General features: G+C 67.5%; 55 protein-coding genes (2 of these 55 running past the window's edge). 30 read left to right on the top strand and 25 right to left on the bottom strand.

The features are described 5' to 3' along the window. Positions 1-779, bottom strand: partial view of an N-acyl-D-amino-acid deacylase family protein gene (locus OHB12_RS35730; RefSeq protein ID WP_327114851.1) — the 5' end (the start) only. 835 nt of this gene lie to the left of the window's left edge; the window shows 779 of its 1614 coding nt (coding positions 1-779); the start codon lies at positions 777-779; its stop codon lies beyond the left edge, outside the window. Positions 780-792: 13 nt separating this feature from the next. Then, on the bottom strand, positions 793-2091 hold the full coding sequence (locus OHB12_RS35725) for an amino acid deaminase (RefSeq protein WP_442800169.1): 1299 nt from the start codon (positions 2089-2091) through the stop codon (positions 793-795). A gap of 142 nt (positions 2092-2233) precedes the next feature. Here OHB12_RS35725 and OHB12_RS35720 point away from each other — a divergent pair, with 142 nt between their 5' ends. Genes OHB12_RS35720 through OHB12_RS35710 form a run of 3 tightly spaced genes read left to right on the top strand, consistent with a single transcriptional unit; the run spans position 2234 to position 4481 of the window. After that, positions 2234-3304, top strand: coding sequence for a sugar kinase (locus OHB12_RS35720; protein ID WP_327114847.1), 1071 nt, complete (start codon positions 2234-2236; stop codon positions 3302-3304). Continuing rightward, the gene (locus tag OHB12_RS35715; RefSeq protein ID WP_327114845.1) at positions 3301-4077 is read left to right on the top strand and encodes an IclR family transcriptional regulator; all 777 of its coding nucleotides are present in this window, start codon (positions 3301-3303) and stop codon (positions 4075-4077) included. The genes OHB12_RS35720 and OHB12_RS35715 overlap by 4 nt, the downstream gene beginning before the upstream one ends. After that, complete coding sequence (locus OHB12_RS35710; RefSeq protein WP_327114843.1) at positions 4074-4481, top strand: RidA family protein; 408 nt, start codon at positions 4074-4076, stop codon at positions 4479-4481. Before OHB12_RS35715 ends, OHB12_RS35710 begins: the two co-directional genes overlap by 4 nt. A 23-nt stretch (positions 4482-4504) precedes the next feature. Here OHB12_RS35710 and ppc read toward each other — a convergent pair whose 3' ends face one another. Then, the gene (gene ppc, locus OHB12_RS35705; protein ID WP_327114841.1) at positions 4505-7276 is read right to left on the bottom strand and encodes a phosphoenolpyruvate carboxylase; all 2772 of its coding nucleotides are present in this window, start codon (positions 7274-7276) and stop codon (positions 4505-4507) included. 273 nt (positions 7277-7549) lie between these two features. Between ppc and OHB12_RS36580 the strand changes: the two genes are divergently transcribed. Beyond that, complete coding sequence (locus OHB12_RS36580) at positions 7550-7822, top strand: hypothetical protein (protein WP_442799917.1); 273 nt, start codon at positions 7550-7552, stop codon at positions 7820-7822. 32 nt (positions 7823-7854) lie between these two features. Here OHB12_RS36580 and OHB12_RS35695 read toward each other — a convergent pair whose 3' ends face one another. Next, positions 7855-8505, bottom strand: coding sequence for a lipocalin family protein (locus tag OHB12_RS35695; protein WP_327114839.1), 651 nt, complete (start codon positions 8503-8505; stop codon positions 7855-7857). Positions 8506-8716: 211 nt separating this feature from the next. On the opposite strand from OHB12_RS35695, the gene OHB12_RS35690 reads away from it, so the two are divergent. The 12 genes from OHB12_RS35690 to OHB12_RS35635 all read left to right on the top strand — a co-directional run bounded on the left by OHB12_RS35690 (position 8717) and on the right by OHB12_RS35635 (position 21800). After that, positions 8717-10231 (top strand): SDR family oxidoreductase, encoded by a 1515-nt coding sequence (locus OHB12_RS35690; protein WP_327114838.1) that lies wholly within the window; start codon positions 8717-8719, stop codon positions 10229-10231. A gap of 264 nt (positions 10232-10495) precedes the next feature. After that, positions 10496-11815 carry a glycosyltransferase gene (locus OHB12_RS35685; protein ID WP_327114837.1) on the top strand — a complete coding sequence of 440 codons (1320 nt, stop codon included), beginning with the start codon at positions 10496-10498 and terminating at the stop codon, positions 11813-11815. Between the two features lie 34 nt (positions 11816-11849). After that, positions 11850-12005: a hypothetical protein gene (locus OHB12_RS35680; RefSeq protein ID WP_327114835.1), complete on the top strand. Its 156-nt coding sequence runs from the start codon at positions 11850-11852 to the stop codon at positions 12003-12005. A 13-nt stretch (positions 12006-12018) separates the two neighbouring features. Continuing rightward, entirely contained in the window at positions 12019-13557 is a 1539-nt protein-coding gene (crtI, locus tag OHB12_RS35675) for a phytoene desaturase family protein (RefSeq protein ID WP_327114833.1), read from the top strand. Beyond that, positions 13554-14528 carry a phytoene/squalene synthase family protein gene (locus tag OHB12_RS35670; RefSeq protein WP_327114831.1) on the top strand — a complete coding sequence of 325 codons (975 nt, stop codon included), beginning with the start codon at positions 13554-13556 and terminating at the stop codon, positions 14526-14528. Before crtI ends, OHB12_RS35670 begins: the two co-directional genes overlap by 4 nt. A gap of 8 nt (positions 14529-14536) precedes the next feature. Next, positions 14537-14884: a lycopene cyclase domain-containing protein gene (locus OHB12_RS35665; protein ID WP_327114829.1), complete on the top strand. Its 348-nt coding sequence runs from the start codon at positions 14537-14539 to the stop codon at positions 14882-14884. Between the two features lie 2 nt (positions 14885-14886). Further along, a complete protein-coding gene (locus OHB12_RS35660) occupies positions 14887-15213 on the top strand; it encodes a lycopene cyclase domain-containing protein (RefSeq protein WP_327121789.1) in 327 nt (108 codons plus the stop codon). Next, entirely contained in the window at positions 15210-16808 is a 1599-nt protein-coding gene (locus OHB12_RS35655; RefSeq protein WP_327114827.1) for an FAD-dependent oxidoreductase, read from the top strand. Before OHB12_RS35660 ends, OHB12_RS35655 begins: the two co-directional genes overlap by 4 nt. Beyond that, positions 16805-17815 (top strand): DUF5914 domain-containing protein, encoded by a 1011-nt coding sequence (locus OHB12_RS35650; RefSeq protein WP_442799916.1) that lies wholly within the window; start codon positions 16805-16807, stop codon positions 17813-17815. The genes OHB12_RS35655 and OHB12_RS35650 overlap by 4 nt, the downstream gene beginning before the upstream one ends. 294 nt (positions 17816-18109) lie before the next feature. Beyond that, the gene (locus OHB12_RS35645; RefSeq protein ID WP_327114825.1) at positions 18110-18991 is read left to right on the top strand and encodes a MerR family transcriptional regulator; all 882 of its coding nucleotides are present in this window, start codon (positions 18110-18112) and stop codon (positions 18989-18991) included. Positions 18992-19229: 238 nt separating this feature from the next. Beyond that, positions 19230-19763, top strand: coding sequence for a DUF3558 domain-containing protein (locus tag OHB12_RS35640; RefSeq protein WP_327114823.1), 534 nt, complete (start codon positions 19230-19232; stop codon positions 19761-19763). A gap of 15 nt (positions 19764-19778) precedes the next feature. Beyond that, positions 19779-21800 (top strand): hypothetical protein, encoded by a 2022-nt coding sequence (locus OHB12_RS35635; RefSeq protein WP_327114821.1) that lies wholly within the window; start codon positions 19779-19781, stop codon positions 21798-21800. 119 nt (positions 21801-21919) lie between these two features. Here the strand turns inward: OHB12_RS35635 and OHB12_RS35630 are convergent, their stop codons facing one another. The 6 genes from OHB12_RS35630 to OHB12_RS35605 all read right to left on the bottom strand — a co-directional run bounded on the left by OHB12_RS35630 (position 21920) and on the right by OHB12_RS35605 (position 30042). Further along, positions 21920-22942 carry a hypothetical protein gene (locus OHB12_RS35630; RefSeq protein WP_327114819.1) on the bottom strand — a complete coding sequence of 341 codons (1023 nt, stop codon included), beginning with the start codon at positions 22940-22942 and terminating at the stop codon, positions 21920-21922. Between the two features lie 45 nt (positions 22943-22987). Beyond that, the gene (locus tag OHB12_RS35625; protein ID WP_327114817.1) at positions 22988-23506 is read right to left on the bottom strand and encodes a hypothetical protein; all 519 of its coding nucleotides are present in this window, start codon (positions 23504-23506) and stop codon (positions 22988-22990) included. 37 nt (positions 23507-23543) lie between these two features. Continuing rightward, positions 23544-24311: an alpha/beta hydrolase gene (locus OHB12_RS35620; protein ID WP_327121785.1), complete on the bottom strand. Its 768-nt coding sequence runs from the start codon at positions 24309-24311 to the stop codon at positions 23544-23546. 315 nt (positions 24312-24626) lie between these two features. Continuing rightward, a complete protein-coding gene (pheT, locus tag OHB12_RS35615; protein WP_327114815.1) occupies positions 24627-27155 on the bottom strand; it encodes a phenylalanine--tRNA ligase subunit beta in 2529 nt (842 codons plus the stop codon). A gap of 33 nt (positions 27156-27188) precedes the next feature. After that, the gene (gene pheS / locus OHB12_RS35610) at positions 27189-28250 is read right to left on the bottom strand and encodes a phenylalanine--tRNA ligase subunit alpha (protein WP_327114813.1); all 1062 of its coding nucleotides are present in this window, start codon (positions 28248-28250) and stop codon (positions 27189-27191) included. Between the two features lie 364 nt (positions 28251-28614). Continuing rightward, on the bottom strand, positions 28615-30042 hold the full coding sequence (locus tag OHB12_RS35605; RefSeq protein ID WP_327114811.1) for a DHA2 family efflux MFS transporter permease subunit: 1428 nt from the start codon (positions 30040-30042) through the stop codon (positions 28615-28617). 104 nt (positions 30043-30146) lie between these two features. Here OHB12_RS35605 and OHB12_RS35600 point away from each other — a divergent pair, with 104 nt between their 5' ends. Further along, positions 30147-30725 (top strand): TetR/AcrR family transcriptional regulator, encoded by a 579-nt coding sequence (locus OHB12_RS35600; RefSeq protein WP_327114809.1) that lies wholly within the window; start codon positions 30147-30149, stop codon positions 30723-30725. A 151-nt stretch (positions 30726-30876) separates the two neighbouring features. On the opposite strand, the gene OHB12_RS35595 is transcribed toward OHB12_RS35600, so the two are convergent. The 4 genes from OHB12_RS35595 to infC form a co-directional block, all read right to left on the bottom strand. Next, complete coding sequence (locus OHB12_RS35595) at positions 30877-31680, bottom strand: TrmH family RNA methyltransferase (RefSeq protein ID WP_327114807.1); 804 nt, start codon at positions 31678-31680, stop codon at positions 30877-30879. Between the two features lie 44 nt (positions 31681-31724). Further along, a complete protein-coding gene (gene rplT / locus OHB12_RS35590; RefSeq protein ID WP_327114805.1) occupies positions 31725-32105 on the bottom strand; it encodes a 50S ribosomal protein L20 in 381 nt (126 codons plus the stop codon). Positions 32106-32216: 111 nt separating this feature from the next. Next, entirely contained in the window at positions 32217-32411 is a 195-nt protein-coding gene (gene rpmI, locus OHB12_RS35585) for a 50S ribosomal protein L35 (protein WP_327114804.1), read from the bottom strand. 58 nt (positions 32412-32469) lie between these two features. Further along, a complete protein-coding gene (gene infC, locus OHB12_RS35580; protein WP_327121783.1) occupies positions 32470-33093 on the bottom strand; it encodes a translation initiation factor IF-3 in 624 nt (207 codons plus the stop codon). 383 nt (positions 33094-33476) lie between these two features. Here infC and OHB12_RS35575 point away from each other — a divergent pair, with 383 nt between their 5' ends. Together OHB12_RS35575 and OHB12_RS35570 are read left to right on the top strand one after the other, a co-directional pair. After that, positions 33477-34013, top strand: a complete 537-nt coding sequence (locus OHB12_RS35575; RefSeq protein WP_327114802.1) for a DinB family protein — start codon at positions 33477-33479, stop codon at positions 34011-34013. Between the two features lie 5 nt (positions 34014-34018). Then, complete coding sequence (locus OHB12_RS35570; protein ID WP_327114800.1) at positions 34019-34360, top strand: DUF1844 domain-containing protein; 342 nt, start codon at positions 34019-34021, stop codon at positions 34358-34360. 160 nt (positions 34361-34520) lie between these two features. Here the strand turns inward: OHB12_RS35570 and OHB12_RS35565 are convergent, their stop codons facing one another. Both OHB12_RS35565 and OHB12_RS35560 read right to left on the bottom strand, forming a co-directional pair. Beyond that, positions 34521-34679 (bottom strand): hypothetical protein, encoded by a 159-nt coding sequence (locus OHB12_RS35565; RefSeq protein ID WP_327114798.1) that lies wholly within the window; start codon positions 34677-34679, stop codon positions 34521-34523. A gap of 123 nt (positions 34680-34802) precedes the next feature. Then, on the bottom strand, positions 34803-35366 hold the full coding sequence (locus OHB12_RS35560) for a TetR/AcrR family transcriptional regulator (RefSeq protein WP_327114796.1): 564 nt from the start codon (positions 35364-35366) through the stop codon (positions 34803-34805). 338 nt (positions 35367-35704) lie between these two features. Here OHB12_RS35560 and OHB12_RS35555 point away from each other — a divergent pair, with 338 nt between their 5' ends. Next, positions 35705-36676 carry an NAD(P)-dependent alcohol dehydrogenase gene (locus tag OHB12_RS35555; RefSeq protein WP_327114794.1) on the top strand — a complete coding sequence of 324 codons (972 nt, stop codon included), beginning with the start codon at positions 35705-35707 and terminating at the stop codon, positions 36674-36676. A gap of 308 nt (positions 36677-36984) precedes the next feature. On the opposite strand, the gene uvrA is transcribed toward OHB12_RS35555, so the two are convergent. Continuing rightward, entirely contained in the window at positions 36985-39966 is a 2982-nt protein-coding gene (gene uvrA, locus OHB12_RS35550; protein ID WP_327114792.1) for an excinuclease ABC subunit UvrA, read from the bottom strand. Between the two features lie 323 nt (positions 39967-40289). Continuing rightward, positions 40290-41432: a beta-ketoacyl synthase N-terminal-like domain-containing protein gene (locus OHB12_RS35545; RefSeq protein WP_327114790.1), complete on the bottom strand. Its 1143-nt coding sequence runs from the start codon at positions 41430-41432 to the stop codon at positions 40290-40292. A 278-nt stretch (positions 41433-41710) separates the two neighbouring features. On the opposite strand from OHB12_RS35545, the gene OHB12_RS35540 reads away from it, so the two are divergent. Both OHB12_RS35540 and OHB12_RS35535 read left to right on the top strand, forming a co-directional pair. Further along, complete coding sequence (locus OHB12_RS35540; protein ID WP_327114788.1) at positions 41711-43039, top strand: diguanylate cyclase domain-containing protein; 1329 nt, start codon at positions 41711-41713, stop codon at positions 43037-43039. Between the two features lie 260 nt (positions 43040-43299). Beyond that, positions 43300-45579 carry a HelD family protein gene (locus tag OHB12_RS35535; protein ID WP_327121781.1) on the top strand — a complete coding sequence of 760 codons (2280 nt, stop codon included), beginning with the start codon at positions 43300-43302 and terminating at the stop codon, positions 45577-45579. An 80-nt stretch (positions 45580-45659) separates the two neighbouring features. Here OHB12_RS35535 and OHB12_RS35530 read toward each other — a convergent pair whose 3' ends face one another. The 3 genes from OHB12_RS35530 to OHB12_RS35520 all read right to left on the bottom strand — a co-directional run bounded on the left by OHB12_RS35530 (position 45660) and on the right by OHB12_RS35520 (position 48018). Further along, on the bottom strand, positions 45660-46112 hold the full coding sequence (locus OHB12_RS35530; RefSeq protein WP_327114787.1) for a universal stress protein: 453 nt from the start codon (positions 46110-46112) through the stop codon (positions 45660-45662). Positions 46113-46594: 482 nt separating this feature from the next. Next, on the bottom strand, positions 46595-47008 hold the full coding sequence (locus tag OHB12_RS35525) for a DoxX family protein (RefSeq protein WP_327114785.1): 414 nt from the start codon (positions 47006-47008) through the stop codon (positions 46595-46597). A 107-nt stretch (positions 47009-47115) separates the two neighbouring features. Further along, positions 47116-48018 carry a helix-turn-helix domain-containing protein gene (locus OHB12_RS35520; RefSeq protein ID WP_327114783.1) on the bottom strand — a complete coding sequence of 301 codons (903 nt, stop codon included), beginning with the start codon at positions 48016-48018 and terminating at the stop codon, positions 47116-47118. Between the two features lie 52 nt (positions 48019-48070). Between OHB12_RS35520 and OHB12_RS35515 the strand changes: the two genes are divergently transcribed. Continuing rightward, positions 48071-48541, top strand: a complete 471-nt coding sequence (locus OHB12_RS35515) for a VOC family protein (RefSeq protein ID WP_327114781.1) — start codon at positions 48071-48073, stop codon at positions 48539-48541. Between the two features lie 65 nt (positions 48542-48606). On the opposite strand, the gene uvrB is transcribed toward OHB12_RS35515, so the two are convergent. Next, entirely contained in the window at positions 48607-50799 is a 2193-nt protein-coding gene (gene uvrB, locus OHB12_RS35510) for an excinuclease ABC subunit UvrB (RefSeq protein ID WP_327114779.1), read from the bottom strand. A gap of 357 nt (positions 50800-51156) precedes the next feature. On the opposite strand from uvrB, the gene OHB12_RS35505 reads away from it, so the two are divergent. From OHB12_RS35505 to OHB12_RS35495, 3 genes are read left to right on the top strand one after another with little or no spacing between them, the layout of a single operon-like run. After that, entirely contained in the window at positions 51157-51786 is a 630-nt protein-coding gene (locus tag OHB12_RS35505) for a DUF402 domain-containing protein (protein ID WP_327114778.1), read from the top strand. Between the two features lie 59 nt (positions 51787-51845). Continuing rightward, the gene (locus tag OHB12_RS35500; RefSeq protein WP_327114777.1) at positions 51846-52370 is read left to right on the top strand and encodes a DUF402 domain-containing protein; all 525 of its coding nucleotides are present in this window, start codon (positions 51846-51848) and stop codon (positions 52368-52370) included. A gap of 19 nt (positions 52371-52389) precedes the next feature. Next, positions 52390-52581 (top strand): hypothetical protein, encoded by a 192-nt coding sequence (locus OHB12_RS35495; RefSeq protein ID WP_327114776.1) that lies wholly within the window; start codon positions 52390-52392, stop codon positions 52579-52581. On the opposite strand, the gene coaE is transcribed toward OHB12_RS35495, so the two are convergent. After that, positions 52578-53774, bottom strand: a complete 1197-nt coding sequence (gene coaE / locus OHB12_RS35490) for a dephospho-CoA kinase (RefSeq protein ID WP_327114774.1) — start codon at positions 53772-53774, stop codon at positions 52578-52580. The genes OHB12_RS35495 and coaE overlap by 4 nt on opposite strands. Before the next feature lie 367 nt (positions 53775-54141). Here coaE and OHB12_RS35485 point away from each other — a divergent pair, with 367 nt between their 5' ends. Next, entirely contained in the window at positions 54142-54354 is a 213-nt protein-coding gene (locus OHB12_RS35485; RefSeq protein WP_327114772.1) for a hypothetical protein, read from the top strand. A gap of 159 nt (positions 54355-54513) precedes the next feature. Here OHB12_RS35485 and OHB12_RS35480 read toward each other — a convergent pair whose 3' ends face one another. Then, entirely contained in the window at positions 54514-55215 is a 702-nt protein-coding gene (locus OHB12_RS35480) for a TetR/AcrR family transcriptional regulator (protein WP_327114771.1), read from the bottom strand. 86 nt (positions 55216-55301) lie between these two features. On the opposite strand from OHB12_RS35480, the gene OHB12_RS35475 reads away from it, so the two are divergent. The 3 genes from OHB12_RS35475 (at position 55302) to OHB12_RS35465 (ending at position 57197) form a co-directional block, all read left to right on the top strand. Next, on the top strand, positions 55302-55979 hold the full coding sequence (locus OHB12_RS35475; protein WP_327114770.1) for an NAD(P)-dependent oxidoreductase: 678 nt from the start codon (positions 55302-55304) through the stop codon (positions 55977-55979). A gap of 141 nt (positions 55980-56120) precedes the next feature. Continuing rightward, positions 56121-56468, top strand: a complete 348-nt coding sequence (locus OHB12_RS35470) for a hypothetical protein (protein ID WP_327114768.1) — start codon at positions 56121-56123, stop codon at positions 56466-56468. 150 nt (positions 56469-56618) lie between these two features. Next, entirely contained in the window at positions 56619-57197 is a 579-nt protein-coding gene (locus OHB12_RS35465) for a hypothetical protein (RefSeq protein ID WP_327114766.1), read from the top strand. A gap of 151 nt (positions 57198-57348) precedes the next feature. Here the strand turns inward: OHB12_RS35465 and rpsA are convergent, their stop codons facing one another. Further along, positions 57349-57671, bottom strand: the 3' end of a protein-coding gene (gene rpsA / locus OHB12_RS35460) for a 30S ribosomal protein S1 (protein WP_327114764.1). It continues 1144 nt past the right edge of the window; the window shows 323 of its 1467 coding nt (coding positions 1145-1467); its start codon lies beyond the right edge, outside the window; it ends in the stop codon at positions 57349-57351.

Below are 57671 nucleotides of genomic sequence, written 5' to 3'. Positions count from 1 at the left end.
CTGTTCACGCCGAAGTTCATCGTGGCGTGTGTGAGATGCAGAGCGCACCCGGTGGTCCGGGCCAGTCCGATCATCTCGGCGTAGGCCGCCAGCGCGCCCGCGCCGTAGGAGCGGGTGTGCGGCGCGTAGAACCCGCCGGAGTCGGCGACCACCTCGCACAGCGCGGCCAATTCGCTGGTGTCGGCATACATTCCTGGCGTGTAGGTGAGTCCGCTCGACATGCCGACCGCGCCTTCGCTCAACCCCTGGGCGAGCAGCTCCCGCATGCGCTGGATCTCGGCCGGGGTGGCCGCGCGCTGTTCGGCGCCGACGACCAGCAACCGCAGCGTGCCCTGCGGTACCAGGTAGGCGGCGTTCGGCGTGATGCCATGGTCGAGCCGGTCCAGGTATTCCGCGACGGTGCGCCAGGAGAAGTCCAGGTCGGCGGGATTGCCGTTCCAGCCCGCGATCTGGCGACGCACCACCGCGAGGGCGGTGTCGTCGACCGGGGCGTAGGACAACCCGTCCTGCCCGAGCACCTCGGTGGTGACGCCCTGGCTGATCTTCGGGAAGTGCCCCGGTTCGGTGAGCAAGTGCAGATCCGAATGGGCATGCATGTCGATGAAGCCTGGGCACAGCACCGCGCCGGGTCCGGCATCCACGACCTGATCGGCGTCGGAAACAGCGCCGGGATCGGTGATCCGCGCGATGCGCCCTCGCTCGACGAGGACGTCGCCGCGGAACCGTGGCGCGCCGGTGCCGTCGATGATGTCGACGGCGCGGAACAGTAAGTCGGTCATGGGTTTCGGCTCATCAGAAGAAGGTGTGCAGGAAGTCGACGACGCGCGGCGTCGCAGCGTCGGCGTCGTCGATCACGGGAATGAGCCGCCATTTGTCGAAGGCGGTGCACGGATGGGACAGGCCGAGGCGCACCACCGTGCCGATCGGCAGTTCCGTCGCGTCGCCATCCGGTAGCCGCAGGAAGGTGTGCTGGTCGTTGAGCGCCGACACCGTGGCGGCCGGGTCCAGTGGAGTGCCTTCCGGTCCCGCAACCCGTTGCGGGACCGGAAGCCCCTCATCGAAGGGAAGATCGCGCTTCCCCGCGTCCAGCAGAGCGAGCCCGGGCTCCGGGCGCGAGAGTGTGCGCGCCCAGCCGTGCATCGCCGAGCGCAGCGGCTTCTCGCCTCGCGGCGCCGCCAAGGGTGAAATACCCGCGTAAAAGCCGTCGTCGTGGATGAGATAGGCCCCGGACCGCAGGACGACCGTGGTCGAGACACCCGAGGCGCCCTGCTCGTCGGCGAGCAGGGCGAGGCGTTCGACGACCAGGTCGGGGTAGGCGCTGCCGCCCGCGGTGACGATCGCCGGGCTTCGGTACAGTCCGGCGGCGTCGATCTCGCGGTGCAGGCGCGCGAGTTCGTCCAGGTAGTCGCGCACCGCGCGGATGCCGTCCGGGGTGCGGTCGTGCGCGAGCGCGCCCTCATAACCGCCCACCCCGGCCAGCGCCAGTCGCGACGCCGCATCGATCGCCTCCGCCACGGCAAGCGCCTGGTCGACGGTGCGCGCGCCGGTACGGCCATGCGGCCCACCGAGTTCCACCAGCACACGGACCCGCTCCGCACCTGGGGCCGTGCTCAGATGCTCCTGCATCAGCGCGACCGTTTCGACGCTGTCGGCCCAGCAGACGAACTCGAACGACGGATCGTTCGCCGATTCCGCCGCCACCCAATGCAGTCCGACCGGATCGACCAACGCGTTGGCCAGCAGCACCCGCGCGACGCCGAAGGATCGCGCGACCTGCGTCTGCCAGATGGTCGCCAGGGTGATCCCCCACGACCCGGAGGCCAGCTGTTCGGCCCACAGCTGCGGGGCCATCGTGGTCTTGCCGTGTGGCGCCAACCGCACGCCTGCCGCGCTCACCCAGTCGGCCATTATCGCGACGTTCGCCGAGACGGCCGACCGGTCGACGGTCAGGATCGGTGTCTCCAGCTGGTCGAGAGTCGGGGCGGTCGCCAGGAATTCGCGCACGGTGTGCCCCCAGGACGCCGGCGGCAGGCCTTTGTGCTCGGGCCCGATGGTGCGGTCCCCGAGTGCTGCTACGACTGCTTGGTCGATCGACACGGCATTCCTTCCAGGCCAGGCCCGTACACATATCCGATAGCTATTGCAATATGTGCAACACTTGTTGCACATCGTGTTTGGTCTGGTTATTCTGCACGGGATGGCCGGTGGCCGCAAGAGCAGAGAGGAGATCGGTGTGACGTGGCTCGAGCCGCCCGGGCCGACGGGCGTTCGACCGTCGCCGCGCCCGCGGGCGGTGACCGTCGGCGAAGGACTCGCGGTGCTGGTGGCCCGGCCGGGCCCGCTGGAGGAGTCCGAGACCTTCAAGCGAACCGCGGGCGGCGCCGAGGCGAACGCGGCCACCGTGCTGACCCAGCTGGGTGTGGCCACCGCCTGGCTGTCCCGAGTCGGCGACGATGGGTTCGGGCGGTATCTCGTGCACCACCTCGCCGAGCGCGGCGTCGACGTGTCGGCGGTTGGCACCGATCCGCGGCGGCCGACGGCGGTGTACGTCAAGGAACGCGGCGGCGGCTCCGGCCGGGCCACCGATCTTGCCGAGCGGGCGAGCCGAATGCTGTACTACCGCACCGGCTCCGCGGCCAGCGCGCTGTCGGCGGCCGATCTCGCCGTACCGCCCGCCGCCCAGCTGCTCGAAGGCTGCGAACTGATCCACTTCACCGGCATCACCACGGCGCTGTCGGAATCGGCGACCGAACTCACCGAGGCGCTGATCGCCCTCGCCCGCGACGACAGGCTCGTGAGCTTCGACCTGAACTACCGCCCCGCGTTGTGGACCGGCCGCAGCACGGCGGCCGAGATACTCGCGCACCACGTGCGCGGCAGTGATGTGGTGTTTCTCGGCGCCGACGAGGCACTCGCGGTGTTCGGCACCGGTCACGCCGACGAGTTGCGCGCGTTGTTCCCCGAGCCGCGACAGCTGATCGTGAAGAACGACAGGCACACGGTCACCGGCTTCGACGGAACGCGGCGCGTCGAGGTGCCCGCACTGACTCTCGACGTCACCGAGCGCATCGGGGCCGGAGACGCGTTCGCGGGCGGCTACCTGGCCGCGCTCCTGCACGGCAGGCCGCTGGAGCAGCGCCTGCGCCTCGGGCACCTGTGCGCCGCGGCCGCCCTCACCGGATCCGGTGACGTGGCCGAGCTCCCGCCGCGCCCAGTACTGGAGCGGCTTGCCGACATCGACGAATCCACCTGGGCCGAGCTGTATTACAGCGACGCCGTGGTCACCGAGAGTAGAGCGTCATGAGCCAGAGTTTGTCGCGTGCGTTGACCATCCTCGTGTCGCTGGGTGAGGACTCCCGGTCGCTGGAGCAGTTGGCGGCACAGCTGGGCGTGCACAAGTCGACCGTGCTTCGCCTGTTGCAGACCATGGAGGCGCAGCGGTTCGTCACCCACGACAGCCAGCACCGGTACATGCTCGGTTCGCGGCTGTTCGAACTGGCCAACCGCACGCTCGAGCAGCGCGACGTGCGAACCCTGGCGCGCCCGCACCTCGCCGCGCTCAACGCCGCGACGAAACAGACGATCCATCTCGCCACCTACGAGTCCGGCGAGGCGGTCTACATCGACAAACTCGATGCCACCCAGAGCGTGCGCATGTACTCGCGCATCGGACGCCCGGCCCCGCTGCACTGCACCGCCGTCGGCAAGGTGCTGGTGTCGTCGCAGCCGCGCGCGGAGTGGCAGGCGATCGCCGAGAAGATCGACTATCACCCCTTCACCGAGCGCACCATCCGCACACCCGAGCACTATGTGCGGGAACTGGAAAAGGTTGCGGCACAGGGCCATGCGGAAGACCACGAAGAGCACGAGAGCTTCGTGAACTGCATCGGCGTTCCGGTCCGCGACGGTACCGGCGCCGTGGTCGCGGCGGTGTCCATGTCGGTGCCGGACATGGTGCTCGACTACGACCAGGTGCTGGCCGAACTGCCGCGGGTCCACGCGGCGGCCGAGGCCATCTCCGCCGAACTCGGCTGGATTCCCAGCCGGGTCACCACCGCGACGAAAGGCCGACCATGAGCGAGAAGATCGCCATCCGCACCACCGACGCGCCGGCACCCGCGCACACCTTCTCCCAGGGCGTGCGCAAGGGCCCGTTCGTGCAGGTCTCCGGCCAGGGTCCGGTGGACCCGGCCAGCGGCGAGTATTTGCACCCGGGGGACGTCGCCGCGCAGACGACCCGGACGCTGCGGAACGTCAAGGCGATCGTCGAGGCGAGCGGCGCCGGGTTCGACGACGTCGTCATGCTGCGCGTCTACCTCACGACCCGCGACGATTTCGCCGCGATGAACAACGCCTACGGCGAATTCGTCACCGCGCACACCACCGACGGCGTGCTGCCCAGCCGCACCACCGTCTTCACCGGACTCCCCCGCCCCGAGATGCTCGTCGAGATCGACGCCGTCGCCATCGTCACCCCTTGATATCTCTTCGCGGCGCCGAGCGGTCAGCCGGAGTTGCGGAGCGCGGTGGCCAGGCCGTTCATGGTCAGCAGGATTCCTCGCCTCACGAGTTCCGAGTCATCACCGGCCCGGAGGCGGCGCAGCAGTTCCACCTGCATCTGGTTGAGCGGTTCCAGATAGGGGAAGCGGTTGTGGATGGACTCGGCGAGCGAGGGATTGTCGGCGAGCAGGTGGTCGTTGCCGGTGATGGCGGCGTGCATGCGGATGGTGCGGGCGTGCTCGTCGCGGATCATGCCGAAGATCTGCTCCCGCAACGCCACATCGTCGACCAGTTCGGCGTAGCGGGCGGCGATGTCGAGGTCGCTCTTGGCCATCACCTGGGCCAGGTTCGACAGCACCGTACGGAAGAACGGCCAGCGACGGTAGAGATCGGCCAGGGTCGCCAGGCGCTCCGGATCGCCGCCGATCCACTCCTCCAGCGCCGTCCCGGTGCCGTACCAGCCGGGCAGCATCACCCGCGCCTGACTCCAGGACATCACCCACGGTATGGCACGCAGGTCGGCGACCGAGTTCGTCGGCTTGCGCGAGGCGGGCCTGCTGCCGATGTTCAGGTCGCCGACCTCGGCGACCGGCGTGGACTGGCGGAAGTACTCGACGAATCCCGGGGTGTCGTGCACGAGGCGGGCGTACGCCGCGCGGGCGCGCTCCGCCAGGTCGTCCATGATTCCGTAGGACGGCTCCGCGTCCGGGCCGAGGCCCTCCACGTCGAGCAGCGTCGACTCCAAGGTGCCCGCGATCAGCGACTCGAGATTGCGATGCGCCGCACCGGGTTCCGCGTACTTGGCCGCGATCACCTCGCCCTGTTCGGTGAGCCGCAGCGAGCCGCGCACCGCGCCTGCGGGCTGGGCGAGAATGGCGTCGTAGCTGCGGCCGCCGCCCCGGCCGACGGTGCCGCCGCGACCGTGGAAGAGCCGCAACCGGATTCCGGTCTCGCGGGCGACCTCGATCAGATCCAGCTCGGCCCGATACAGCGCCCAGTTGGCGGCCAGATACCCGCCGTCCTTGTTGGAGTCGGAGTAGCCGAGCATCACCTCCTGGCGCATCCCCTGTGCCGCCACCAGCTCGTGATAGACCGGAACCTCCAGTGCCGCGGCCAGGGTCGCGGCACCGGCGCCCAGGTCCTCGATGGTCTCGAACAGCGGCACGATGCCCACCGAGCAGCTCGGCGGCCCGTCCGGCTCGCCGGGATCGAGCAGCCCGCCCTCCTTCAGCAACAGTGCGGCCTCGAGCAGGTCGCTGACCGACGTGCACATGCTGATCACGTAGTTGGGCACCGCCTCGGCACCGAGGACCGCCACGGCATCCCGTGCGGCGCGGACAATGTCGAGTTCCTTCGCGGCGAGCTCGCTCAGCCGCGCATGCGGGCCGAGCAGCGGGCGGCGGGTGCGCAGCTCGGCCGCGAGCAGCTCCACCCGCTGCGCCTCGGACAAACTCGCGTAGTCCGGGTGCACGCCTGCCCAAGCCAGCAGCTCGGTGACCACCTGCTCGTGCACCTCGGAATTCTGTCGCATGTCCAGACCCTGTAGGTGGAAGCCGAACGTCTCCACCGCGTGGCGCAGCCGCGCGAGACGGTCGTCGGCGAGCAAGTCGTCACCGCTGCCGCGCAGCGACGCGTCCACCGCGTCGAGATCGTCGAGAACTGCCTGCGGCATCGGATAGGGCTGCGCCCCGACGTCGAGGCCACCGGGCGGAACCTCCCCGATCGCGGCCTTGACAGTGGCGGTCACACGCCCTCGAATATGGTGCAGTGCACGGCGATACGGCTCGTCGGCGTGCATGGTCGGATCGCGGTAACCGGCCGCGGCGAGAGCGGCCACCTCGGGCGTCACCGCGACGAGACGGGCCGAGAGCGACAGCGATTTCTCCAGCTCGACCAGCTCGTGCAGATAGCGCTCGAAGGCGACGGCCGCGGCCCGGTATGCCGCCTGCCGCACGACATCAGCGTTCACAAAAGGATTTCCGTCGCGGTCGCCGCCGATCCACGAGCCGGGACGCAGGATCGGGCACCTCAGCAGCTCGACTCCCGGCCAGCGCGAGCGCAGGGCGGCGCGCACTTCGGCGTTGATCGCCGGGATCACGTCGAACAGGGTGATGTCGTAGTAGCGCAGACCCACCGAGATCTCGTCCTGGATCCGCAAGCGCGCCAACCGGATCAGCGCGGTGTGCCACAGGCTCAACACCTGTCGGCGGATCTGCTGCTCGAAATCGGCGCGCTCACGCTCGGTCTCGGTGTAGCGCTGGCGCAGGCGCATCAGCTCGGTGATCCGGGTCTGCACGTCGAAGACCGTGCGACGGCGGGTCTCGGTCGGGTGCGCGGTGATCACCGGCGACACCAGCGCGTCGGCCAGCAGATCGGCAACCCGGTCACCGTCCAGCGCGGCCGCGTCCAGCTTGCGGTAGGTCGCCGCCAGCGACGAATCCTGCGGCGGCTCCCCGGCCGCCTCGTGCGCGGCGCGGCGACGATCACGCTGGATATCCTCGGCCAGATTCGCCAGCAGCACGAAATAACTGAACGCGCGGATGAGCGGAAGAGCCACCGCGATGTCGACACCGTCGAGCATCTCCGCGACGGCGCTGCGTCCGACCTCCTCGCGGCGCACCCGAAACGCCTCGATACGCACCCGCTCGATCAGGTCGAAGACCTCAGGTCCCTCGTGATCGCGGATGATGTCACCGAGCACGCCACCGAGAAACCGGATGTCGTCGCGCAGCGGCCTGGTGGCGTCCTGTTGCGTCTCGATCGTCGATTCGCCCATGCTCAGACAGTATTGCCCTCCGGTCGGAGACGGTATGCGACGCGGCACACACCGTGCCGGCGCAGGGCATACCGCGCCGATCAACGTTGCTCACTGGACAATCTTCAGCTCCCACGTCACCCTCCTCGGCCTAACCGAGCGCATGCCGCAGTCAGGCCCTGCCGAGGCTGCGGCGGTCAGCGCGGTGCGGGTCATTGGCCGGGGCCCACCAACGTCCGGTCGAAATGGCGGTCCATTGGCGGCTGCGAGCGAAGGCGAGTAGCGATTCGATGTATGCCGGACGGTCGGGCGATCGTCATCGACACGGCCGAACTGATACCAGGGAAGAGCGCGCTGATGGTGATCGCGGCCGCGATCACCGCAAGCATCCTGCGAATCGGTTTCCCGCACCGCCTGCCGGTCCCGTCTACAGCTCCGGCCCCAGGAGGTTTGCTTGCGCTGGGGGTGGACTACACGATCTTCCTCGTTACCCGGACGCGGGAAGGGACTCCAGTGCACGGCACCGAGCAGGGCTCCGGATCTGGTGGCCGAGTCGACTGGCGGTGAGCCCGCCGGAGTAGGACACGGGCTCGGTCCGCCTACACGGTGCAGAGGGGGCGGATGTCGGCTGCGCCGCCCAGGGTCGGTGAGGTCAGCAGTAGGCACGGGTTGTAACCGCGGGCGGCCACAACTGTCTGGATCTCATGCCATCGTGCCGCATCGACGGCCGGTGATCGTGACAGCACGAATCCGGACAAACGCAGCGGATCCCCGACGAGTGCCCAGGAGTAGTCGTCGCCTACGTAGGTGACGATGTAGTTGGTGGGACCGTCGGGGGAGTTTTGAAAGGGCACCTGGGGGAAACTGACGTGCAGCTGGGCCTGACTGGCCGGGTCGGTGATCCGGGCGTTTCCGATGATGCGGTTCGTGGCGCCGGTCCAGGTGGTGCAGCTGTTTTCGACTCGAATGTTGCTCGGGTCGATCAGTTGGTAATTCGCGACGGTGTCGCGGGCGCAGTCGAGATTGTACGGTTGCGGAACGGCGGCGACCTGGTACCAATCTCCAAGGTAGCGCTGCACGTCCAGGGACGCGATCGGGGACAACGGCTGCCAGCCCGTGTCACCGGGCGCGGCAGATGCGGTCGCCGTGGTGGACGCCAGAGCTCCGGCGAGCACCGCGACCGCGGCAATGGCGCGGACGGTTTTGCGGAACCTTTGTACGGAACCGGTTCTGGAGGAATCTGCTCTCATCTGATAGCTCCTCAGAGTTGTTTCGGCTCATGGTCGGAGGGATCGAGTTCCGCACGATCGAGGTAAAAACGATGCATGCCGGCTCGGGAGGTGGATCCTTCAGGTATCGAATGAGACCGCACGGGTATCCGTGCGACGAGCCGCCAAGGCGGCAGCCGTCCATACCGGGCCTCGGCCTGTAGGTCGCGAACAGGGAGAACGGTGATCGGACATGCGGTGTGTAGTTTTTGGAGCCACCGGATACATAGGTGGCCGACTGGTGCCCGAATTGGCGCAAGCCGGTCACCAGGTCCGGGTAGTAGCCCGAACACCGGTCAAGCTGGCGGAGGTCCCGTGGCGGGACCGGGTCGAGGTGGTGCGCGGAGATGTCACCAATGACGATGATGTGCGAGCTGCGGTGGTCGGTCAAGAGGTCGTCTACTATCTGGTGCACTCGCTGACCCGACGCGACTTCGCTGATATCGACCAGCGCGCCGCGCGGACCGTCGGGGCGGCGGCTCGGGCGGCCGGCGTGCGGCGCATCGTCTACCTCGGGGGCATCATCCCGGAACAAACCCCCCTGTCACGCCACCTTGCTTCCCGCGCGGAGGTCGGGGCGATCCTCAGGGAATCCGGCGTACCAACCGTGGAATTGCGCGCGGCGGTGATCATCGGGTCCGGATCGGCTAGTTTCGAGATGCTGCGCTACCTGTCCGAACGGCTGCCCGCGATGGTCGCCCCACGATGGGTGCACAACCGGATCCAGCCAATCGCCGTGCGTGATGTTCTCTACTACCTGGTGCGATCCGCCGAGCTGCCCTCCGACGTCAACCGTTCGTTCGACATCGGTGGTCCGGATGTCCTGACCTATTTGACGATGATTGAAAAGTATGCGGCGGTGGCTGGTCTGCCGCATCGGATGGTGCTGCCCGTTCCGGTGCTCACGCCGTGGTTGTCGGCCCAATGGGTCAATGTGGTCACTCCGGTGCCGCGCGCGCTGGCGGTGCCGCTGATCGAATCACTCGTGCACGAGGTGGTGTGCCACGACCACGACGTCGGCGCCTACATCCCCGAACCCGACGGCGGTCCGACCAGCTATGAGAGGGCCGTCGAACTCGCTTTGGCCCGAATCCGCAATGCGGAGGTCCCGACTCGGTGGTCGGATGCGAGCACTGCGGGCGCGCCGTCGGACCCGCTGCCGAGTGACCCGGAGTGGTCCGGGGGATCGCTCTACGAAGATGTCCGCGAACGGCGAACCCTCGCCGGCCCCGACACACTGTGGGCGGTCATCGAATCGATCGGCGGCGAGAACGGGTGGTATTCATTTCCGCTGGCATGGTCGCTGCGCGGCTGGATCGATCGCGTCAGTGGCGGGGTCGGGCTGCGCCGCGGCCGCAAGGATCCGCACCGCCTGCATCCAGGCGAGGCCCTCGACTGGTGGCGCGTCGAATTCATCGACCGTCCGCGCTTACTGCGGCTCCGTGCCGAAATGCGGGTGCCGGGACTGGCCTGGCTCGAACTCGGGGTCGAACCCGAACCTGGTGGCGGAGCCCGCTACCGGCAACGAGCCGTCTTCCAGCCACACGGACTGGCCGGGCATCTCTACTGGAAGGCACTTACGCCGTTTCACGATGCTGTGTTCGGCGGCATGGTCCGCAACATCATCGGAACCGCCGAACGCGCGCAGGCCACCGGCACGCCCGCGGTCGGAGCCGATCCTTCCGGACATCGAGGTGGTGCGCAGTGATCACTGGGGCCCGGGTCGTGGAACTGGTAGCGGCGGTCGGTCCGGTGGAACTGCTCGACGACGAATGAATCGCTATCGCATCGTATGAATGGGTAGGATGTGACCATCGCGACATCGACGTGACGGCTGATACCGCGTCGGTCGTGGACATCGCGCAAGTCCGCGGCCGGGCAGTCGCAATTCGCGGCGCGGAGCAGTCGGCATCGACACCACACGCAGGATGTGACTAGGCAATCCGGCAACAGATCAGCGAGGAACCTCTGGATGGGTCGATATTTGCTGGCCGCGAGCCCCATACCCGGTCACGTGCTGCCGCTGATGACAGTCGCGTGCGAGCTCCGCCGGCGTGGGCACCGAGTCCGATTGCTCACCGGAGCCGGGTTCCGCGATATCGCGACCGAACACGACGTGCCGCTATCGGAACTGCCGGGTGAAACCCATGTCCTTCCCGTGACGCGGCAACCGGGACGCGGACTGGCCCACCGCTGGTGTATCGGCCGAGCGGAACTGCGATCGATTCTGCTTGCGCCGATGGTGGCGCAATACGCGGCACTGTCGGCTGAGCTGGCCCGCCGAGATTTCGACGCAGTGCTGGTGGACTCGATGTTCAGTGGTGCGATACCGCTGCTCCTGTCCGGCGGTCCCCGGCCGCCGGTGCTGGTCTGCGGAGTCGGACCGCTCACGCTGTCCAGTGCCGACTGCCCGCCGTTCGGAGTGGGCTGGCAGCCGCGACCCGGGCGCGACTACACGGCGATGAACCATTTTGTGCAGCGGGTGCTCTTCCGAACATCACAGGCCAGGTTGAATTCCATTCTGGGAGACCTCGGTATCCGGCCCGCCCCGGTTTTTCTGCTCGATTGGCCGATCCTCGCGGACCGGATACTGCAGTTCACCGTTCCAGGTTTCGAATATCGCCGGCGCGACCTCCCGTCCTCGGTGGTCTTCACCGGACCGGTTCCGGTGTCGGTGTCGACCCGGTTCGAGGCGCCGCCCTGGTTGGATGCCGTCCTGCGCAGCGGGCGTCGGATCGTGCACGTAACCCAGGGCACCTGGGACAACGGCAATGCCGACCAGTTGTTCCGACCCGCGTTGAGGGCGTTGTCGCAGCGCCCCGAGGTGGTCGTGGCGGTCAGCACCGGCGGTGCGAGCGTGCGTCTGGGGCCGCTACCCCCACATATCCACATATGCGATTTCGTCCCCTATTCACACTTGCTTCCACATGTCGACCTGATGATCACCAACGGCGGTTACGGCGGCGTACAGCAGGCGTTGAGTCACGGCGTCCCGGTGATCGCGGCAGGAGATACCGCGGACAAGCCGGAGGTCGCCGCCCGCGTGGCCTATACCGGCGTGGGTATCGATCTCGGCGGTGCCGCACCCGAACCGGCCGATATAGCGGCCGCGGTCGACCGTGTATTCGGTGACGCCGCTTTTCGGGTTGCCGCGGGCCGGCTGGGTATGGAGATGGCGCGGTACACACCCTTCGAGATCATCGCGTCCGTACTCGCGGAGGTGGGAGACCCGGTACCCACGATGCCGGCGAACGAATCCTTGGTGACCACGCGGCAGGAGGAAGAGATATGAGCATGCGCCGGCCCGCTCTCGACGCTGCCGCTGTTTGATAGCCGAGTCGGGCGCACCGCAACACGTCGAGGCGATGATCGACGACCGGGTCGACGCGGCGACCCGTGTCCTGGCGACCGCGCCGCTGGCACGGGACCGGATCGCAGCGCTGGGACAGATGGCACTGCTGTGCACCGCACGAAAGTCCTGACGAGGAGAAACCGATGCGTACCGTGACCGGATCGACGGACCACGTGGTGGTCGTAGGCGCTGGGCTCGCGGGCTTGTCGGCGGCCATCCATCTGGCAGGCCGGGGACGCGAAGTGACCGTCATCGAGCGTGAATCCGGTCCGGGCGGCCGGATGGGGCGGTTGGATGTGAACGGCTACCGCATCGACACCGGCCCCACCGTTCTGACCATGCCGGAAGTGCTCGACGATGTGTTCGCCGCCGTCGGGGAACGCACCGAAGATCGACTGGAACTACGCGCAGTCACACCCGCCTATCACGCGATCTACGCCGATGGCCGCACCCTGGCCGTGCACAGCGACGAGGAGCTGATGGCGCAGGCGGTCAGTGAATTCGCCGGAGGCGGGCAAGTTGCCGGCTATCGACGCCTGCGGGACTGGCTGACCCAGTTGTACCGGACCGAGTTCGATCGGTTCATCGCGGCCAACTTCGACTCCCCGCTGTCGATGCTCACTCCGGCACTGGCCCGCTTGACCGCCCTGGGTGGGTTTCGCCGATGGGACGGCAAGGTCGCCGAATTCATCTCCGATCCGGATCTGCGGCGCGTGTTCACCTTTCAATCTCTCTACGCCGGCGTCTCACCTGTTCGGGCTCTCGCGGCCTACGCGGTGATCGCTTACATGGACACCATGTCGGGTGTCTATTTCCCTCTCGGGGGAATGCACTCGGTTGCTGATGCCCTCGCGGATGCGGCCACCGCGGCCGGGGTGCGTATCCGCTATCAGAGCACGGTCACCGAGCTGACGCGTTCCGGCGGCCGGGTTACGGCGGTGCACACCGATCGTGGGGAGCGAATCGACTGTGACACAGTGGTTTTGACCACCGAACGACATCGCACCTACGAACTGCTCGGCCACCGCTCGCGTCGGCTGCTCACGGTGCGGGCCGCACCATCCGCGCTCGTGCTGCACCTCGGCTGTCGTTCCGGTGAAGCGCCGACCACGCATCACCGGCTGTTGTTCGGCAGAGCGTGGCACGACGCGTTCCGAGAGATCATCACCGAAGGCCGGGTCATGTCCGATCCCTCGCTGTTGCTGACCTGTCCCACCGCAGCAGATCCGAGCCTGGCCCCGCCGGGCCGCGATTTGTTCTACCTGCTGGTGCCGGTACCGAACCTCGAAGCGGGGCACATCGATTGGCCCCACTTCCAGGAGGAATACACCGCGCGGATACTGGATGTCGCCCAGCACCGCCTGGGACGTGATTGGCGCGATCTCGAGGTGCTGCGGGTCGTGACGCCTGCGGACTGGGCCCGCCAGGACATGCTGGCAGGCAGTCCCTTCGCGCTGGCGCACACCTTCGCCCAGACCGGTCCGTTTCGGCCCGCCAACATGATTCGCGGGATCGACAACGTGGTCCTTGCGGGCGGTTCGACGGTGCCCGGGGTCGGTATACCGCCCGTGCTGATCTCCGGGCGGCTCGCCGCCGACCGCGTCACCGGGCACCCACGGGTCCGGAGCGCAACCGGTGCGCCAGCATCGGTGCGCGCCTCGTCCGAAGCAGGTCCGAAATGACCGCCACGGAACTCGACGCCGCCGACATCACCGATCCGGGACTGCGCGAATCGTATCGGTGCTGCCGCACCCTCAACGCTCGCCACGGCAAGACGTTCTTCCTCGCCACCAGATTGCTAGCGCCTGATCAGCGTCCCGCGGTGCACGCACTGTACGGATTCGCCCGCCGCGCCGACGACATCCTCGACGAATTCGATCCCGCCCTGACCGCCGCCGACCGCGCGGCCCGCCTGGCAGTGCTGGCACGCCAATTCAGATCCGGCGACAGCGATGGTGATCCGGTGCTGGCCGCCGTGCTGCACACGGCCGTCCGTTACAACATTCCCGGGGAACTGTTCGATGCATTCCTGGCGTCGATGCGCATGGACCTGACCGTCACCGACTACCCGGACCGCAACGCGCTCGACCGCTACATCTACGGCTCGGCGGAAGTAATCGGGCTGCAACTGCTGCCGATACTGGGCACTGTCGATAACGAAGGGCAGGCTGCCCCCTACGCCGCAGCACTGGGGAAGGCGTTTCAGCTCACCAACTTCCTGCGTGACATCGATGAGGATTTGGCGCGCGGTCGGGTCTACCTGCCCGTTGACGAGCTGGCCGCGCACGGTGTCGACCGGGATCTGCTGATGTGGTGTCGGCGAGAGCAACGCATCGACTCGCGGGTGCGCGACGCGCTCGCCGCTCAACATGCCCTCACCAGGGAAATCTACGATTACGCTCGCGACGGGATCGAACTTTTGGCACCCCGCTCACGCCCGTGCGTGGCGACCGCGCTCAGGCTGTATTCGGAGATTTTGGATCGTATAGAGGACAGCGCTTTCGAGGTGTTCGGGCAGCGCGCCAGGGTCGGCAGGCTCCGACGGGCATACGTCGGTGCCACGGGTCTGGCGCACGCGCAGTGGGCCCGCCGCCGGTGGCCGCGCCGTCCGACGGATGAGGGCCATGCACGCGGTATCAGCGAACCACTCTAGGAGTCGACATGACACAGTGGCATTACCTGTTCGTCCTTCTCGCCTGTCTGGTGATCACCGCGCCACTGGAGTTTTTCGGCCGCGGTGTCTATCGCCGGCCGCGGTTGCTGGTGGCCGCCGTCGTGCCGCCCGCACTGGTATTCGTGACGTGGGATCTGCTCGCTATCGCCGGCGGCGTATGGAGTTTCAACAGCCGGTATCTGGTCGGCGTAATCCTGCCGGGAGCACTACCGCTCGAAGAGGTGCTGTTCTTCCTGGTTGTCCCGATCTGCGGACTGCTCACCTTCGTCGCGGTCGATGCCCTGCTCGGCAGCGACCGCCGACGCCGGTTCCCTGTTGCGGAAAGCCGACGATGAACATCGGTCACCTAGCGTATATCCTTCCCGCCATCACGGCGGTGGCCGTGGTCTGCGTCGCCGAATACGCGGTGTTGCGCACCGGATTGCTGCGGCGACCCAGCTATTGGGTGTCGATGGTCATCGTGCTCGTATTCCAGATACCGGTCGACGGGTGGTTGACCAGGTCGGACGCACCGATCGTCCGTTACAACCCGGATCACATTCTCGGAGCACGGTTTCCGTGGGATATCCCGGTCGAGGACTTCCTTTTCGGATTCGCGCTGGTGACGGCGGTATTGCTGTGTTGGGAGCGGGCACGGCAGCGGCAGGAGGAAGCGCGATCATGACGACCCGGGCGGTGAGCGGCGATGTGGGGAGAGATCGCCGGCGAGTGCGATATCCGGCTGCGCCGGGACGAAGGGATGTCGGCCAGGACGGGCAGCGGCGGCCGCGTGCGGTGGTGGTCGGCGCGGGCATCGCCGGCCTGGCCGCGGCTACCGGCCTGGCCGAACGCGGGTTTCGGGTCGAGGTGATCGAGCGCGAACGCTATCTCGGCGGACGAGTCGGCGGATGGACCGAGACGCTGTCCGACGGCACCACGGTCGGCATGAACCGAGGCTTCCACGCCTTCTTCGCGCAGTACTACAATTTGCGAAAACTATTGTCGCGCAGTGATCCCGGGCTGACCCGACTGCAGCGAATCGGTGACTATCCGCTGATCGACGCCGACGGCCACCGAGACAGTTTCCGTCACCTGCCGCGCACACCGCCGTGGAACGCGGTCGCCTTCGCGCTGCGTAGCCAGACCTTTCGGTTGCGCGACCTGATCCGGATGGATGCCCGGGCCGCGGCACCCTTGGCCGCGGTGTCGGTGCCGCAGACCTACCGGCAGCTCGATCACCTCGACGCCGAAACCTTCTTGCGGCGCATCAACTTTCCTGCTGCCGCGCGTCATTTGGCCTTCGATGTGTTCTCCCGCAGCTTCTTCGTCGCTCCCGGACAGTTGTCGGCAGCGGAACTGGCGGCGATGTTCCACATCTACTTCCTGGGCTCCAGCGAAGGTTTGGTCTTCGACGTGGCTCGGGACAATTTCGATGTCGCCCTGTGGAATCCGTTGGCCGAGTATCTCACCGCGCCGGCCGTTCCCGGTCGTCCCGGCAGTGTCGTTTTCCACACCGGCGTGAGTGTCACCGGGATCGAAAGCGACGGCGCGGGTTTCCGGCTCCATGTCGATACCGGGTCCTGTCTGACCGCCGATGCCGTCGTTCTCGCCGTCGATGTGGCCGGATTGCGTGAGATCGTCGCCGCATCGCAGGGGGTGGGAACAGCCGAATGGCGCTCACAGGTAGCGGAGTTGGCGACTGCCCCGGCCTTCGTCGTCCAGCGCCTCTGGTTGGACAGGCCGTTGCGTCGCGACCGGCCCAGCTTCCTCGCGACCGGCAACCTGGATCCGGTCGACAACATCAGCGTCCTCGATCGCTACGAACGCACCGCCGCCGAGTGGGCACGGCAACGGGGTGGCAGCGTCGTCGAACTGCACGCGTACGCGGCGGCAGAGCAACTACCCGGTGCGCCGGTACGCCAGGAATTGCGTGACCACCTGTGCGCGCGGCTGCACGAGATCTACCCCGAATCCGCGCAAGCCCGCATCGTGGGGGAGCGCACACTGTGGCGTCAGGACTGCCCCCGCTTCGCACCTGGTGATTTCGCACGGCGGCCCGAGGTCGCCACCCCGCACCCTCGGCTGATGCTGGCCGGTGACGGCATCCGGGTCGATCTGCCGGTGGCCCTCATGGAGCGCGCGGCGACTACCGGCTGGATCGCGGCCACCGAACTGGCACGGCAATGGCGGGCAGCCGGTCATTCGCTGCAGACGGTGCCCAACCGCGGCCGCTCGGCCCTGCTGCGAACCCTCGCGATCCGCGAAAGGAGCTCGTCGTGAGCCGTCGGTTGGAGTCCGCCGGATGGCCGAAGAATTCCCCGCTGCGGCGCTTCCCTGCCGAGAAATGGTCGCGACAACGGCCGACCTACCCCGACGCCGATCCTGCGCTGATCGAAGCCGCGCTGCGCTGGTCTCAGCAATTGCCCGGTGGGAACTGGTACGCCTTCGCGGCCAGCCGAGCCATCCGCACCGGCCTGCCGTTCGGGACGACCGTGAACGGTGTCGAGATCGTCGCGTGGCGAGACAGCGCCGGCATGCTGCGAGTCGGTCCCGGTGCCTGTCCACACCTCGGCGCGCCGCTGGGCACCGCACACGTGGAGAACGGCACCCTGATCTGTCGCTGGCACGGCCTGCGGATCAGCGCCGACGGCGCCGCGCGCTGGTGTCCGTTCCCCAGCCATGACGACGGAGTGCTGGCCTGGGTACGTCTGGACGCGGCGGGCGGACAGACACCGACCGAGTCGCCGATCATCGGCACCCGGCCCGACGACACAACGGTACACGCGGTGACCCGATTGACAGGTGTCTGCGAACCCCGAGACATCCTCGCCAACCGGCTCGATCCATGGCACGGCGCATGGTTCCACCCGTATTCCTTTGCCCGACTCGATGTTACGCGAACCCCACCGCGCAAGGGCATTACCGAAGACAACCACCGCTTCCTGCTCACCGTCACTTTCCGAGTGACCCGCGGCCTCGGCGTTCCGGTCGAAGCGGAGTTCACCTGCCCCGACCCGCGAACGATCGTCATGCGCATCGTCGCGGGAGAGGGCATGGGCAGCGTCGTGGAAACACATGCCACGCCGTTGGGACCGGGACCGGACGGCCAGGCCCGTACCGCGGTGGTCGAAGCGGTTATCGCGAATTCAGACCGCCCCATCTTCCGTTTCGCACATCGCGCGGTTCCGCTGCTACGCCCACTGATGAACCATGCCACGGCCCGGCTCTGGCGCGACGATCTGGCCTATGCCGAGCGCCGCTATCAGCTGCGCACCCGCCGGCAATAGGTCTGCGGTCGCGAAGATCGACCGCCCGGCGTCTTGTTCGGCGCAGGGCGACGGTACGCGCCACCGGTAGGTGTCCCCGCGGCGCGTAATCGCCACTGCCATGAGCCGCCAATCCTTCCGTCGTTGCCTAACCACCTTTTCGTCGGCGTCGTTAATCGATGCGCAATCAATGGGTGAAGCGTTCGCGCATCGCTAAGCTGCCAGACGAGCCAACGTACCGGGTCGCAAATTCGGTTCCTGCCGTCACACCGATGCACATCCGATGCAGGGAAGGGCGATGATGGAGATATCGAGATGACAGGCGCACCCCGCAACGGCGCGGCACCCGGATACACTGTCGGTGCCGTCGCCGAACGGCTCGGCGTGCCAACGTCAACACTGCGCAGCTGGACCCAGCGTTACGGCATCGGTCCGCGTGCGCACCGACCCGGACAGCACCGGCTCTACACCGAGACCGACATCGCCGCGCTCGAAAGCATGGTCGCCTTGATACGCCGCGGCGCCGGCCCGGCCAGCGCCGCAGACGCCGTGCGCCAGGCGTTGCCCGGAGATCTGCCCGCCTCCGGCATGATCGACGCCGATGTCCTCGACGCAGTCGTGGATGCCGCCGAACGGCCCGACACCGCTACCCTCGTGACGCTCATCGACCGAACCCTGCAGGGCCACGGCGTCGTAGCGACCTGGAACCATTTGTGCCGACCGGCTTTTCAGGTCGTCGAGAAGCGTCAACACATCGACGGCGGATGCGTCGACATCGAACATGCCTTGTCCTGGGCAGTGTCGACCAGCCTGGCCAGGGTCGACCAGACACAGACCGGCATCACGTCGGCGCATGTCCTGCTCGCCTGCACTCCGGGCGAGTTCCATTCGCTGCCGCTGGAGACACTTCGCGCCGCGCTGAGCGCGCGGGGCGTCGCGGTGCACATGATCGGACCCGACGTACCCACCGATGCCGTGCGCGACGCGCTGTGCCGAACCAAGGCGGCAACTGCCGTCATGTGGTCCCATACGAGATCGACCGCCGACCCCGTTGCGCTCGACCTCGCAGGCAGGGGCGAACGGATCTATGCCGCGGGCCCGGGATGGGACGCTGCCCATTTGCCGTCCGGCGTCAGCGCGATCGATGGTCTCGACGACGCGCTCATCCGACTTTTGAGTAGGCCGACGAGATTCTGAAGTCGGCGTCTTCTGAGTCGAGGAGTCTGCCGACGTCGAGCCCCGGCAACACTCGTTTCGAGTACCGGCTGTCGGGCGACCGCGCGACCGACACCTGCTGACCGCGGAAGCCGGCTCTGCTTCCGGACCGTGGCTGTCACCGACTGCCATTGCGCACCTCTCGGTCTTCGCCCGCTATCAGGCCCGGTACGGGTCTGATACAGTCCGGCCCGGATACATCGGAGGGTGAGAGGGCGGGATGGCGCACCGAATCACGTTGGTCCCCTTGGCGGCAGCACTTGTGCTCGGACTCGCCGCCTGCGGCGAGTCGACCGAGGCGACACCGGCCACGACCACGACGCAGGCCGCGGGCACGAGTGACGTGCCTACCCAGCTGTTCGATCCGTGCACCGGGATACCCGACGACGCACTGACCGCCGCCGGCCTCGACCCGGCGACCAAGCAGGTCGGCGTCGGCGGCGTCCGACAGCCCGGCTGGGAGATCTGCGGGTGGAAGGGCGCCGACTACACCCTCGGCGTATTTTCCACCGGCGGGACCCTTGCCGAGTTCGAGCGCAGACCGGGCAACGTCGACTTCCAGGACGTCACGATCGCCGGACGCACCGGACGCCAGTTCCGGGTGGACGGTGCGGTCAGGGATCAGATGTGTGACGTACTGTTCCCCGCCGGGCAGGGGCTACTGCAGCTGACGCTGGTCAACAAGACCACCGCCGACCCGTGCGATCGCTTGCGGAGCGTCGGCGAGGCTGTCGTCCCGGCACTGCCGAAGTAGAAGACAGTCCTGCCGATGGCATGGACGGACGAACCGACCGTGGTGTACGACGGCAATGCCGCGGTGGCGATCGTGTCGGCGGGGATCGGGTGCGCGGTGCGATACGACCGGCAATGGTCCTGGTTGTGCTGGCCAAGTGCGGACGGGGTCGTTGTCGCACGCGCCTCGGGCGGCCCGGCTCGGCCACGAGAATTGGTCGAGTGCGTCGGGCTTCCCTTCGAACTCGCGAGAAGCCGTGCGGCGGAGGACAAGATCGCCGCGTTGACCACGCCGAGCTGGTGGCAGTTTCTACCGTCCGTTGAGCTACCGGTGCGGGTCGAGCATCCGGACACCGAACGCCCCATCCTGGTAAAGGCAGGCGCGTTGACGTTGATCGCCGCACATCTCGGTGCGGATCCCACTTCCGAAAAGACACTGGGCGATCAGGCTTTCGAGAACAGCACGGCTGCGATCCGGTCAGGCGAGCGCCCGGTGGTATTGGCGTTGGATGCCTCCCGGCCGGGGCAAAGCAACGAACTGGCGTTCGTCCTGGACGGCCACTACACCCTCGCCGCCTACCGGACGCTGGGTCTGGATCCGACGGTGCGGCTGCTCGACTGCATTCCCAGGAGTGAGCGCTTGTGTTGGCATCCGAATGGCCGACCACAGCGGCGGTATACCGCGGATTCGGACGAGTATCGAACGTCCATCGCCACCGCTTCGCGGTTGATCGAGGGGACCGAGGAGCTACGGCATCACTCGCCCGATGAGCTGGTGCCCCACCCGGACGGGCGCGAACTGCCATGCGATTGCGCCGTCGGCCACTGGTCCGAATGCCACACCGGCGATCCACTGGAGTTCGGCCCGGCGGATCTCGATGCCGCGCTGCGGGATCAACCACGCACGGCTCGGCGGGCGCGCCCGCTGTACGCCTCGATCGGCGAGCCCGAGCGGACCTGGCCTGGTGAACTCGTCGACATCTCCGGGGGTGCGGGGGTGATCCGCGTTCTCGGCTCACGGGGGAATCCAGAGGCGAGCGCGCTGTGGTTTCGCGGAAAACCCGCGTTCGCCGAGGCACTGGTCGCGCGCGGGACCTACCTGCGACTGGTGGCTCGGCTGGCGCCCGAACACCGTCCGTCCGGGTTCGATGACCTGACGGACTGGCTTGCCGATCCGGTGATCGAACGGGATTACTCCGGCAAGCCGTTCGTGTCTCGCGAGCTCCTCGACCGACTCGGGCCGTTGTTCACGCTGTTCGAGCCTGGGCAGTACGAAGTCAGGATCGAACAGCACTGGTCACGCCTGGGATTGGGGATCTTCACCAACGAACATCTGCATTCCTGGCCGTGGCCGCCAGGAACCGGCGATCTCCAATATGGCGCCAGTGGCGATTTCCTTCCCACCGACACCTGGCCGCCGCCGGATCTCGACCGAATCGAGTGGTACCGAACCAGGATCCAGTCCGGCGCGGAACCGGTAGCGGTGCTCGTCGCGCCGGGCCCGGCCGGTCCCGAGTATCCCAACACCCGGATGAGTTACCTGTTGGACGGGCACCACAAGGTCGCGGCCGGTGCGCGACTGTTCATCGAGATCGCTCCCTGTCACGATGACGATGTCACCGACGAAGGATTCGCAGCGCTGCTCGAACCGCACCTCGACACTCCGCTGTTTTGGGATAGCGCCACCTGGCCCGGTGTGCCCAGCCTGATCGGACTGTCCCACGGCTACGACCGGCACGGATCCGCACTGAGCGCCGCGGAGTACTACGCACGGTTCGATGTGCGGTACGGAAACCCGGCCGCGCCACAATCCCACGAAACCGCCGCCGACAGTCTCCTCGGCGAGGTGGCCGACCGTCTCTGCGACGTGGCGCTGGCCGAACTTCGCGAAATAATCGACGCGCCCGCCTCGTTCGTATCGCTGCTATTGGACAGTCTGCGAGGAGCGTCGTTGACGACGGCAGAATTTGCCGCGATCGCGGACCTCGTCGATGACATCGATGACCCGCGGCTGATCGCGTTGGACCCGCACCCGGTAGCTGGTGTCAAACGTCGGTGAACTGTGAATCGAGTCCGACCCCACCCTGACCCGCACAGAAATTCGCCGACGAAGCGACGAATCCCCCTACCTCGGCGACTGCTCCGACAGCGACCATTCCGCTCGAGACCGTCCCGCCGCTACCTGCCGGCGAGGATGCCGAGCACCGCGTCGGAGGTGTAAAACGGCGCGAGACGCTCGCGGATCAGCCCGGCCAGGACGCCGTTCTTCTTCGCTCCCTCGATCACCGCGGGCCCGTAGCGCAGAATCTCCTCGGCGACGTCGCCGCCGGTGAGCCCGAATTCGGGCAGCATGGCGGCCACGGTGTAGTCGCCGAACTTGGTGAAGAACACCTCGACGCACTCGTCGACGAGCAAGCCGAAGTACTCCTTCTCGCGGGTGGTGACGGCGATCTCGTAGCAGAGCAGAACGAGCTCGTTGAGGTCCTTCTGACTCAGGTATTCGCGCAGACCGCTGACCGGTTCGTCGGCGTGCAGGTCCCAGAACTCCATCGCGGCGTCGTGCACCGGGGCATCGCGCAGCATCTCACGGATGGCGTTGTTGGTGCGTTTGAGCGCGAATAGCGCGCCCTTGCCCGCCAAGTCGCCCACGAACGTACTGTCGGCCACCTTCTTCGCGCGGTTGGCGGCGGACTGGCCCAACGACATGAGCGAGGAGACGCCCGGGATCTTCTCCGCACGCTCCCGGTTGACCTGCATGAAATCGTTGATCAGCTTGTCGACGAACTTCGAGGCGACGGTGGCCACGAGCGGGCTCTCGGTGAGCCGGTCCAGGATGCGTTCCTGGGCCTGGTGCATGCCGAAGATCTTCTCCAGCAGCGCCTCTACCGGCTCACGCTCGACCACCTGGCCGAGCGTGTAGTCGTGGTTGTCGGCGATGTGGTCGTAGACGGAGTCGGCGAATACGCCGACCATGTCGGCGAACACCGGGCTGCCACCGATCAGATCGATGACGGTGCGAACGGTCTGCTTGGCCTGGTCGACCCCGACGATGTCACGGAAGACCAGGGTGTCGGCGACCTCGAGGACGGATTCGGTGTCGCGCGCGAGCACCTCGGCGAAGCGGTCGCCGGTCACCTCGGCGAGCAGAAATTCCACCTGGGCGTCCAGCAGCCGTTCGGCGATCTCACGCGGCTCGCTCATCGAGTTCCACCCATCACAGTCGTAGTCCGGTGCACCCGGCCCGGATTACGGCTCGTGCGTTTCGATGTCGTTGCCGTGCAACGATTTCCGTATCCGATCCAGGCGTGCACGCGCGGCCTTCTCGCGTGCCTCCCATTGTTCGTCGACACCGCGGCCGGCCGGGGTCTCCCGGTCGAGTTCGCCCATCCCCTGGGCGGTGCCGAAGCGCTGCTCGACCTTATCGCGAACTGACTCGAAAGTAGGAACGCCGGACGACGAATATGCGCCACCCGAGACGGATGCCGGAATACCGGACGGCGGTACTGGTACTGCGGGTACCACAGAAACGTCTCCGACCTGCCCGGACACGTCCGGGGCCGCCGCAGGGCCGGATCCGGCCGCGCCCGAAGTGTCAGGACTCACATCGGCCACGGCTCCCGCATCACCTGTCTCGACGAGGCCGAGCAGCGCCGCGTGCGCCGCCGCGAACCTGGGCCGTCCCGCCGTCGCGACCAGCAGAAGCCCCGCCAATTCCGCGTCGGACAGCGCCGCCAGCCGAACCGCGATCTCGCTGTTGTCACTCATACCGCCAGGCTACGCAGCCGTGACCACCGCGAACGGTTCACAGCCGGACGAGGGCGCCCGCCCAGTCGCGTACGAGGTCGTACCAGGCCGAGCCACCGACGACGATCAGGTCGTTGTGGCCCGCGCCGGGAAACACGACGAGCCGTTTCGGCTCCCGCGCCGCGGCGTAGAGCCGTTCAGCGTGCCGCAGCGGCAGCAGTTCGTCCTGGTCTCCGTGCATGATCAGCACCGGGGCGCGCAGCACGCGGATGCGGCGCTCGCTCGGATAGGCGTTCGGCACAAGCGGTGCGGGCAGGAACGGATACACCGAGCGGGCCGCGTCGCGGATGCCGGTGAACGTGGACATCAGCATCAATCCGGCCGGTGGATGCTCCTGCGCCAGTTCGAGCATGACGCCGCCGCCGAGTGACTTCCCCAGGTACAGCACTCGATCCGGGTCGACACCCGGCTGTGCCAGCAGGGCCTTGCGCGCGGCGCGGGCATCGAGGTAAGTGCCGTGCTCGGTCGGCCTGCCGGTGCTGCGTCCGTAGCCGCGGTAATCGAAGGCCAGCACGTCGAATCCGGCCTCGGTGAGCAGCGCGAAGATCGGCACCCTGTCGCCGATGTTGCCTGCGTTGCCGTGCGCGAACAGGATGTGCCCGATCGAATGTCGCGCGGGCATCCACCAGGCATGCAGGATCTCCCCGTCCGCCGTGCGCGGGGACAGCTCGGTGTAGTCCATCCCGACCACCGCCGGAGTCTGCAGCACCGTCCGCTCCGGCATGTAGGTCAGCGCATTGAGGATCGGACTGGCCGGATGTCGCATGCTCACGTTCTTACTCCCTGTCGGCGCCGCAGTGGCAGGCAGGTCGCGCCGCGCGCCGGGAACGGTGCCAGGACGGATCGGCCCCGCCCACCGGTCCGCCCCACGAGGTCGGAAACCCGAGACGGACGGGAAGTCCGCAGCAGTGCGGGGATAGTCCGCGTCGGGCGCGGTGGTGCGCCTGGAGGACCGCAACAGACATGTCCAGGCGGATGGCCAGGTCCGCGTTCAGGTGGCTGCCGAGCGGGCGCGGTTCCACGGCGGAGACGACGAGACCGTGCGGCCGCGTGGGCAGCACGGTCTCGAAGGCGGTGCGGATCAGCCGCGCAGGACTGCGCCGACGGCGTCGGAAGCCGCGGTGACGGCCGCGTCACGCGCCGCGCTGGCCTCGTCCTCGGTGAGTGTCCGGTCGGTGGCACGGAAGCGCAGCGCGTAGGTGAGCGACTTGCGTCCCTCACCCGCCTGGGCGCCCTCGTACACGTCGAACAGCGCGATGTCTTCCAACAGTTCGCCGCCGCCGGTGCGCAACGCGGACTCCACCGACGCGGCGGGGATCGTCTTCTCGACGCTCACCGAAACGTCCTGCAGCACCGCGGGGAACGGGGACACCGTCGGGACCGGCCGGGATTCCCGCAACGGAAGCGCGTCCAGAGCGAGTTCGACGGCGCAGGTGCGCGGCGGCAGACCGGAACGCTCCAGCACGGCAGGGTGCAGTTCGCCCGCGTAACCGACGACGGTTCCCTCGACAACCAGCTCGGCGCAACGGCCAGGGTGCCACGGCAGATAGGCCGCGGCGCGGCGTTCGATGGTCACGCCCGCCGCGTCGGCGACCGCGTCGGCGAGGGCGAATGCGTCGGCGGCTTCGGCCGGGCGGCCCTCGCCCCACGGCCCGCGCGGTTCGCGGCGGCCGGTCAGGACAGCCGCCACGTGCACCGGCTGGGCGGGCAGCGAATCGAGCAGTTCGGCGATCTCGTCGTCGGTCGGACGCCGATCCACCGGCAGCGCCTCGACCGGCCTTGTGTTCGGTCCGGGCAGCACGACCTGCGCGATGCCGTAGACGGCGAGGTCACGCGCACCGCGCGAAATATTGCGTGCGGCCACCTCGAGCAGACCGGGCAGCAAGGTGGTGGCCAGCTCGGCACGCTCGACGTCGAGCGGGTTCACCACTCGGGTGGTGGCGCGGCGCGGGTCGTCGACGTCCAGACCCCAGGTGTCGAACACCCCGGCGGGCAGGAACACCGGCGGCGGTACCTCCACGCAGCCCGCGAATGCCAGCGCACGGCTGACCGCGCGGCGGCGGCGTTGCGCCGGGGTGAGACCACGTCCGGCCGGCGCGGTCGGCAGCACGGACGGGATCTGTTCGAGCCCCTCCAGCCGCAACACCTCTTCCACCAGGTCGGCGGGCTGGGCCAGGTCGGGGCGCCAGCTCGGGGGTGTGACCACCAGCTGGCCGTGCCCGGCGTCGCTGACGCCGACCTCGACGAGGCAGCCGATCTGGGCAAGGCGCCGCGCCGAGGTCCCGGTCGGGTAGATGACGCCCGCGACGCGGTCGGCCAGGTCGATGTCGATGCGGATCGGCTCGGCAGCCCGAACCGGGGGGCGGATATCGGTGAGTACGGATTCGACTGTGCCACCGGCGATTTCGGCGAGGAGTGTGGCGGCTCGGTCGAGTGCGGCGACGTTGATCTCGGGATCGACCACCCGCTCGTAGCGCTTGCCCGCCTCGGACACCAGCTTGTGCCTGCGCGCGGTCCGGTAGACCAGCAGCGGATTCCAGGTGGCCGCTTCCAACAGGATGTCGGTGCTCTCGGCGCCGACCTCGGTGCTCGCGCCACCCATCACGCCGGCTAAGGAGACGACGCCGGAATCGTCGGCGATCACCACGTCTTCGGCGTCGAGCACCCGCTCCACATCGTCCAGGGTGCGCAGCGTCTCGCCATGCTTCGCGGTGCGGACCACCAGCCCGCCCGACACCTTCTCCGCATCGAAGGCGTGCAGTGGCTGACCGAGCTCGAGCATCACGTAGTTGGTGACATCGACCGCGGGCGAGATCGGGCGCACGCCCGACAGCAGCAGCCTGCGCTGCAACCACCAGGGACTGACCGCTTTCGGGTCGATGCCGGTGACCCGGCGCGCCGCGAAACGGGTGCACTGGGAGCTCGGCTCGACCTGGATCGGCCAGGCCTCCTGCTCGTCGGCGGGCAGCGTCCGCACGGCCGGGTCGGCGTAGTCGAGATCGAAACCGCAGGCCAGTTCGCGGGCCAGGCCGCGCACCGAGAAGCAGTAGCCGCGGTCTGGGGTGATGTTCAGCTCGATGACCGTGTCGTCGAGGCCGAGCAGTTCGTTGGCGTCGATGCCCGGCTCCGCGGTGCCCGGCTCCAGTACCAGAATGCCGGAATGGTCCTTGCCGATGCCGAGTTCGGCGACCGAGCAGATCATGCCGTTCGAGACGTGGCCGTAGGTCTTGCGCGAGGTGATGCGGAACCCGCCGGGCAGCACACCGCCCGGCAGGACGACGACCACCAGGTCGCCGACCTCGAAGTTCCGTGCGCCGCAGACGATCTCCTGCAGCGCGGGAAGGCCGACGTCGACCGTGCAGAATCGGATCGGCTTCTTGAACTCCGTGAGCTCGGTGATCTCCGCGACCCGGCCGACCACCAACAGCCGCGCGGTGTCCGGTCCCTCCCCGTTCCCCACCGGGTCACCGGTGACCCGCTCGAGTTTGTCGACCTCTTCGACTTCCAAACCCACCCGGACGAACCCCGCGTCGAGCTCTTCCGGCGACACCGACCAGTCGGGGTTGGTGCGCTGGATGATGTCGGTCAGCCAGGACTGCGCTACTCGCACTTGACGTTTCGCTCTCTCGATCGAAGGGTGAGGTCAGGACCGGATACCGAAGGGCAGCGTGAAACGCACGTCGCCTTCGACGATGTCCCGCATGTCCGGGATGCCGTTGCGGAACTGCAGGGTCCGCTCCATGCCCATACCGAAAGCGAACCCGCTGTACACCTCGGGATCGATCCCACTGGCGATCAGCACCTTCGGGTTCACCATGCCGCAGCCGCCCCATTCGACCCAGCCCGCGCCGCCCTTCTTGTCCGGGAACCACACGTCGACCTCGGCAGAGGGCTCGGTGAACGGAAAGTAGTTGGGGCGCATGCGCGTACGGGTGTCTGGACCGAACAGCGCCCTGGCGAAGGCGTCCAGGGTCCCGCGCAGGTGCGCCATGGTCAGGCCCTTGTCCACCGCCAGACCCTCGACCTGGGAGAACACCGGCGTGTGCGTGGCGTCCAGCTCGTCGGTTCGGAAGGTGCGCCCGGGGCAGACCACGTAAATCGGCAGCTTGCGTTCCAGCATGGAGCGCACTTGCACCGGGGAGGTGTGTGTGCGCAGTACCTGGCGCGAACCCTCCGGCGCGATGTGGAAAGTGTCCTGCATGGTTCGGGCGGGGTGGTCGGGCAGGAAGTTCAGCGCGTCGAAGTTGAAGTGCTCGGTCTCCACCTCAGGGCCCTCGGCGACCTCCCAGCCCATCGCGACGAACACGTCGGCGATCTGCTCGGAGATGACGGTGATCGGGTGCCTGGCGCCGACCGGCGTACGGCGAGCGGGGAGCGTCACGTCGATGGCCTCGGCGACCAGCACTGCGGCGTCGCGCTCGGCGAGCAGCGTGGCACGGCGCGCCTCGAAAGCCTCGGACACCCGGCCGCGCGCGATGTTCACTCGCTTTCCGGCGTCGGCCTTCGCCGATTTCGGCAGACTACCCAGCGCGCGCTGCGCCAGGGCCAGCGGCGCCCTGCCGCCGAGATGCTCGGTTTTCGCGACCGCGAGCGCATCCAGATCGCCGGCAGCGGCAAACGCCTTCTCGGCGGCCGCCGCTGCCGCGGCCAGTGCCTCCTCGGTCAGCGCCGCGTTCTGCTCGCCTGCGTCGATGTCGTCGGCCACGATGCTCCGTCTCTCCCCTGGGGGTCGGTTCGCGGGCACAGCTGATTGCCTACCCACATTGCTGCTGGTCGAATCGTATTCGATGCCTCGTAGACAATTCACACGGATTCCCCCGCTATCACGGACCAAATGGTCTCTCAGCTGCCGCGGATCCGGGATTCGCCCGCGAAACGCGCTGATGACGCGCCTCGCCGCCACGGAAGACTGGTCTCGTCACGACGAGAGTGTCCGGACAGCAATACGGTTCCGGACCCTCGGCAACTGCGCTCGTGTGCCTATCTCCGGACACCCCGTACCCCTCGGTGTCACCGACGCTTCTGTGCGCCCTCCCGCCGAGCAGCGGAAAGGACGCACAGATCGGCACTCAGTCCGCCGAGACCACCCGACGCGGCAGCAGCAGCGACGCCAGCGCACCCACTGCCACGATCGCCGCGCCGACCCATACCGCAGGCACCAGCCCGTCGACGTAACTCTGCGGGCCGAGGTAGGAACCATAGGAGGCGAATACCGAAGCCAGCACTGCAACACCCATCGCCACGCCCACCTCGCGGATGGTGTTGTTGGTACCCGAGGCCATGGCCCGGTCCTCCGATGAGGCACTGGCCATCACGATGGTGGACGCGGGGGCGAAGGTCAGGCCCATACCCACACCCGCGAGCAGGAACGGCGCGACGAATGCTCCATAGTCGATGTCCACCGATGTGATCGCCGCTATCCAGGCCAGCGCCGCGGCGAGCAATCCCTGACCGGTGCTGATCAACGTGCGCGCACCGACCCGGTCGACCAGCAGGCCCGCGATCGGCGCCACGATCATGGGGGCCATCGTCCACGGCATCGTGCGCACTCCTGATTCCAGCGGGCTGTAGCCCTGCACCACCTGGAAGTACTGCGCGAGCAGGAAGATCGAACCGAACACCCCGACCGAGAAGGCGAATCCGACGACGTTGCTCACGCTGAACGCCCGGGAACGGAACAGCCGCAGCGGCAGCATCGGCTCCGGCGCGCGCAGTTCCCAACCGATCAGGCAGGCCAGCAGTGCGGCGCCGCCGATCAGCGCGGACAAGACGCCCGCCGAGGTCCAGCCGTCGTCGGCGCCGTGGATCACGCCCCACACCACTGCGAGCACGCCGCCCGCCGACAGCAGCAGACCGACCGGGTCGAGGCGCCGGTTGCCGCCGTGCGACTCGGCGAGCACCCGCGCGGCGAAGGGCAGCACCGCGAGACCGACAGGCACGTTCAGCCAGAAGATCCAGTGCCAGCTCAGCCCGTCCACCACGGCCCCGCCGATGAGCGGACCGAGCGCGATACCGAGACCGGCGAGACCGCCCCAGATGCCGATGGCCGCGTTGCGCATCCACTCCGGAACGGCCGCCGAGAGCAGCGTCAGGGACAGCGGCATCACGGCCGCCGCGCCGAAGCCCTGAATCGCTCGTGCGGCGATCAGCATGCCCGGTCCGGTGGCCAGTGCACAGGCCGCGGACGCCAGCGTGAACAGCGCGATGCCCGCCAGAAAGACCCGGCGCCTGCCGAGCCGGTCACCGACGGCCGACGCCGTGAGCAGTAGCGAGGCGAAGGACAACGTGTAGGCGTTCACGAACCACTGCAGGTCGGCCAGCGAGGCGCCCAGCTCGGTGCGGATCACCGGCAGCGCGTTCGTCACGACCAGGTTGTCCAGCGTGACCATGAACATCGGGATACCGACGGCGACCAGCACGGCGGCGAGCGCCCGCCCGCCGATCGCGACCGTGGGTGCGGCGACAGGTGCCGCGGCAGATCGGAGAGTCTCGGTCATGTCCCGTCCTTGTTGTAATTGACTGATAACTAACCGTTCGAAGAGTATGCATTGACTGATAACATGTCAAGATCCGCACGAAGCAGAGGAGAAGAGAACTCCCGATGGCGCATTCGACCAGAACCAGGATGACCGCCGCCGAACGCGGCGAGCAGGTGCTGCGTGCGGCCGTAGATGCCTTCGCCGAGTCCGGTTACGCGGCCACAAAGACCGACGAGATCGCCAGGCGCGCAGGCGTTTCGCAGCCATACGTGATACGACTCTTCGGCAGCAAACAGCAGCTGTTCCGCGCGGCCCTGCACCGCGTGTGTGACCGGATCGAGGAAATCTTCCGTTCGTCACGCGCAGAGGCAGGCCCTGGCGCGAGCCCCGATGAAGCGCTGCGCGCGCTCGGCAACGGCTACTCGGTGTTTCTGGCCGAGCGAGAACTGCTCCAATTGCTGCTGCACGGGTTCTCGGCCAGCGCGGACCCGGCGATAGGCGACGATGTCCGTGCGCGTTTCGGCCGGATCTACGCCCTGGTGCGCGAACTGACCGGCGCACAGGAATCCGAGGCGCGGCGGTTCCTGGCCACCGGGATGCTGCTCACGGTGATGAGCGCGATGCGTGTCGCAGGGCCGGATGCGGTGCCTGCGGTGTGGGCGGCGGAGATTTTGGCGGATCTGAGCGCGAACGGCGATTGAGGAGGCGCGGGCCGTCTCACGCGCTAGCCGCGGTTAATGACGATCGAGTCTGCCCGCTGAAGGCCATTGACCAGGCGTGCGTCCGTTCTCGCTATCAAGCCGGATGCGCGCACGCGTTGGTCCCACGCGATCCCAGGGAAGACGCGCGACGTCAGGAACCGGCGCGGTAGCGAACACGGGAGTTCGCGTAGAGGCAGATCGCCGCGGCAGTGGCCAAATTCAGGCTCTCGGCACGGCCGCGAATCGGGATGCGGATGCGATGATCGGCGCGAGACGCGACGACGGGGTCCAGGCCGTGCGCCTCATTGCCGAACAGCCAGGCGACGGGTTCGGTGAACAGCTCGTCGGCGTCGTCCAGGTCGACTTCGCCGTTGGCGGCGGTCGCGAGGATCGTGATGCCCGCGGCCACAAGCGAATCCACCGTCTCGCCGACATCCCGGTGCCGCGCGATCGGCACGTGGAAAATGCTGCCCGCGCTCGCACGCACGCATTTTCCGTTGTGCGGGTCGACGGCGTCTCCTGCCAGCACCACCCCGTCGGCGCCGACCGAATCGGCGACCCGGACGAGTGTTCCGGCATTGCCCGGCTCGGCCATCTCGACGGGAACGGCCAGCATCCGCGGGCCCTGCTCGAGTATCCGCGCTAGGGGCACGTCTATGAGGTCGCACACCGCGACCAGTCCCGGAGCAGTGACGGTTTCGCCGAGATGCTGCGCTGCGCGATCGCTCACCAGCGTGCTGCGCACCCCCGCGGCGGCCGCACCGGCGATCAGCGCGTGCTCACGCTCGGCGGCAGCCATCGAGTAGAACAGCTCATGCACTCGCCCGGTGCTCAGCGCCGCGGCAACGGCGTTGGCTCCCTCGGCAAGGAATCGGCCCGCCTTCCTGCGCTGCGCGCCGCGCTGCAGCTTGACAGCGGAAACGACCCGCGGATTGCGCTCGCTGAGCGCCTCCACGGGTCGTTCCGAAAGTCGTCCGTGTGTCAACCGATTTCCGCGACTCAGGCAGCCGGGGCGTTGACGTCCTGCGGGAGAGCGGCCTTGGCGATCGCCACGAGACCGGCGAACGCCTCGGCGTCCGACACCGCGAGCTCGGCGAGGATCTTGCGGTCCACCTCGACACCGGCGGCCTTCAGGCCCTGGATGAAGCGGTTGTAGGTGATGTCGTTGATCCGCGCCGCGGCGTTGATGCGGGCGATCCACAGCTTACGGAAGTCACCCTTGCGCGCCCGGCGGTCACGGTAGGCGTAGGCGAGCGAGTGCAGCTGCTGTTCCTTGGCCTTGCGGTACAGCCGCGAGCGCTGGCCGCGGTAACCCTTGGAGGCCTCGAGGATGGAACGGCGCTTCTTCTGAGCGTTGACGGCCCTTTTGACGCGTGCCACTGGTCAGTCCTGTTCGATCTGGGGGCGCGGGCGGCGCCCGAAATTGGTCGGGGTGGCGCCGGAGAATCTCCGGTCGCGGTGTGCTGGTAGCTAGCCTGCGCGATGGCGCAATCAGATAGCGAGCAGCTTCTTCACGCGACGGACGTCGGCAGCCGCGACGACCTCCGTGCCGTCCAGACGACGAGTCCGGCGGGTGGGCTTGTGCTCGAACAGGTGGCGACGGTTCGCCTGCTGGCGAAGCAGCTTGCCTTTACCGGACACCTTGAATCGCTTCGAGGCGCCGCTGTGGCTCTTCATCTTCGGCATGGATTCCTCTATCTGTCGTTCCGGCGGCCCTCACGGACCGCCGGTGCTCTGATCGGTGTTACTGCGGAGGCGCTGCCGTCTCGGCCCGCTCCGCGGCCGGTTCACCGGCCGGTGCGGCGCTGGGCGCCGGGCGCGGGGCCGACTCCTGCTGCGCCTTCACCCGCGTCTTCGCACCCTTGTGGGGGGCGAGGACCATGGTCATGTTGCGACCGTCCTGTTTGGCCGAGGTCTCTACGAAACCCAGCTCGGCAACGTCGGAGGCCAGCCGCTGCAGCAACCGGAACCCGAGTTCGGGCCGGGACTGCTCGCGACCCCGGAACATGATCGTCACCTTGACCTTCGACCCCGCCTCGAGGAAGCGGACCACATTCCGCTTCTTCGTCTCGTAGTCGTGGTCGTCGATCTTCGGGCGGAGCTTCTGCTCCTTGATCACGGTCTGCTGCTGGTTCTTCCGGGACTCACGCGCCTTCTGCGCCGTCTCGTACTTGAACTTGCCGTAGTCCATGATCTTGCAGACCGGTGGACGGGCATCCGGGGCCACCTCGACCAAGTCGAGGTCGGCTTCGAGGGCGACGCGTAGTGCATCTTCAACACGCACGATCCCAACCTGCTCGCCGCCAGGTCCGATGAGCCGGACTTCGGGAACACGGATGCGATCGTTGATGCGGGTCTCAGTGCTGATGGGGCCTCCTAGGTCAAGCGGTGTGGTCGGACGACCGCACGCAGTAACTGCAACCCCTGTTCAACACAAAGGCCCCGGTGCGCTATTCCGCACGGGGCCCGGTGTCGACCGATCGCCGACCGCGAAAACACTCGGGTCGACCCTTGTGCGGCGGCTCTCCCGCGAGAACCCCGGCACAAGAAACCCGCCCCATAAGGACGGGTGACCGGACCGTCTGACCCGTACGATCGCTCGTCGGCAACGGTGGGAGTCGGGCTCCACTTATCAGGCCCCGGGCAGGCCCGGGGCGGTCGTCAGCGGAAAGTCTAACATTCTGTTCGGCTATCGCCGAATCGGGACGAAAACCACTTGCCGAACCACCCGGCGCGTGCCACGCTCCCCCGATGCCCACACCGCCCACACCACGCCGTGACCTGCTGCGATGGCAATTCGACCTGACCTGGTCGCTCGCCGGAATCCACCTCGACACGCTCATGCAGGACGACTTCCTCTGGGAGCCCACCGACCTCGTCTGGACGGTACGACCGGATCCCGAAGGCGTATGGCGGCCGGACTGGGCCGATACCGAACCCGACCCCATGCCGGTCCCGACCATCGGCTGGCTCACGTGGCACATCGGCTGGTGGTGGGGCACGGCCATCGACCACGTCGAGAAGCGCACCGCACCAGCGCGGGAGGACGTGCACTGGCCCGGCGACGGCGCCGCCACCATCACCTGCCTGCGCGATCTACGCGAGGAGTGGGTGCGCGTACTCGACGGACTCACCGAAACCGATCTGGACCTCCCGTCCGCCTATCCATGGCCCGCCGACGCTGGGCTGACCATCGCACACCTGGCGGGCTGGGTGAACGCGGAGCTGATGAAGAACGTCGCGGAGATCGGCCACCTCCGGATGCTGCGCGCGGCGTCGCTAGCCTGAAGGGCATGACTGAAGAGCTCGACACCTCCGTGCGCGAACTGGCCGACATCCCCGCGGTCGAGGTGATCAGCCGCGCCGCCGTGATGCTGATGAGCTCGGCGGCGGAGAAGCTCGGGCTCGCCGACGAGGATCCGGCCACCAGCCCGCGCCGCGACCTGGACGAGGCGCGGCGAGTGATCACCGCACTGGCCGGGCTGGTCACAGCCTCGGTGGAGTATCTCGGCCCGCATGCCGGGCCGATCCGCGAGGGGCTGCAATCGCTGCAACGCGCCTTCAGGGAGTCTTCCGCGCACCCCGACGAGCCGGGCAAGGGCCCCGGCGAGAAGTACACCGGCCCGGTCTACTGACCGCGCCGATCCCAAACTGTGCTGCGCGATCTCCAAGAAAATGTCCGAGGAACTGGGTCGAGGTGATCGCCGAGCACACCGGCACCGATCCGCAGCGGGACCACTACCCGCGGCTCATGGCGGGCGTGACCGCCGCAGTCGGCGAACCGGCCATGCCGGCCTACTTGCAGAACTCCAGCAGCCCGTCGGTACCGCTGGTAATTTTCGCGACCGCTTTCGGATACTGTGCGCCGGAGTCGATCGAACCATCGGCGTCAGCGCGTGTTGCGTTGTCGGACAGGCGATCAGCGTCGAGGTAGACGTTGCGCGCCAGCGGCATTTCCGGACGTTCATGACGTGCGTTGATGGGTGTGTGGCTATTCGGCGCTGACCGGATACGAGCCGGACAGCCGCTTCTCATTCCAGTGTTCGTAGTGTGACGAGATTACGTTTCTATGGCGGGTCAGCGAAAACTGACGTCATTGGCTTCCCGGATCAGCGCTGCGGCGAGACGTGCATAGTCGGCGGCCATATCTCGCGATGGGACGGGCCGGTTGTTGGTCAGCCACCACGTGACGGTCTGCAGGAACATTCCGCCCAGGAGTGTGGCGACGAGGTCGTCCACCGGCGACGGCAGCGGCAGGTGTTCTATGGTCATCGAGGTCACAGTGTCCTGGATGCGTGCGGCGAACCACTGGCTACCCTTGCGTCCGAGCAGGGCGCGGTAGACCCGATCGTAGCGCGCGACGTCGTCGAAGAAGGTCTCCAGTCTGCGCAACCGGTCGAATTCGGAGTTGCCACCGCTGCTGTCGGTGAGCGCCGCGGCCGCCTCGTCGAAGATCTGTTCGACGAGCTGATACTTGTCACGGTAGTTGCGGTAGAAAGCGGCACGGCTCACCATCGCCCGTTCGGCGATCTGCCCGACGGTCACGCGGTCGAATCCGTGTTCCTCGATGAGTTCGACAAGCGCTTCCCGCAGCAGGGTCCGGGTACGTCGCACCCGAACGTTCTCCCGTGAGTGAGACACTTTCGGCTCCTTGTCTACGTCGAGACGACACGGCGCAGCTGTGACTGTTGCCGTGCCGTATCTGCCACAACCATTGGCCATGGACAGTATGCCCAGAGCGAGACAGTGCGTCTCGGTCGGAAGGACTTCAAAGACCGTGTCAACACAGCTCGAGCCGTGGACAGCCCCGCTGGCAGATTCCTGAACAGCGACGACCCGCAACAGCTCGCATCCAGCAGTCGGAGCATCCAGCACAGCAGGCCAGCAAATCCGCGAGCCTCGGCAGCTGCAAAATACGCCCCACCGTCCTGGGCATCCAGCGCACCAACCCCCAGACACCTACAAACTTAGGGAGACCAATGAACCGCGAATCCCAGGAGACATCGTCGATGCGTGCCGTGGAGCACGACTACTACGGGGCGCCCGACGTGCTGACGGTCCGGCACGTGGCCCGTCCGGAACCCGGCCCGGGGGAAGTGCTGGTCCGTGTGCGTGGATCGGCCGTGAACCCCGCGGATACGAAAATCCGTTCCGGCGCACTCAAACTCATGTCCGGACGACGCTTCCCCAAGCGGACGGGAGTCGAATTCTCAGGCGAGCTCGCTGCGGTCGGCTCGAAAGTCACCGGCCTCACAGTAGGCCAGCCCGTGTGGGGATTCCTCGGCGATGCGTCCGGAAAGTACGGAGCCGCAGCCGAATACGTCACCGCCGACGCCCGAGCGATCGGCCCGGCGCCGACCACGATCGATCTGCTGCACGCGGCAGCACTTCCGACCGGCGGCGTCACCGCGCTGCTTGCCCTGCGGGACGCACTGAAGGTGGCCCCCGGCCACGACCTACTGGTCGTCGGCGCCAGCGGCGGAGTCGGCAGCACAGCCATCCAACTAGGCGTAGCGATGGGCGCCGAAGTCACCGCAGTAGCGAGTTCTGCCAATCACGACCTCTGCCGTGCACTCGGCGCCGTGCACACCGTCGACTACGCCGACGCGGCCGGTGTGACAGGACAGTTCGACGCGGTCCTGGACTGCCACGGAACATCGCTGGGTACCTACCGTCGCCTGCTGCGACGACGCGGCAGAATGCTGAGCACGGCCCCGCGCGCCATCAGGTACGCGCTATTCAGCACAGTGCTGGCGGGACCACGAGTCCGTCTGGTCATGGCGAAATCGCGCCGCGCCGAACTGGCCACTCTCGCCGAGTATGTCGACTCCGGCCGCCTCCGCCCGGTGATCGACGACGTGTACCCGCTGCACGACATCGCGAAGGTGCACCTGCTGGTCGAATCCGGGCATGCCCGCGGCAAGCGGGTGATCGCCATCGACAGCAACTGACCCCGTGAGCGCCGACCGGTGCGGCCGTGTCTGTCGGCGTCATCTTCTCGTACCCGAGCTGACCATGCCGGACAGACGTCGCGTTGCCGAACTCCTGCACAAGCGCCCGGCGCTGCTCGATCTGACCAGCGGACGTTTCGCCGACGCCGCACAGGACTGGGCGCGACCGCGTCGGACCGGCCGATGTGGTCCAAGCCGAAGGAACTCGCCGAGCTGATCCACACCATCGCAAACCGCTGACGCGGCGGAACGAGGAAAGGCGGCGCGGCCACCGCATTCGGTGCACCGCGCCGCCCGAACGGGGCGTGTCAGCCGACCGGCGCCGCCTTCTTCGCCACCCGCTTCGTGGTCTTGGCCGCCGTCGGCTCGACTGCCCGAGACTTGGCCGCGGTTGCCTTGGCCGGTGCCTTCTTCGCCGGGGCCTTCGGCGCGGACGACTGGGCAAGCACATCGCGCAGGAACTGACCGGTGTAGCTTTCCGCAACGGCCGCAATATCTTCCGGAGTTCCTTGGGCAACGATGGTGCCGCCGCCGGTACCACCCTCGGGACCCATATCGACCACCCAGTCGGAGGTCTTGATGACGTCCAGGTTGTGTTCGATGACGATCACGGTGTTGCCCTTGTCGACCAGACCGTTGATGACGCCGAGCAGCTTGCGGATGTCCTCGAAGTGCAGACCGGTGGTCGGCTCGTCGAGGATGTACACCGTGCGGCCGGTGGAGCGCTTCTGCAGCTCGGCGGCCAGCTTGACGCGCTGGGCCTCACCGCCGGAGAGGGTCGGCGCGCTCTGGCCGAGGCGCACGTAGCCGAGGCCGACATCCACCAGCGTCTTGAGGTAGCGGTGGATCGAGGTGACCGGCTCGAAGAACTCGGCGGCCTCTTCGATGGACATGTCGAGCACCTCGGCGATGGTCTTGCCCTTGTAGTGCACCTCGAGGGTTTCCCGGTTGTACCGGGCGCCGTGGCATACCTCGCACGGAACATAGACGTCCGGCAGGAAGTTCATTTCGATCTTCAGCGTGCCGTCACCGGAGCATGCCTCGCAGCGACCGCCCTTGACGTTGAACGAGAACCGGCCCGGCTGGTAGCCACGCACCTTCGCCTCGGTAGTGGCCGCGAATAAGGTCCGGATCTTGTCGAACACGCCGGTGTAGGTGGCCGGGTTCGAGCGTGGGGTGCGGCCGATCGGCGACTGGTCCACCTGCACCAGCTTGTCCAGGTGGTCGAGCCCGTTCACCCTGGTGTGTCTCCCCGGTACCTGCCGTGCGCCGTTGAGCCGATTCGCCAGCACCGTCGCCAGGATGTCATTGACCAGCGTCGACTTGCCCGACCCGGACACGCCCGTGACCGAGGTGACCACGCCGAGCGGAAAGCTGACATCGATGCCCTTCAGGTTGTGCTCGTTCGCCCCGACCACGGTGAGCTGCCGCTTCTTCGCAATCGGGCGGCGCACCAGCGGCACCTCGATCCGCTCGCGGCCCGAAAGATACGCGCCGGTCAGCGAATTCGGATCGGTGAGCAGCTCCTGGTAAGGCCCGCTGTGCACCACCATGCCGCCGTGCTCACCGGCCAACGGTCCGATATCGACCACCCAGTCCGAGGCGCGGATGGTGTCCTCGTCGTGCTCGACCACGATCAGCGTGTTGCCGAGATCGCGCAGCCGTGTGAGGGTTTCGATGAGCCTGCGGTTGTCGCGCTGGTGCAGGCCGATGGAAGGCTCATCGAGCACGTACAGCACGCCGACCAGGCCGGAACCGATCTGGGTGGCAAGCCGGATCCGCTGCGCCTCGCCGCCGGACAGCGTGGCCGCCGCGCGCGAGAGGCTCAGGTATTCCAGGCCGACGTCGAGGAGGAAGCCCAGCCGCGCCTGCACCTCCTTGAGCACCTGCCCGGCGATGGCGGCCTCGCGCTCCCCCAGGGTCAGCGAGTTCAGGAACTCCGAGCAATCGCCGATGGACAGCTCGCTGACGTCGGCGATGGACTTGTTGTCGCCGTTCGCGGCGATGGTGACCGCGAGAATCTCCGGACGGAGGCGGGCGCCGTTGCACACCGGGCATGGGATATCCCGCATGTACCCGTCGTAGTGCTCCTTCATCTGTTCGGAGTCGGTGTTCTCCATGCGCCGCTGCAGGAACGGCATCACGCCCTCGAAATCGGCGTAATAGGAGCGTTTGCGGCCGTAGCGGTTGGTGTAGGAGACGTGCACCTGGTCGGCGCTGCCCTCCAGTACCGCCTTGCGCGCTTTCAGCGGCAGGTCCTGCCACGGGGTATCCATGGAGAAGCCAATGGACTCGGCGAGGCCGGACAGCAGCCTGGTGAAGTACTCGGCGGTCTGGCCGCGCGACCACGGGGCGATCGCGCCCTCGTTCAGGCTCAGTGCCGGGTCGGGCACGACCAGGTCCGGGTCGACCTCCTTGCGGATGCCGAGGCCGGTGCAGTCCGGGCAGGCGCCGTAGGGCGAGTTGAACGAGAACGAGCGCGGTTCCAGGTCCTCGATGTCGAGCGGGTGACCGTTCGGGCAGGCCAGACGTTCGGAGAAACGGCGCTCCCGGTCGTGTGCGTGCTCGTCGCGGTCCACGAAGTCGAGCACCACGATGCCGTCGGCCAGCCGCAGCGCGGTCTCGATCGAATCGGTGAGGCGCTGCTTGGAATTCGGCTTCACCGCAAGGCGATCGACCACGACCTCGACGTCGTGCTTCTCCTGCTTCTTCAGTTTCGGCGGATCGGTGAGCGGATACACCACGCCGTCGACCCGGACGCGGGAATAGCCCTGTGTGTTCAGCTGGTCGAACAGGTCGACGAACTCACCCTTGCGGGTGCGCACCACCGGAGCGAGCACCTGGAACCGGATGCCTTCGGCCATGGCCAGCACCTGGTCGACGATCTGCTGCGGGGTCTGCTTGGCGATCAGTTCGCCACACACCGGGCAGTGCGGCGTGCCCGCCCGCGCGTAGAGCAGGCGCAGATAGTCGTACACCTCCGTGATGGTGCCGACGGTCGAGCGCGGGTTGCGGTTGGTGGACTTCTGGTCGATCGAGACCGCGGGCGAGAGGCCCTCGATGAAATCGACGTCGGGCTTGTCCATCTGACCGAGGAACTGCCGCGCGTAGGCCGACAACGATTCGACATAGCGCCGCTGGCCCTCCGCGAAGATCGTGTCGAAGGCCAGGCTCGATTTGCCGGAGCCGGACAAACCGGTGAACACGATGAGGCTGTCGCGGGGCAGTTCCAGATCGACCCCCTTCAGGTTGTGCTCCCGAGCTCCACGCACAGTGAGGCGTTCCGCCACAAGCCGTCCCTTCTCATTCGTGTTCAGTGTCCAGACATACCCCCGCCCGCCATGCTAAGCGTGGGCACCGACAGGTTTCGCGGACCGCCCGCCACCTCGATGAACGGCGGGAGCCGGGCCGCAGAAAGCGGCGGATTCAGCCGGGAGACAGGCCGGACGCCTCCGTAGGATCGCCCGCCCGGCGCCTCTGGTCAACAGCTCGGCACCGCCTGCCATTCCGACGGACTCGCCGCGCGGTCGTGCCGCGCCTGTTCCCAGCCACCCGATCACGCCGAGCCGAGGCGCCACCTGGTCACGCCGAGGCGGTGACGAGTGAAGCATGGTCAGGCCGCTCCGAGCACCACGACGGAATTGTTCCCGCCCATACCCAGCGAGAGCTTCGCGGTGATACCCCCCTCGAACGGGGCGGGGCCGTCCAGCAACCGCGGGTGAGCGGGCGCGACGATCGGTGCCGCGGGAATGACGCCGCGGTCGTAACCCAGCGCCGCCGCGGCCACCTCGACCGCGGCCGACGCGCCCTGGCAATGGCCAACCAGCGGTTTCAGCGCGTAGAGGTGCGGGCGGTCGGCGAACAGGTGCGCGACCAGATGACTTTCGGCCACATCGCACTGCCTGGTACCGCTGCCGTGGGCGTTGAAGTAGCTCACCTCCTCGGCGCTCACCCTCGCGTCGGCGAGCCCGCGACGGGCGCAGTCGAGGATCTGCTCGTGGCTCGGGTCGACGGAGACCACGTGGTAGGCATCGTTGGTCATGGCGCCGCCGAGCACTGCGGCGTAGGGCCGGTCCACCGAGCGGGTCAGGACGAAGGCGACCGAGGCCTCACCGATACTGAACCCGCGGCTGCCCTCCTGAAACGGCCGACACGCGTCCAGTGGTTCGGCGTCGGTGACCGCCGCACCGAGCCCGACGAAATGCTCCACCATGTCCGGGCTCGCGGACATGTCGGTGGCCACGCAGATCACGTCGTCGGCCAGTCCGGCGTTCAGCCAGAGCTTCGCGGTGATCAGCGCGACGTTGGCCGAACTGCACGCCGCGGACACGTTCATCGCCGGACCGTGGAAACCGAACTCCTGCAGTAGCACCGAGATCGGGGTGGACGGCAGCAGCCGAAGATAATCGCGGGAGCCGCGATGTCCGTGATCGACAACGTAGAAGTCGTGCCAGTTCGCCACGTCACCCAGCACGATCGCGTGCAGCAGCCCGACCGTTCGGCCCGGCCGCCAACCCCGGCTTCGCGCGTCCGCGATCGCCTCCCGCGCAGCGTCGTGCAAGGCACGCCCGTATCGGCTGGTGCTCACGTCGTGATCGCCGCCGTCGGGCACCAGCGACACCCAGGCATCCTCGTCCCGCTCCGCCCCGTAGCCGCTCTGTATGGACGCCGCCGACTTGCCGCTCAGCAAACCCTGCCACAGGATTTCCCGCCCCCAGCCGTACCCGGTCACCGCACCGAGCCCGGCGATGGTCATATGATCTTGATACACCGGTCTGTCGTTTCCGGACCGAATGGCGTTGGCGCCCGACATAGCATCGCTCCTTCACCGGCTCCCCGGAGCGACCAGCGGTCGGCCCGACTTCCGCGTGGGACCCGGTTTGTCATGATCACCAGACCGAACCGGACGAAGTGCCCGAAATGTGACCTGAGCAATCGCGTCGACGGTGTGATCTTGTACACGTCGATACCAGAATAATCCCGTGTTCCAATGGCCATAAGGGTCGACGATCGGGGGTTCGAGTGGGTGACGACATGGCAGCCGCCGCGGTTGACGCCGCCGAACAACTGGCCGAGCGCTACCGTTCCCTGGTCGAGCACACCCCCGACGGGATCTGTGTGCACGAGCGGGGCACAGTGGTCTACGTCAATCCGGCGACCATCCGCATGCTCGCCGCCGAGAGCGTCGACGAGGTGATCGGGCAACCGCTGACCAAGTTCGTCGATCCGGCCTCGATCCCCGCGATGCTGGACCGCATCAGCACCCTGACCACGGCGGGCGCCGCATCCGAGCCGACCGAGATGATGCTGAGGCGGGTCGACGGCGTCAGCATCCCTGTAGCGACCGTATCGGTGCTGACCGCCTGGCAGGACCACCTCGCCTACCAGGTGGTCATTCACGACCTCACCGCCCAGCGGCACGCCGAGGACGCGCAGCGCCGGGCCGAACAGTACTTCACCACGGTCGTCTCCCAGCTGGAGGAAGGCGTCGTGGTGATCGATCCGGAGGGGCAGATCGAATCGATGAATCCGGCGGCCAAGCGCATCTTCGGCACCGAAGGGCCCGACGAACAAGTGATCGGCCACACCATCCAGTCGCTGCCACTGGTACTGCTCGACGGGAATGCCCAGCCGCTGCCGCCGAGCCGCCACCCCATCGCGCGGACGCTGGCCACCGGCGAGACCATCACCGGCTATGTCTTCGGCGTCGACCGGGTGGACGGACAGCGGCTCTGGCTGTCCGGCAGCAGCCGCCTGCTCAACCCCGGCGATCCGCGCTCGTCGGCGGTCTCCTCCTTCGCCGATATCACCGAGTTCCGAGCCAGCAGGCGGCAGTTGGAGTACCAGGCCACGCACGATGGACTCACCGGGCTGGCCAACCGCTCGCTGATCCTGTCGCAGCTGGCGGCCGCGCTGGCCACCATCGAGGAGCTGCCGGTTTCCACCGTGCTGTTCATCGACCTGGACGGGTTCAAGTCGATCAACGACACCCTCGGGCACGCTATCGGCGACACCGTGCTGCAGATCGTCGCGCAGCGGCTGCAGCACGCGCTTCGCAGCGACGACATCGTCGGTCGACTCGGCGGCGACGAGTTCCTGGTCCTGCTGTCCGGCCGCACCCGCCAGGTCGACATCGACATGCTGGTCGCCCGGCTGCGCAACACCATGGCCGAGCCGATCGTCGCGCGGGGGCACCGCATCGAGGTGAACGCCTCAATCGGCGTCACCGCGCTGAAGATCGGCGACCGCCGCACCCCCGAGGCCGTGCTGCACGACGCGGACCTGGCGATGTACCGCGCCAAGCCGCCGGGACACCGCGATGGTGCCGTCGCCAAGGGCCAGAACAACACCCACGTGTCCTGACCGGGTGCCACTCATACGGCTGGTCGCACACTTCACCCTGGTGCGATTCGCCTGGCCTAGGAACGGGGCGCTCCGTGGGCATGACCTGCGGTTACGGCAAGCGTGCCGCGATCACAGTAGACTCGACAACTCTGTTTTCCGAGCGTTCACGTGCCCGTCCCGGGCACCGTGCTCCCAGCTCATCGCGGTGACAAGGAGTTAGTTTGCCCGACCTCACACAGGACCGTGCGGCATCCGCGGACACGGGCAACAACGAGCCGTTGTCAGCCCCTGAGGACGGGCACGAGCGGACCCGAGAGACCGAGCGGGAACAGGCCTACCTATCGGTGCTGTACGACCGGCTCGACGAAATGCGCGACTACGCGCGCAACCGATTGCGCACCGTACTGCTGGAAACCGGCGGCACCCCGCAGGCCCGCAGCGAGCGGGAGTCCTTCAGCCAGCTCTACACCGAGGACCTCGCGAAATACGATGCCGCGGAACACGGTCTGTGTTTCGGTCGCATCGACCTGGACGGCGAGCAGGAGGAGTACCGCTACATCGGCAGGCTTGGCATCCTCGACGAGAACGACGACTACGAGAGCCTGCTGCTGGACTGGCGCGCACCGCTGGCCCGTCCGTTCTACCTGGCCACCACCGCGACGCCGGACGGCGTGACCCGGCGCAGGCACATCCGGTCGCGCAACCGCACGGTCACCGCGATCAACGACGAGTACCTCGATCTGGACACCGCGCGCAGGGCGGGCGTCACCACCTCCGACGGCGGCGTCGGCAGCGAGAGCGCCCTGCTCGCGGCGCTCAACGCCGCCCGCACCGGCCACATGAACGACATCGTCGAGACCATCCAGCACGAGCAGGACGCCATCATCCGCTCGGAGCACAAGAGCGTGCTCGTCGTGCAAGGCGGTCCTGGCACCGGCAAGACCGCCGTCGCGCTGCACCGCGCCGCCTACCTGCTCTACACCTACCGCAGGCAGCTGGCCAAGAGCGGCGTGCTGATCATCGGACCGAACGCGACCTTCCTGGACTACATCGGCCAGGTACTCCCCTCACTCGGTGAGACCGGCGTGCTGCTGTCCACCATCGGCGACTTGTACCCGGGAGTGCGGGCGACCCGGGAGGATTCCCTGCGCGCCGGCGAGATCAAGGGCTCGCAGGCGATCATCGAGGTACTCAAGCAGGCGGTTCGTGACCGCCAGGAGGTACCCGCCGAACCGATCCTGCTGAGCTTCGACGGCTATCGAGTCACGTTGGACCGCAAGATCGTCACCAGGGCCCGCGGCCGCGCCCGTTCCTCGCGCAGGCCGCACAATTTGGCCAGGCCGATCTTCGCCGGTTCGGTGATCGATGCGCTGACCGACCAGCTCGCGCAGACCATGGGCGCCGACCTTTCCGGCGGCCCCAGCCTGCTCAGCTCGACCGACCTCACCGAGATCAGGGACGAGATGCGCGCCGACCAGGAGATCCAGTCCGCCATCGGCAGACTCTGGCCGATTCTGTCCCCGCAGGAGGTCCTCGCCGACCTGCTCGCCGCCCCCGAGCGGCTGGACCGGGTCGCGGCCGCGCTCGACCCCGCCGACCGTGCTGAGCTGGTTCGTCCGGACAACGGCACGTTCAGCGCGGCCGACGCGCCGCTGCTGGACGAGCTGGCCGAGTTGCTCGGCGTGGACGACGCCGAGGAGCGCGAGCGCGCCCGCCGCCGCTGGCGCGCCCAGCTCGCCGAGGCGCAGGACGCGCTGGACATCTTGACCGGCTCCGCGCCGCAGGACCTGGAAGACGAACTCGATCCCGAGATACTGATGGCCTACGACCTGATCGATGCGAGCCAGCTGGCCGAACGACAGGACGTCCGCACCCGCCAGACCACCGCGGAACGCGCCGCGGGCGATCGCACCTGGACCTATGGGCACGTCATCGTGGACGAGGCGCAGGAGCTGTCGGAGATGGCCTGGCGCATGGTGATGCGGCGAATCCCGAATCGGTGGATCACTGTGGTCGGCGATGTCGCGCAGACCGGCGACCCGGCGGGCACGTCGTCATGGCAGCGGATGCTGGAACCCTATGTCGCCGCACGGTGGAAGCTGACCGAGCTGACGGTCAACTACCGCACACCCGCCGAGATCATGGCCGTCGCCGCGGACGTGCTCGCCGCGATCGACCCGGCGGCGGTCGCGCCGCGCTCGGTCCGCGAGACCGGCACCGTGCCGCGCGCGTACCGGGTGGCTCCAGGCGACGTGCACGCGGAGGTCGCCCGGCTGGTCGCCGCCGAATCATCCGGGCCGGGCACCACAGCGGTGATCGCGCCGCACGCGCTGGTAGCTCGGCTGGACGACCTCACGGGCGAGTCGGTGCGGGTGCTCACCGTGCACGATGTGAAGGGCCTGGAGTTCGACGCCGTCTACCTGGTCGAGCCGCAGAGCATCCTCGACGAATCGCCGCGCGGACTCAACGACCTGTACGTCGCGCTCACCCGCGCCACGCAGCGGCTCGGCGTGGTGCACAGCGCGCAGCTACCGGACGTGCTCGGCAGGTTGTGCTGACGACTCACGCCGAAAAACGAAAGGCTCCGTGCCCCATCGCGGAACGCGACGAGGCACGGAGCCTTTCGTCGTAGCGGGGCTCAGCGCACGGTGTGCACGATCAGCACATCCGAGCGTGACTTGCGCGCCACGTCGGAGGGCACCGAGCCGAGCAGCCGGCCCGCCAAGGTGTTCAGCCCCCGGTTGCCGACCACGAGCAGGTCGGCCTCGACCTCCTTGACCAGCGCCAGCAACGACTCCACCGGCTCGCCGACGATGGAGCGCTCGATGATGTCCGCCGCGCCCGCGGCGATGGCCTTGTCCCGCGCGACGCGCAGGATCTCGTTGGTCGGGGCCGAACCCCGCACCTGGTAGGCCTCCTCCTTGAGGACATCGGTGGCAGCGGCGAGATCGCGATCATCGGTCGGGTAGTACGCGCAGGCCACGACCAGGGTCGCGGTGGAAATTCCAGCCAGAGCGGCGGCCTTCTCGACGGCGACATACGACGAGTCCGAGCCATCGGTTCCGACGACAATGGTCCGGTAGGCGGTCATTCTCTCCTCCAACTATGCGGTGGGTCGGGTGCTGCGTCCGATCTAGTCCCGGCAGATCGGGGCGTGGGCGCGGCGATTGGGCTCGACCATAGCGGCAAACGGTACGGAAATATCAGAAATCGCAATACATCACACTCGGGGTGTTCAACCATTCCTGCCACGGGTTCTCCGGCGAATGTCAGAAAGGCGCAACCAACCAGCGCCGAACCGATTTCGGCATCCGAAACCTGTGATTTCACACAATCGAGACGAACAGTGTTGCACCCGTGGGATATTCGTCACACAGTGCGGTCCATCGGACGAAGATCGGCCCGTACCACCGCGTGAGTCACGCACCGGGACGGGCCGATCGAGCTGGACCAGCGCGCCGCTACGGCCACTTCCGGTAGTTTGCCCAGAAAATGCCGAGAATCGCTCCGATGATGTCCATGCGTTCCTCTCCCCGCCGTAAAAGGACGTGCACTATTAGGCGGCAGGTCGGCCTAGAGGTTGAAAAGTGGGCCGGTGATGGTCAATCCGAGATCGTCGACATGCGCGAAGAACGCGAACAGCATCAGGGCGGCGCCCGCCAAGGCGACGTCCTTGTTGAACATGACCATCTCGCCCTGTTTGGTTTCCGCGTCGGTCTCCTTCCAGAACGGATGCATCAGGAAGGCAGTCGGCAGTAGCGACACCACCAGCAGCAGCGACCCGAGATCGGCCCACACGCCGAGAAGCACGCTCAGTCCGCCCAGTGCGAACACCGCGCCCGAGGCCAGCACGGCGTACTTCGCCATGGGGATCCCCCGACTCTGCGCATACCCCGCCATCGCCTCCGTCTGGGTGAAGTGCCCGATCGCGGAGCCCAGGAAGAGGAAAGCGAACAACACCCGTCCGATCAACACCACGACATCCATGTCCCACTCCTTGTCGGCTGATGGTCGATAGCGCAACTTTCGACTGCGTGCCCGGTTACCCATTCCCGGATCCGCCGCAGGATCACCGGAATCGATCCATACAGCAACTAATTACTGGTCGGCATGACCTTTGACGTTACCTCGTTACGTGAACGTAGCGAATTCTTGGCGTATTCCAGCGGAGCCATTCCGACCTCCGCGGTGAACTCACGCGAGAAGTGCGCCTGGTCGAAGTATCCCAGGTCGGCGGCCAGTGCGGCCAGGTCTTCGGTGCGGCCCTTGGCGAGCAGGTCGGCGCCGTCCTGCAACCGATAGCGGCGCAGTACCCATTTCGGCCCGGCACCGACGTAACGGCGGAACATGCGCTGCAGGGTGCGCGTAGGCACACCGAAGCGGTCGGTGATCTGGTCGACCCTGGTCAGCTCCAGATCGTTGGCCATCGCGTCGACAATGCGCAGCACCAGCCGGTAGGTCGGGTCGTCGACCGACGGCCTGCCCGCGAGGAACTCCTCGACGACGGCGCGGCGTTGCCCGTCGGTGGGCACATCGAGCACACGCTCGGCCAATCCCGCCGCCTCGGGCATGACGTCGGCGAGGTCGACGGAGTAGTCGCGAAACGAACCGACATCGAGTCCGGTGAACGCGCCGAAACCACCCGCCCGGAAGCGAATACCGAATGCTTCCCCGAGCCCGCTGAGCTCGCGGACGTATTTGGTGGTGCTCACCCCGTTCACGAATCCGCCGGTGCGTGAGTCGGATCGCTCGAAGGTGACGTTCACGCTCGGATACGACAGCACCTCGGCGCGATACGGCGCTCTGCCGCGCAGATCCCAGTGCACTGACCAGTACCACTCGACATAGCGGTCCATTGCCGGACTCGGGACCAACCGGGCCAGCGATCGGTGCTTGGCCTGTTCGTCCGGGTGCAGGATGCCTTTGGTATCGGCGGGCACGGCCGGATTGCGGGCCCGCCCTGGCTCGGCGGCAGGCGATTCAGCGCGGCCGGGCACGGTGTCGCTTTCTTACAAGACCCGCAAACCACGAGCGGCAAGGGTTGATGCCATGACGAACACAGTGAACCCCATTGCCGACGGCTACCACTCGATCACCTGCTTCCTCGCGGTCGGCGACGGCAACAAGGCCATTGATTTCTACACCGCCGTCTTCGGAGCCGAGGTGCTCAGCCGCAATGATCTGCCTGACGGTCAGCCCGCGCACGCGGAGTTGAAGTTCGGTGACTCGACTCTGCAGATGGGCATGCCCATCCCGGACAACGGCGTGCTCGCCCCGAACGGCGAGTGGGTGCACACCTCGATCGTGCACTACTGCCCCGATGTCGACGCGGTCGTGCGGCGCGCCGTAGAACACGGCGCCCGCCATGTCGAAGAGCCGCAGACCTTCGTCACCGGCGACCGCTTCGGCGTGATCATCGATCCGTTCGGCCACCGCTGGGCGGTGCTCACCAAGGTAGAGGAGGTCTCCCGCGAGGAGGCCGAGCGCCGGGTGAACGAGTGGATGGCCGCCAAGGCCTGACGACCCCGCTGCCTCCGCGGCCACACGGTGCCCGGTCCGCGGAGGCAGAGCCGTTACGGCACAGCTCAACTCAACCCGGCGGCATCCATGCCGCGCAGCTCCTTCTTCAGGTCCGCGATTTCGTCGCGCAACCGGCCGGCGAGTTCGAACTGCAACTCCCTGGCCGCGTTCATCATCTGCGCCGTGAGTTCCTTGACCAGATCGGCGAGTTCGGCGCGCGGCATCGACTTGACGTCGCGGCCCTCGTACACCCCCGCGCTCACGGCCCGGCCCGGCTCACCCTGGGCACGGCGGCCGCGGCTGGCATTACGACCGGAACCGCCGACCTCGACCTCGGTCTCGTCGGCTTCTCGGTACACCTGGTCGAGGATGTCGGCGATCTTCTTGCGCAACGGTTTCGGGTCGATGCCCATTTCCTCGTTGTAGGCGACCTGCTTGGCGCGACGGCGTTCGGTCTCATCGATGGCGAACTGCATCGAATCGGTGATCTTGTCGGCGTACATGTGCACTTCGCCGGAGACGTTGCGCGCCGCCCGGCCGATCGTCTGGATCAGCGCGGTGGTGCTGCGCAGGAAGCCTTCCTTGTCCGCGTCGAGGATCGCCACCAGCGACACCTCGGGCAGGTCGAGACCCTCGCGGAGCAGGTTGATGCCCACCAGCACGTCGTACTCGCCGAGCCGCAGCTGCCGCAGCAACTCGACGCGACGCAGGGTGTCGATCTCGGAGTGCAGGTAGCGCACCCGGATGCCGAGTCCGAGCAGATAGTCGGTGAGGTCCTCGGACATTTTCTTGGTGAGCGTGGTGACCAGTACCCGCTCGTCGCGCTCGGTGCGCTCCTTGATCTCGTGGATCAGGTCGTCGATCTGGCCCTTGGTCGGCTTCACCACGACTTTGGGGTCGACCAGGCCCGTCGGCCGGATGACCTGCTCGACCACTTCGCCACCGGTCTGCCCCAGCTCGTACGGGCCGGGAGTGGCCGACAGATACACCGCCTGCCCGATCCGGTCAGCGAACTCCTCCCAGGTGAGCGGTCGGTTGTCCACCGCGGACGGCAGCCGGAAGCCGTACTCCACCAGGTTGCGCTTGCGGGACATGTCGCCCTCGTACATGCCGCCGATCTGCGGGACGGTGTTGTGCGACTCGTCGATAACGAGCAGGAAATCCTCGGGGAAGTAGTCCAGCAGTGTCGCGGGAGCCGAGCCGACCGGGCGCCCGTCGATGTGGCGCGAGTAGTTCTCGATGCCGGAGCAGAACCCCACCTGCCGGATCATCTCCAGGTCGTACTGGGTGCGCATGCGCAGCCGCTGCGCCTCGAGCAGCTTACCCTGGCGCTCCAGCTCGGCGAGCCGCTCCGCCAGCTCGGCCTCGATGTCGCGCACCGCGCGCTCCATCCGATCCGGACCCGCCACATAGTGGGTGGCCGGGAAGATGCGCAGCATGTCGACTCGGCGGACCACGTCGCCGGTGAGCGGGTGCAGATAGTACAGCGCATCGATCTCGTCACCGAAGAACTCGATGCGGATCGCGAGTTCCTCATAGGAAGGGATGATCTCCACGGTGTCGCCGCGCACGCGGAACGAGCCGCGGGTGAACGCCATGTCGTTGCGCGTGTACTGCACGTCGACCAGCAGCCGCAGCAACGCGTCGCGGTCCACCTCGGTGCCAACCTCCAGCTGCACCGAACGGTCCAGATACGACTGCGGTGTGCCGAGGCCATAGATGCACGACACGGAGGCGACCACCACAACGTCGCGCCGGGACAGCAGGTTGGAGGTCGCCGAGTGGCGCAGGCGCTCGACGTCGTCGTTGATCGAGCTGTCCTTCTCGATGTAGGTGTCGGTCTGCGCGATGTACGCCTCGGGCTGGTAGTAGTCGTAATACGAGACGAAGTATTCGACGGAGTTGTTGGGCAGCATCTCGCGCAGCTCGTTGGCCAGCTGGGCCGCGAGGGTCTTGTTCGGCGCCATTACCAGCGCGGGCCGCTGCAGCCGCTCGATCAGCCATGCCGTGGTGGCCGACTTGCCGGTGCCGGTGGCGCCGAGCAGCACCACGTCGCGCTCGCCCGCTCTGATCCTGCGCTCCAGCTCCTCGATCGCGGCAGGCTGGTCGCCCGCCGGCTGATGTTCGCTGACCACCTGGAACCGGCCGTCGACGCGCTCGATCTCGCCGACGGGACGGAACTCCGAGTGCGCGAGCGGCGGCTCGCCCGCGGCCCTGCCCTCGTAGCCCTCCGCCGGAATCTCGGTTGCGAATGCCATGCTCATCAGCCTAGGCCCAGCCACCGACAGATTTCGCGGCCCGTGCGACGGCGGCCCGTGCGACGGATCACGGCCGCCGCATCGGCTCGATACGGACGCCGCGGCGAGGCCGTCGGAAACGGCGACCACCGGGTGCCCGGCGCCGGACCGGAATCCAGTCGGCAGCACGACGTTCGGAGCGGGTGCGCACAGCGTTCTCACAGTCCAGGGGAGTACTATCGACGCAAACCGCCATCTGCCCGAAATGTCCGTTGCGGCAACGTATTTCGTATTCGGAAACACATCGGGAACCCCGCGGCGACCCCGTCTCGGGTGTAACCTGAATTGGTTATTCGGATGTGGTGAAGGACAAGAGCTATGACTGGTCTGATTCCATTGCTCGTCGCCGTGCCGGCCGTCACCGGCCTTGCCGGGTATGTCGCAAGAGATCTCCGCGCGGTGGTTCCCTCCACCGCGATCACACCACCCGGCCCGGCCACCCCAACCCCACACCGGCCCAGAGTCGAGTTCTTCAACCTCGACCACCTCACCAACACCGACGCCAAGGGCTTCGTCCGGCCGGTCGAGCGTTTCCATGTCGAGCCGTGGGGCCTGTACATGGCGCGCGCTGTCGACGGCCCCAGCTCACACTATCTCGAATCCTGGCTGCTGCCAGGGCTTTCGCTGCGCGCGACGGTCGCGCGGCGCAACCCGGCACACCACAGGGACCCGGACTATCGCCTCGACATCGGCGAGTTCACCCAGCTCGGCCCTAAGCGCTGGAAGGCGGTGGACCACTACTTGGACATCGTGGTGCGCCGCGGCCGCACTGCCGAACTCCTCGGCGTCGGCGAGTTGCTCGCCGCGCACGCGGCCGGCCTGGTCGACACGGCGCAGGCGCACCGGGCCGTCGAGCGCGCCACGGCAGCGCTGGACGGGCTGGCCGCGCACGACCACTGCGTCGAGGAGTGGCTCGCCACCCACGGCATCACACTCACCTGGTTGTAAACCCGCCGGTCACCGGCGCTCGACTCGACGGAGTCGTCGCGGCGGTAGATTCTGGACGCATGACGCAGGCACCTTCCGTCGACGTGCACCGCCCGAAAGTGGAGTACTTCAACCTCGCGGACCTGACCAACACCGACCCGAAAGGCTTCGTGCGGCCGGTCGAGCGGTACCACGCCGAGCCGTGGGGTCTGTACATGGCGCGCACCTCGGATCATCCACAGTTCCACTACCTCGAGTCCTGGCTGCTGCCGGAGCTGTCCATCCGCGCGACCGTGTTCCACTATCACCCGGCCCATCAGCGCGACCAGGACTACTACCTCGACCTCGGCGAATTCAGCGTGGTCGGGCCGAAGAAGTGGAAGTCGGTCGACCACTACCTGGACATCGTCGTGCGCTCGACGCGCGAGACCCAGCTGCTCGATGTCGACGAGTTGCTCGCCGCGCATGCCGCCGGCCTGATCAGGCTCGGCGAGGCGGAGGCCGCCATGCAGCACGCGGCCGCGGCGATCGACGGCATCGCCGCCAACGGCCACACCTTCGAGGGCTGGATGGAGTCCCTCGGCATCACCCTGACCTGGATGTAGACGCCCTCCGATCCGACGAATGGCACCCGGCATGGAGCGAATCGTGGTGCGCCCCAGCCGGGTCCGGCCTGACGGACTTCCCGATGCCATGGACGGCAAGAGCACCATGTCGTTCCACCTGCTGACGCCCCGTCCACTCAGTCACGAGGACGGCGCCGAGGAAGGCTGGGGCCAGAGCCTGGACCACCTCGCCACGGCAGTGCGGCGCTAGCTGTCCCGCAAGGCGCGCGCGAAGGCCGCGTCGAACCAGGGCTCCTTGACCTCGTAGTAGGCCAGCATTGCCTCTTCGCCAGTCAGCCCGGCCGCCTCGGCCTCTCCCTCGCGCTTCACCTCGAGGTACTCCGCGCGAGCGGCGGCGTCGGCGCGCAGCCAGTCGCGAAAACGCAGCGCGAACTGTTGGCCCGGCGTCCCCTCGACCCGCACGTGCACGTTGGCCAACCGGCCCGGGTCGGCGTTCTGGTGGAACCGCTTAGCCCACAGTGCGAGGTCGGCGACCGCCGGATCCTGCGGAGTGGGCTTAGGGTTGTCGCTGGTGTTCTCCGGCCGCGCCGGGAATCCGGCCGCGCCGAGCGCGTCCCGCAACCCGTCGGCCGTGGCCAGGTCCGCGACCGTGATCTGCAGATCGATCACGTCCTTGGCGGGCAGGTCCGGCACGGAGGTCGAGCCGATGTGGTCGATCCGTGACGCGGCCGCACCGCAGGCCACCCACAGCCGGGCGATCAGCCGCTGCGCCTGCGCGGGCCACTCCGGATCCGGGGGCACGATCCGCACCGTGCTGCGACGGGCGGGCGTCCCGGTGCGCAGGTTGCGTTCGAAGGGCACCAGCCGCTCGTCCCACAGCCCGCGCACCACGGCGGCGACCTCGCCGGGACCGCCGCTGTTGTCGAGCAATACGTCGGCAACGGCGCGCCGCTGCTCGTCGGTGGCTTGCGCCGAAATGCGCGCCCGCGCATCGGATTCGGCAACGCCGCGAAATTCGGCTAAACGGCGAATACGCGTTTCGGCGTCGACATCGACCACTAGAACGAGATTCATCAATGACGCGAGACCATTTTCCACCAGCAGGGGAATATCCTGGACGACAATGGCGTCCGACGGCGCTGCGGAAATCAATTCCGCGGTGCGCTTTCCGACCAGCGGGTGGGTGACGGAATTCAGTTTCGCGCGTGCCACGTCGTCACCGAATGCCTTGGCCGCGAGTGCGGGACGATCCAAGGTGCCATCCGCGGCAAGAATGCCCGCACCGAACGCCTCGACCAGTGCCGCGAGCCCCTCGGTGCCAGGCGCCACCACCTCCCTGGCGATCAGATCGGAATCGATGACCACCGCGCCGAGGTCTGCGAGTGCCCGCGCCACCGTCGACTTGCCCGCTCCCATGCCTCCGGTGAGGCCGACCCGTAACATTCGACCAGTCTTTCATCCGGGCGCCGACCGGCCGTCCGCTGCCCCGACCCAGCCGTACGCACGCCTTGCCGTCGGCATGGTTCGGACACTGGAGCTGCGCCGCCGGATGCGATTGGCGGCCATCGGTGGTGTAATCCGGTGGATTACCCGATGCGTTCACGTATTTCACCACTCCGGCTGCCATTTGCCCGATCCGTGACTGCGCCGAGACCAATTCGCAACATTTCCGGCCGGTTCCGGTTTGCCAGCGACAACTTTCCGACACGCCGAGGCAATTACGTCCGTAAAATACTCTGTCGAGCTGTTTGGTTCGGCTAATCTTCGCCGTGGCGCTCCAGGCCAGCACCAGCAAAGCAAAGGAACATCATTGGGCACCAGAATCAACCCGACGGGTCGCCACCGCCTGGGTAGGGCGGGTCGAGTGCACTGCATTCAGATCCCCGCCGTCGCCGCGGCGCTAGCCGAGCACCGCCGCTCATGGTTCACCGCGTTCGTCAGTCCCGCCCGACACAGTTTCGGGACCCTGCGGAGACGTCCGACCGCACCCGCGGTCCGTTGGGTACCTGCCGCCGCGGCCTGAACTCTCCCGTAGACGGTGGCCCAGCCCTCGCCAGGCTGGGCCATTCGTATGCGCGAACGAGGCCGCTGGGCCTGCGCCGCACCGGGGCTCGGCTCCGTCGTGCGCGATTGCGCGCCGGGTCCTCGGTTCCCGCACTGACGCTCGCGCACGAAACGCGGCCTACAGCCCGAGCGAGCGAACCAGGTCGAGCATCTCGGTGCGAAAAAGCTTTGCGGGATCCTGCGCCTGCGGACGCAGGTGACCGTACACCTCGAGCGCGATCAGGCCGTGCATCCGACCCCACATCCGCAGGGCGAGGCCGATCGCCGCGGGCGGCAGTGCTGGGAACTCGGCGCGGACATGCTCGACCAGGCCCGCATCGAAGTCCGACCATGTGGAGTCGCCGATGGTCTGCCGTGTCGCGGCGCGCGGCCATGCGGCCGCCGCGAGTCCGATCAGGCCGGTGCACGCACGCAATTCGGCTTCCGCGGCCGGGCCGCCCGGCGGCGCCTGGTAGCCGGGCACCGGATCACCGTAGATGAGCCGGAACTCGGCGGGCCGCTCGACCGCCCAGCCGCGAACGGCTTCACCCCAGGCCATGATGCGCCCGGCCGGGTCGGCCCCGGGAACGGCGTCACGCGCCGACTCCAGCCGGTCGACCAGGGCCGTGTACACGTCGGAAATGAGTGTGGAGATCAGGTCGTCGCGGGTGGTGTAGTAGCCATAGATCGCGCCGGCAGTCATGCCCATCTCACGAGCGATGGCGCGGAGCGAAATGGCATCGGGACCGCCTTCGGCCAGCAGGCGCATCGCGATCGTCTTGATATCCCCCGACGCCTGCTCACGCAGGCGCTCTCTACGACTCTTCACGACCTCGGCCACGGTTGACACTCTACAGCGTTTGGCTAATATCAGCTGTGCTGTTACTGAACAGCGTGTAGTAACTCACCAATGTTTAGGGAGTGCTGGTGGATATCGGAGTTTTCGGGGCGACCGGCGTCATCGGCGCGCGTGTCGTCGCCGAGGCACAGCGGCGTGGGCATCAGGTCACCGCGTTCACGCGCGATGCCGCGCGGTTCCCCGCCGAGCGGGGGAACGCGGCGTGGACGGTCGCCGATTGGCTGGATGCCGACAGCATCGCGTCGGCCATCGCGGGCGTGGACGTGGTCGTCAGCGCGGTGAACGCGGGACACGGCATCGCGGACACCATCGCCAACGCGGGCAATTTCGTGGCTGGCGCACACGCGATGGTCGCCGCACTCAACCAGCAACCGCGCGTGCGGCTGATCACGGTCGGCGGCGCGGGCAGCCTGGAGGTCGCACCTGGCGTGCAATTGCTCGACACCGGAGATGAATTCATCCGTAGCCTCACCGACGTCCTCGACGTACCGGCGGAGTACGCCGACGTCGTGCGTGCGCTGCGTGATGCCTTGAACGTCTATCGGTTGTCCAATCGCAATTGGACCTACCTCAGCCCGTCGTCCGGCCGGATCAACCCCGGCGCCCGCACCGGCCGCTTCCGCGTCGGCGGCGACCAACTGCTCGTCGGTGCGGAAGACATCTCGGCGGAGGACGTCGCGGTCGCCCTCCTGGACGAGGTCGAGCAACCCCGATTCATCCAACGCCGCTTCACCGTCGGCTACTGAGCGAGGGCATGACCACGGAACTAGGACTTACCGACGAACAGCCGTCGTCACAGGGGCGGGCCGCGGCATATGCCTGGCAATCACACGGGCGTTGGTCGCGGAGGGCATGCGAGTGGTCGGTGCCGCGCGCACAATCACCCGATGAGTTTGCGTGCCACCGGTGCCACCGCGGTCTGGGTCGACCTGCCACCACCGAGGGCGCGCGAGCTCGTCGAGCAAGCGCTCACCGGAATAGGCGGCATCGACGTGCTGGTCAGCAACGACGGCGGCGCGGACTTCAACGTGCTCGCCGACGGCCCTGATGGAAAGATCGCCGCGGCCAACGACACTCAGGGGGAGGAGTTCCTTCCGCAGTTGCCCGCCGCCATCGGTATGACCACTGGGCGCTTGATCGAGCCGAGGAGGTCGCCGCACAGATCACCTTCTCAGCCTCCGACCACGCCCGCAGCATCGTCGGCGCCGACCTGGTCATCGGCGGCGGCGCGTTGAAGCCATCTGACCATCCCAAATGCGACCCGCTGTCGCCCTGCTGAGCCCTCCGGTCCGTTTTTGTCGGACCCCTCCGGCACAATCAGAGCCGGTCGGACGTCGATCGAGTTGCCACTCAACGTAATCCGCAACTCGAACGAGGGAGGCACCATGCCCGATGTCCATGCTTCGACGCCCGACCCTGGTGACCCGCGCACCGTCGACCACGATCGGCTCATCGCGCTGGCGGTCGAGATCGAACGGCACCGGTATCTGCTGCGCCACGCGACGGAGGACTACCGGTGGCGGGCCGAGCGGCGGGTCGAGCATCTGGACCCGCCGGATCGGGAGTTGCGGCTGCGGCAGGCAGAGCAGCTCATCGCGGCGCTGATGATCGACCCGATCCGGCACAGCACACTGGATTTGGATGCGTATCGGGCGATCCGGGACGGAGTGCCGGTGGTGTTCGACACCGAGCGCAGGGTGTATGTCCTGCGTCGGCCCGGACTGGATCCGCTGCCGATCCGCCCCGGCCTGCCGGAGCATCGGCTCGGCGTGATCGCCCGGCTCGCCGCGCTCGGTCTGCGCTTGGAGGAGATTCAAGTCGTCGCGCTCACGACAGCGCAGATGGTGGCACCGCACGAAGCGACCGAACCACCGCCCGATCCCCCCGAGGTGCGCCGCGGGACGACGAAGCCCTCGCGCGGCATACGCAGGCCACATCGGCGTAGGCGCCCCGCAGGGCGGTAACGGTGGGCGATCGAGCCGCGCGGCGCATTCCTGATCCGATCAACGGCCTACTCGGGGCTGTCGTCAAGTCGGAGTGGCTGTGGACAGCCCCGAAAACGATTGCGCCCCAACCGGTTTCCCGGTTGGGGCGCAATCGTTCAGCTGATGCCGATCAGGCGTTGCCGGACAGCTTCTCCCGCAGGGCCGCCAGCTGGGCGTCGCTGGCCAGCGAACCGCCGCTGGTCTCGGCCTGGCTGGAGGAAGCCTGCGCACCGCTCTCGGAGGAGTAGTTCGATGCACCGCCGCCGTTCGCGGCCTCGGCCGCGGCGTCGGCCGCCATCTTCTCCATCTGCGCGGTGTGCATCTTGTGGCGACGCTCCGCCTCGGCGTAGCGGCCTTCCCACTCCTCGCGCTGCTTGTCGAAGCCCTCGAGCCACTCGTTTGTGTCGGGGTCGAAGCCCTCGGGGAAGATGTAGTTGCCCTGTTCGTCGTAGC

Origin of the sequence: Nocardia sp. NBC_01730, from assembly GCF_035920445.1 — a bacterium.
In the GTDB taxonomy this organism is placed as follows: domain Bacteria; phylum Actinomycetota; class Actinomycetes; order Mycobacteriales; family Mycobacteriaceae; genus Nocardia.
This window is presented reverse-complemented; position numbering and strand designations above follow the sequence as displayed.

Bases quoted from the DNA above. Each gene is read 5' to 3' on its own strand.
- OHB12_RS35715 (WP_327114845.1), top strand. From the start codon at position 3,301: ATGAGCCAGAGTTTGTCGCGTGCGTTGACCATCCTCGTGTCGCTGGGT.
- OHB12_RS35710 (WP_327114843.1), top strand. From the start codon at position 4,074: ATGAGCGAGAAGATCGCCATCCGCACCACCGACGCGCCGGCACCCGCG.
- ppc (WP_327114841.1), bottom strand. From the start codon at position 7,276: ATGGGCGAATCGACGATCGAGACGCAACAGGACGCCACCAGGCCGCTG.
- OHB12_RS36580 (WP_442799917.1), top strand. From the start codon at position 7,550: ATGCCGGACGGTCGGGCGATCGTCATCGACACGGCCGAACTGATACCA.
- OHB12_RS35695 (WP_327114839.1), bottom strand. From the start codon at position 8,505: ATGAGAGCAGATTCCTCCAGAACCGGTTCCGTACAAAGGTTCCGCAAA.
- OHB12_RS35690 (WP_327114838.1), top strand. From the start codon at position 8,717: ATGCGGTGTGTAGTTTTTGGAGCCACCGGATACATAGGTGGCCGACTG.
- OHB12_RS35685 (WP_327114837.1), top strand. From the start codon at position 10,496: ATGGGTCGATATTTGCTGGCCGCGAGCCCCATACCCGGTCACGTGCTG.
- crtI (WP_327114833.1), top strand. From the start codon at position 12,019: ATGCGTACCGTGACCGGATCGACGGACCACGTGGTGGTCGTAGGCGCT.
- OHB12_RS35670 (WP_327114831.1), top strand. From the start codon at position 13,554: ATGACCGCCACGGAACTCGACGCCGCCGACATCACCGATCCGGGACTG.
- OHB12_RS35665 (WP_327114829.1), top strand. From the start codon at position 14,537: ATGACACAGTGGCATTACCTGTTCGTCCTTCTCGCCTGTCTGGTGATC.
- OHB12_RS35655 (WP_327114827.1), top strand. From the start codon at position 15,210: ATGACGACCCGGGCGGTGAGCGGCGATGTGGGGAGAGATCGCCGGCGA.
- OHB12_RS35645 (WP_327114825.1), top strand. From the start codon at position 18,110: ATGACAGGCGCACCCCGCAACGGCGCGGCACCCGGATACACTGTCGGT.
- OHB12_RS35640 (WP_327114823.1), top strand. From the start codon at position 19,230: ATGGCGCACCGAATCACGTTGGTCCCCTTGGCGGCAGCACTTGTGCTC.
- OHB12_RS35635 (WP_327114821.1), top strand. From the start codon at position 19,779: ATGGCATGGACGGACGAACCGACCGTGGTGTACGACGGCAATGCCGCG.
- OHB12_RS35630 (WP_327114819.1), bottom strand. From the start codon at position 22,942: ATGAGCGAGCCGCGTGAGATCGCCGAACGGCTGCTGGACGCCCAGGTG.
- OHB12_RS35625 (WP_327114817.1), bottom strand. From the start codon at position 23,506: ATGAGTGACAACAGCGAGATCGCGGTTCGGCTGGCGGCGCTGTCCGAC.
- OHB12_RS35620 (WP_327121785.1), bottom strand. From the start codon at position 24,311: ATGCGACATCCGGCCAGTCCGATCCTCAATGCGCTGACCTACATGCCG.
- OHB12_RS35605 (WP_327114811.1), bottom strand. From the start codon at position 30,042: ATGACCGAGACTCTCCGATCTGCCGCGGCACCTGTCGCCGCACCCACG.
- OHB12_RS35600 (WP_327114809.1), top strand. From the start codon at position 30,147: ATGGCGCATTCGACCAGAACCAGGATGACCGCCGCCGAACGCGGCGAG.
- rpmI (WP_327114804.1), bottom strand. From the start codon at position 32,411: ATGCCGAAGATGAAGAGCCACAGCGGCGCCTCGAAGCGATTCAAGGTG.
- OHB12_RS35575 (WP_327114802.1), top strand. From the start codon at position 33,477: ATGCCCACACCGCCCACACCACGCCGTGACCTGCTGCGATGGCAATTC.
- OHB12_RS35570 (WP_327114800.1), top strand. From the start codon at position 34,019: ATGACTGAAGAGCTCGACACCTCCGTGCGCGAACTGGCCGACATCCCC.
- OHB12_RS35565 (WP_327114798.1), bottom strand. From the start codon at position 34,679: ATGCCGCTGGCGCGCAACGTCTACCTCGACGCTGATCGCCTGTCCGAC.
- OHB12_RS35555 (WP_327114794.1), top strand. From the start codon at position 35,705: ATGAACCGCGAATCCCAGGAGACATCGTCGATGCGTGCCGTGGAGCAC.
- OHB12_RS35545 (WP_327114790.1), bottom strand. From the start codon at position 41,432: ATGACCATCGCCGGGCTCGGTGCGGTGACCGGGTACGGCTGGGGGCGG.
- OHB12_RS35540 (WP_327114788.1), top strand. From the start codon at position 41,711: ATGGCAGCCGCCGCGGTTGACGCCGCCGAACAACTGGCCGAGCGCTAC.
- OHB12_RS35530 (WP_327114787.1), bottom strand. From the start codon at position 46,112: ATGACCGCCTACCGGACCATTGTCGTCGGAACCGATGGCTCGGACTCG.
- OHB12_RS35525 (WP_327114785.1), bottom strand. From the start codon at position 47,008: ATGGATGTCGTGGTGTTGATCGGACGGGTGTTGTTCGCTTTCCTCTTC.
- OHB12_RS35515 (WP_327114781.1), top strand. From the start codon at position 48,071: ATGACGAACACAGTGAACCCCATTGCCGACGGCTACCACTCGATCACC.
- uvrB (WP_327114779.1), bottom strand. From the start codon at position 50,799: ATGGCATTCGCAACCGAGATTCCGGCGGAGGGCTACGAGGGCAGGGCC.
- OHB12_RS35505 (WP_327114778.1), top strand. From the start codon at position 51,157: ATGACTGGTCTGATTCCATTGCTCGTCGCCGTGCCGGCCGTCACCGGC.
- OHB12_RS35500 (WP_327114777.1), top strand. From the start codon at position 51,846: ATGACGCAGGCACCTTCCGTCGACGTGCACCGCCCGAAAGTGGAGTAC.
- OHB12_RS35495 (WP_327114776.1), top strand. From the start codon at position 52,390: ATGGCACCCGGCATGGAGCGAATCGTGGTGCGCCCCAGCCGGGTCCGG.
- coaE (WP_327114774.1), bottom strand. From the start codon at position 53,774: ATGTTACGGGTCGGCCTCACCGGAGGCATGGGAGCGGGCAAGTCGACG.
- OHB12_RS35470 (WP_327114768.1), top strand. From the start codon at position 56,121: ATGAGTTTGCGTGCCACCGGTGCCACCGCGGTCTGGGTCGACCTGCCA.
- OHB12_RS35465 (WP_327114766.1), top strand. From the start codon at position 56,619: ATGCCCGATGTCCATGCTTCGACGCCCGACCCTGGTGACCCGCGCACC.